The 56,861-nt window shown below is 68.0% G+C and carries 56 protein-coding genes and 1 tRNA gene (2 of these 57 cut by a window edge); 18 read left to right on the forward strand and 39 right to left on the reverse strand.

Annotation, left to right across the window (positions count from 1 at the left end):
* Positions 1–849, reverse strand: the 5' portion of a protein-coding gene (locus G6N09_RS11095) for a DUF7937 domain-containing protein (RefSeq protein ID WP_275985638.1). 564 nt of this gene lie to the left of the window's left edge; 849 of the gene's 1,413 nt are visible here — the first part of the coding sequence; its start codon is at positions 847–849; the stop codon falls past the left edge of the window.
* A 175-nt stretch (positions 850–1,024) separates the two neighbouring features.
* Between G6N09_RS11095 and G6N09_RS11100 the strand changes: the two genes are divergently transcribed.
* Positions 1,025–2,857, forward strand: a complete 1,833-nt coding sequence (locus tag G6N09_RS11100; protein ID WP_083022711.1) for a DUF7159 family protein — start codon at positions 1,025–1,027, stop codon at positions 2,855–2,857.
* Between the two features lie 23 nt (positions 2,858–2,880).
* Here G6N09_RS11100 and menE read toward each other — a convergent pair whose 3' ends face one another.
* From menE to G6N09_RS11145, 9 genes are all read right to left on the reverse strand, one after another.
* Complete coding sequence (gene menE / locus G6N09_RS11105) at positions 2,881–3,951, reverse strand: o-succinylbenzoate--CoA ligase (protein WP_407662692.1); 1,071 nt, start codon at positions 3,949–3,951, stop codon at positions 2,881–2,883.
* 71 nt (positions 3,952–4,022) lie between these two features.
* Positions 4,023–4,340, reverse strand: coding sequence for a DUF3349 domain-containing protein (locus G6N09_RS11110; RefSeq protein WP_083022712.1), 318 nt, complete (start codon positions 4,338–4,340; stop codon positions 4,023–4,025).
* A gap of 52 nt (positions 4,341–4,392) precedes the next feature.
* A complete protein-coding gene (locus G6N09_RS11115; protein WP_083022820.1) occupies positions 4,393–4,689 on the reverse strand; it encodes a hypothetical protein in 297 nt (98 codons plus the stop codon).
* A gap of 5 nt (positions 4,690–4,694) precedes the next feature.
* Positions 4,695–5,900, reverse strand: a complete 1,206-nt coding sequence (locus G6N09_RS11120) for an inorganic phosphate transporter (RefSeq protein ID WP_083022713.1) — start codon at positions 5,898–5,900, stop codon at positions 4,695–4,697.
* 43 nt (positions 5,901–5,943) lie between these two features.
* On the reverse strand, positions 5,944–6,237 hold the full coding sequence (locus G6N09_RS11125; protein ID WP_083022714.1) for a hypothetical protein: 294 nt from the start codon (positions 6,235–6,237) through the stop codon (positions 5,944–5,946).
* Positions 6,234–7,511, reverse strand: coding sequence for an inorganic phosphate transporter (locus G6N09_RS11130; protein ID WP_083022715.1), 1,278 nt, complete (start codon positions 7,509–7,511; stop codon positions 6,234–6,236). Before G6N09_RS11130 ends, G6N09_RS11125 begins: the two co-directional genes overlap by 4 nt.
* Before the next feature lie 113 nt (positions 7,512–7,624).
* Complete coding sequence (locus tag G6N09_RS11135; protein WP_083022716.1) at positions 7,625–8,029, reverse strand: VOC family protein; 405 nt, start codon at positions 8,027–8,029, stop codon at positions 7,625–7,627.
* 10 nt (positions 8,030–8,039) lie between these two features.
* A complete protein-coding gene (locus tag G6N09_RS11140) occupies positions 8,040–8,924 on the reverse strand; it encodes an SDR family oxidoreductase (RefSeq protein ID WP_083022717.1) in 885 nt (294 codons plus the stop codon).
* A 131-nt stretch (positions 8,925–9,055) separates the two neighbouring features.
* A complete protein-coding gene (locus tag G6N09_RS11145; protein ID WP_083022718.1) occupies positions 9,056–9,958 on the reverse strand; it encodes a 1,4-dihydroxy-2-naphthoyl-CoA synthase in 903 nt (300 codons plus the stop codon).
* A 129-nt stretch (positions 9,959–10,087) separates the two neighbouring features.
* On the opposite strand from G6N09_RS11145, the gene G6N09_RS11150 reads away from it, so the two are divergent.
* Positions 10,088–10,987 carry an o-succinylbenzoate synthase gene (locus G6N09_RS11150; protein WP_234806905.1) on the forward strand — a complete coding sequence of 300 codons (900 nt, stop codon included), beginning with the start codon at positions 10,088–10,090 and terminating at the stop codon, positions 10,985–10,987.
* Positions 10,988–10,991: 4 nt separating this feature from the next.
* On the opposite strand, the gene G6N09_RS11155 is transcribed toward G6N09_RS11150, so the two are convergent.
* Complete coding sequence (locus tag G6N09_RS11155; protein WP_083022822.1) at positions 10,992–11,681, reverse strand: sensor domain-containing protein; 690 nt, start codon at positions 11,679–11,681, stop codon at positions 10,992–10,994.
* A 71-nt stretch (positions 11,682–11,752) separates the two neighbouring features.
* Between G6N09_RS11155 and G6N09_RS11160 the strand changes: the two genes are divergently transcribed.
* From G6N09_RS11160 to G6N09_RS11170, 3 genes are read left to right on the forward strand one after another with little or no spacing between them, the layout of a single operon-like run.
* Positions 11,753–12,583: an alpha/beta fold hydrolase gene (locus tag G6N09_RS11160; protein WP_083022719.1), complete on the forward strand. Its 831-nt coding sequence runs from the start codon at positions 11,753–11,755 to the stop codon at positions 12,581–12,583.
* 10 nt (positions 12,584–12,593) lie between these two features.
* Positions 12,594–14,249, forward strand: a complete 1,656-nt coding sequence (menD, locus tag G6N09_RS11165) for a 2-succinyl-5-enolpyruvyl-6-hydroxy-3-cyclohexene-1-carboxylic-acid synthase (RefSeq protein WP_083022720.1) — start codon at positions 12,594–12,596, stop codon at positions 14,247–14,249.
* Positions 14,250–14,284: 35 nt separating this feature from the next.
* A complete protein-coding gene (locus G6N09_RS11170) occupies positions 14,285–14,770 on the forward strand; it encodes a DUF3592 domain-containing protein (protein WP_179959909.1) in 486 nt (161 codons plus the stop codon).
* Here G6N09_RS11170 and G6N09_RS11175 read toward each other — a convergent pair.
* Positions 14,767–15,411 carry a DsbA family protein gene (locus G6N09_RS11175; protein ID WP_083022721.1) on the reverse strand — a complete coding sequence of 215 codons (645 nt, stop codon included), beginning with the start codon at positions 15,409–15,411 and terminating at the stop codon, positions 14,767–14,769. The genes G6N09_RS11170 and G6N09_RS11175 overlap by 4 nt on opposite strands.
* Before the next feature lie 37 nt (positions 15,412–15,448).
* On the opposite strand from G6N09_RS11175, the gene G6N09_RS11180 reads away from it, so the two are divergent.
* The gene (locus tag G6N09_RS11180) at positions 15,449–16,141 is read left to right on the forward strand and encodes a demethylmenaquinone methyltransferase (protein WP_083022722.1); all 693 of its coding nucleotides are present in this window, start codon (positions 15,449–15,451) and stop codon (positions 16,139–16,141) included.
* Positions 16,142–16,157: 16 nt separating this feature from the next.
* Here the strand turns inward: G6N09_RS11180 and G6N09_RS11185 are convergent, their stop codons facing one another.
* Positions 16,158–16,832, reverse strand: a complete 675-nt coding sequence (locus G6N09_RS11185; protein ID WP_083022723.1) for a class I SAM-dependent methyltransferase — start codon at positions 16,830–16,832, stop codon at positions 16,158–16,160.
* A gap of 65 nt (positions 16,833–16,897) precedes the next feature.
* Positions 16,898–18,142, reverse strand: coding sequence for a menaquinone reductase MenJ (menJ, locus tag G6N09_RS11190; RefSeq protein WP_083022724.1), 1,245 nt, complete (start codon positions 18,140–18,142; stop codon positions 16,898–16,900).
* Between the two features lie 21 nt (positions 18,143–18,163).
* Between menJ and grcC1 the strand changes: the two genes are divergently transcribed.
* Together grcC1 and htpX are read left to right on the forward strand one after the other, a co-directional pair.
* Positions 18,164–19,180 carry a nonaprenyl/(2E,6E)-farnesyl/geranylgeranyl diphosphat synthase gene (gene grcC1 / locus G6N09_RS11195; protein WP_165756561.1) on the forward strand — a complete coding sequence of 339 codons (1,017 nt, stop codon included), beginning with the start codon at positions 18,164–18,166 and terminating at the stop codon, positions 19,178–19,180.
* A gap of 82 nt (positions 19,181–19,262) precedes the next feature.
* On the forward strand, positions 19,263–20,111 hold the full coding sequence (htpX, locus tag G6N09_RS11200; RefSeq protein ID WP_083022725.1) for a zinc metalloprotease HtpX: 849 nt from the start codon (positions 19,263–19,265) through the stop codon (positions 20,109–20,111).
* Between the two features lie 19 nt (positions 20,112–20,130).
* Here the strand turns inward: htpX and G6N09_RS11205 are convergent, their stop codons facing one another.
* From G6N09_RS11205 to G6N09_RS11220, 4 genes are all read right to left on the reverse strand, one after another.
* Positions 20,131–21,735, reverse strand: a complete 1,605-nt coding sequence (locus G6N09_RS11205) for a SulP family inorganic anion transporter (RefSeq protein WP_083022726.1) — start codon at positions 21,733–21,735, stop codon at positions 20,131–20,133.
* Between the two features lie 164 nt (positions 21,736–21,899).
* Positions 21,900–22,925 (reverse strand): NAD(P)H-dependent glycerol-3-phosphate dehydrogenase, encoded by a 1,026-nt coding sequence (locus tag G6N09_RS11210; RefSeq protein ID WP_083022825.1) that lies wholly within the window; start codon positions 22,923–22,925, stop codon positions 21,900–21,902.
* A gap of 75 nt (positions 22,926–23,000) precedes the next feature.
* Entirely contained in the window at positions 23,001–24,476 is a 1,476-nt protein-coding gene (locus G6N09_RS11215) for a flavin-containing monooxygenase (RefSeq protein ID WP_083022727.1), read from the reverse strand.
* 44 nt (positions 24,477–24,520) lie between these two features.
* Positions 24,521–25,012, reverse strand: coding sequence for a YajQ family cyclic di-GMP-binding protein (locus G6N09_RS11220; protein WP_083022728.1), 492 nt, complete (start codon positions 25,010–25,012; stop codon positions 24,521–24,523).
* 81 nt (positions 25,013–25,093) lie between these two features.
* Here G6N09_RS11220 and G6N09_RS11225 point away from each other — a divergent pair.
* Both G6N09_RS11225 and G6N09_RS11230 read left to right on the forward strand, forming a co-directional pair.
* Positions 25,094–25,176, forward strand: a tRNA-Tyr gene (locus tag G6N09_RS11225).
* 318 nt (positions 25,177–25,494) lie between these two features.
* Entirely contained in the window at positions 25,495–27,093 is a 1,599-nt protein-coding gene (locus G6N09_RS11230; protein ID WP_083022826.1) for an amidohydrolase, read from the forward strand.
* On the opposite strand, the gene G6N09_RS11235 is transcribed toward G6N09_RS11230, so the two are convergent.
* The gene (locus tag G6N09_RS11235) at positions 27,049–28,080 is read right to left on the reverse strand and encodes an isopenicillin N synthase family dioxygenase (protein WP_083022729.1); all 1,032 of its coding nucleotides are present in this window, start codon (positions 28,078–28,080) and stop codon (positions 27,049–27,051) included. The two genes, G6N09_RS11230 and G6N09_RS11235, sit on opposite strands and share 45 nt — an antisense overlap.
* Before the next feature lie 21 nt (positions 28,081–28,101).
* Positions 28,102–28,533: a TIGR03618 family F420-dependent PPOX class oxidoreductase gene (locus G6N09_RS11240; RefSeq protein WP_083022730.1), complete on the reverse strand. Its 432-nt coding sequence runs from the start codon at positions 28,531–28,533 to the stop codon at positions 28,102–28,104.
* Positions 28,534–28,621: 88 nt separating this feature from the next.
* On the opposite strand from G6N09_RS11240, the gene G6N09_RS11245 reads away from it, so the two are divergent.
* The 4 genes from G6N09_RS11245 to G6N09_RS11260 all read left to right on the forward strand — a co-directional run bounded on the left by G6N09_RS11245 (position 28,622) and on the right by G6N09_RS11260 (position 32,141).
* Positions 28,622–29,407 (forward strand): class I SAM-dependent methyltransferase, encoded by a 786-nt coding sequence (locus G6N09_RS11245; RefSeq protein WP_083022731.1) that lies wholly within the window; start codon positions 28,622–28,624, stop codon positions 29,405–29,407.
* Positions 29,408–29,497: 90 nt separating this feature from the next.
* Positions 29,498–29,974, forward strand: coding sequence for a DUF309 domain-containing protein (locus G6N09_RS11250; RefSeq protein WP_083022732.1), 477 nt, complete (start codon positions 29,498–29,500; stop codon positions 29,972–29,974).
* Positions 29,971–31,065 carry a galactose-1-phosphate uridylyltransferase gene (gene galT, locus G6N09_RS11255; RefSeq protein ID WP_083022733.1) on the forward strand — a complete coding sequence of 365 codons (1,095 nt, stop codon included), beginning with the start codon at positions 29,971–29,973 and terminating at the stop codon, positions 31,063–31,065. The genes G6N09_RS11250 and galT overlap by 4 nt, the downstream gene beginning before the upstream one ends.
* A complete protein-coding gene (locus G6N09_RS11260; protein WP_083022734.1) occupies positions 31,062–32,141 on the forward strand; it encodes a galactokinase in 1,080 nt (359 codons plus the stop codon). The genes galT and G6N09_RS11260 overlap by 4 nt, the downstream gene beginning before the upstream one ends.
* Positions 32,142–32,150: 9 nt before the next feature.
* Here the strand turns inward: G6N09_RS11260 and G6N09_RS11265 are convergent, their stop codons facing one another.
* From G6N09_RS11265 to G6N09_RS11295, 7 genes are all read right to left on the reverse strand, one after another.
* Complete coding sequence (locus tag G6N09_RS11265) at positions 32,151–34,517, reverse strand: lysylphosphatidylglycerol synthase transmembrane domain-containing protein (RefSeq protein WP_083022735.1); 2,367 nt, start codon at positions 34,515–34,517, stop codon at positions 32,151–32,153.
* Positions 34,518–34,713: 196 nt separating this feature from the next.
* Positions 34,714–35,589 carry an oxidoreductase gene (locus G6N09_RS11270; RefSeq protein WP_083022827.1) on the reverse strand — a complete coding sequence of 292 codons (876 nt, stop codon included), beginning with the start codon at positions 35,587–35,589 and terminating at the stop codon, positions 34,714–34,716.
* Between the two features lie 37 nt (positions 35,590–35,626).
* Entirely contained in the window at positions 35,627–35,929 is a 303-nt protein-coding gene (locus G6N09_RS11275) for a hypothetical protein (protein WP_083022736.1), read from the reverse strand.
* Positions 35,929–36,273, reverse strand: coding sequence for a hypothetical protein (locus G6N09_RS11280; protein ID WP_083022737.1), 345 nt, complete (start codon positions 36,271–36,273; stop codon positions 35,929–35,931). The genes G6N09_RS11275 and G6N09_RS11280 overlap by 1 nt, the downstream gene beginning before the upstream one ends.
* 20 nt (positions 36,274–36,293) lie before the next feature.
* Positions 36,294–37,565, reverse strand: a complete 1,272-nt coding sequence (locus G6N09_RS11285) for a DUF4226 domain-containing protein (RefSeq protein WP_083022738.1) — start codon at positions 37,563–37,565, stop codon at positions 36,294–36,296.
* Positions 37,566–37,622: 57 nt separating this feature from the next.
* Positions 37,623–38,402: an acyl-CoA thioesterase gene (locus G6N09_RS11290; RefSeq protein ID WP_234806906.1), complete on the reverse strand. Its 780-nt coding sequence runs from the start codon at positions 38,400–38,402 to the stop codon at positions 37,623–37,625.
* A gap of 66 nt (positions 38,403–38,468) precedes the next feature.
* Positions 38,469–39,314 (reverse strand): class I SAM-dependent methyltransferase, encoded by an 846-nt coding sequence (locus G6N09_RS11295; RefSeq protein WP_083022740.1) that lies wholly within the window; start codon positions 39,312–39,314, stop codon positions 38,469–38,471.
* Between the two features lie 101 nt (positions 39,315–39,415).
* On the opposite strand from G6N09_RS11295, the gene G6N09_RS11300 reads away from it, so the two are divergent.
* The gene (locus tag G6N09_RS11300) at positions 39,416–40,984 is read left to right on the forward strand and encodes an acyl-CoA carboxylase subunit beta (protein ID WP_083022741.1); all 1,569 of its coding nucleotides are present in this window, start codon (positions 39,416–39,418) and stop codon (positions 40,982–40,984) included.
* On the opposite strand, the gene G6N09_RS11305 is transcribed toward G6N09_RS11300, so the two are convergent.
* Together G6N09_RS11305 and G6N09_RS11310 are read right to left on the reverse strand one after the other, a co-directional pair.
* Positions 40,981–41,436 (reverse strand): hypothetical protein, encoded by a 456-nt coding sequence (locus G6N09_RS11305; protein ID WP_083022742.1) that lies wholly within the window; start codon positions 41,434–41,436, stop codon positions 40,981–40,983. The genes G6N09_RS11300 and G6N09_RS11305 overlap by 4 nt on opposite strands.
* Before the next feature lie 77 nt (positions 41,437–41,513).
* Positions 41,514–42,308 (reverse strand): chymotrypsin family serine protease, encoded by a 795-nt coding sequence (locus tag G6N09_RS11310; protein WP_234806896.1) that lies wholly within the window; start codon positions 42,306–42,308, stop codon positions 41,514–41,516.
* A 42-nt stretch (positions 42,309–42,350) separates the two neighbouring features.
* On the opposite strand from G6N09_RS11310, the gene G6N09_RS11315 reads away from it, so the two are divergent.
* A complete protein-coding gene (locus tag G6N09_RS11315) occupies positions 42,351–43,778 on the forward strand; it encodes a protein adenylyltransferase SelO (protein WP_083022744.1) in 1,428 nt (475 codons plus the stop codon).
* On the opposite strand, the gene G6N09_RS11320 is transcribed toward G6N09_RS11315, so the two are convergent.
* The gene (locus tag G6N09_RS11320; protein WP_083022745.1) at positions 43,754–46,078 is read right to left on the reverse strand and encodes an MMPL family transporter; all 2,325 of its coding nucleotides are present in this window, start codon (positions 46,076–46,078) and stop codon (positions 43,754–43,756) included. The genes G6N09_RS11315 and G6N09_RS11320 overlap by 25 nt on opposite strands.
* A gap of 266 nt (positions 46,079–46,344) precedes the next feature.
* Here G6N09_RS11320 and G6N09_RS11325 point away from each other — a divergent pair, with 266 nt between their 5' ends.
* Positions 46,345–47,361: an NAD(P)/FAD-dependent oxidoreductase gene (locus G6N09_RS11325; protein ID WP_083022828.1), complete on the forward strand. Its 1,017-nt coding sequence runs from the start codon at positions 46,345–46,347 to the stop codon at positions 47,359–47,361.
* On the opposite strand, the gene G6N09_RS11330 is transcribed toward G6N09_RS11325, so the two are convergent.
* From G6N09_RS11330 to G6N09_RS11370, 9 genes are all read right to left on the reverse strand, one after another.
* Positions 47,246–48,397: an aminotransferase class I/II-fold pyridoxal phosphate-dependent enzyme gene (locus G6N09_RS11330; RefSeq protein WP_083022746.1), complete on the reverse strand. Its 1,152-nt coding sequence runs from the start codon at positions 48,395–48,397 to the stop codon at positions 47,246–47,248. The genes G6N09_RS11325 and G6N09_RS11330 overlap by 116 nt on opposite strands.
* Positions 48,394–49,425 carry a 3-oxoacyl-ACP synthase III family protein gene (locus G6N09_RS11335; protein ID WP_083022747.1) on the reverse strand — a complete coding sequence of 344 codons (1,032 nt, stop codon included), beginning with the start codon at positions 49,423–49,425 and terminating at the stop codon, positions 48,394–48,396. The genes G6N09_RS11330 and G6N09_RS11335 overlap by 4 nt, the downstream gene beginning before the upstream one ends.
* A 9-nt stretch (positions 49,426–49,434) precedes the next feature.
* On the reverse strand, positions 49,435–50,100 hold the full coding sequence (locus tag G6N09_RS11340; protein ID WP_083022748.1) for a DUF8713 domain-containing protein: 666 nt from the start codon (positions 50,098–50,100) through the stop codon (positions 49,435–49,437).
* Positions 50,078–51,823 carry a thiamine pyrophosphate-binding protein gene (locus G6N09_RS11345; RefSeq protein WP_083022749.1) on the reverse strand — a complete coding sequence of 582 codons (1,746 nt, stop codon included), beginning with the start codon at positions 51,821–51,823 and terminating at the stop codon, positions 50,078–50,080. The genes G6N09_RS11340 and G6N09_RS11345 overlap by 23 nt, the downstream gene beginning before the upstream one ends.
* 63 nt (positions 51,824–51,886) lie before the next feature.
* Positions 51,887–52,597 (reverse strand): anti-sigma factor family protein, encoded by a 711-nt coding sequence (locus G6N09_RS11350; RefSeq protein ID WP_083022750.1) that lies wholly within the window; start codon positions 52,595–52,597, stop codon positions 51,887–51,889.
* Positions 52,594–53,085, reverse strand: coding sequence for a sigma-70 family RNA polymerase sigma factor (locus G6N09_RS11355; protein WP_109558809.1), 492 nt, complete (start codon positions 53,083–53,085; stop codon positions 52,594–52,596). Before G6N09_RS11355 ends, G6N09_RS11350 begins: the two co-directional genes overlap by 4 nt.
* Positions 53,086–53,201: 116 nt before the next feature.
* Positions 53,202–54,821, reverse strand: a complete 1,620-nt coding sequence (locus G6N09_RS11360) for a carotenoid oxygenase family protein (protein ID WP_083022751.1) — start codon at positions 54,819–54,821, stop codon at positions 53,202–53,204.
* Positions 54,818–55,006: a sigma factor-like helix-turn-helix DNA-binding protein gene (locus G6N09_RS11365; protein WP_234806897.1), complete on the reverse strand. Its 189-nt coding sequence runs from the start codon at positions 55,004–55,006 to the stop codon at positions 54,818–54,820. Before G6N09_RS11365 ends, G6N09_RS11360 begins: the two co-directional genes overlap by 4 nt.
* Positions 55,007–55,221: 215 nt before the next feature.
* Positions 55,222–55,995, reverse strand: coding sequence for a chymotrypsin family serine protease (locus G6N09_RS11370; RefSeq protein WP_083022753.1), 774 nt, complete (start codon positions 55,993–55,995; stop codon positions 55,222–55,224).
* A 610-nt stretch (positions 55,996–56,605) separates the two neighbouring features.
* Here G6N09_RS11370 and G6N09_RS11375 point away from each other — a divergent pair.
* Positions 56,606–56,861 carry the 5' portion of an ABC-F family ATP-binding cassette domain-containing protein gene (locus G6N09_RS11375; RefSeq protein WP_083022754.1) on the forward strand. It continues 1,409 nt past the right edge of the window, so only the first 256 of its 1,665 coding nucleotides appear in the window; its start codon is at positions 56,606–56,608; its stop codon lies beyond the right edge, outside the window.

Consider the following 56,861-nt stretch of genomic DNA (forward strand, 5'->3'; position numbering starts at 1 on the left):
GATCGTGATCAGAAGAAGCGTGTTGCGGGTGGCGCCCAACCATGTCGCCGCCGACGCGTCACGCGCCGCGGTCACCGCGAACAGTGCAGCAGCCGCCACCCACACCAGGTAGCCCTCGAAACCGACTCCCGCCGTGGAGGTGTTCTGCGCGATGCCGTGAAAACCGTCGATGTCGCGACCCACCGGAAGTGCCCAGACCAGTACCGCCGCGATCAAGGCAGCTCCGCCGAGTAGCACCACACTGAGCTGAGATGCTTTGTCGCGTCGCAGAACCCATCGCGAGGCAACGACAACCGTTGCCCACGCGACTGCCCCGTAAACCAGCGCGGTCGCCACGATCGCAATCTCCTGGCGGCCCAGACCGCTGGTGGCGTCAGCATCGGGAAGTGCGTAGCGCACGCGCCAGTACAGGTTGAACAGCACACTGGCCGTGGCGCCCGCGACCCCGGCGTAGCCCAGGAGCTTGACGACGCGCCACCACAGCCGCACCGGCCCCGCGAGCACCGGTTGCGCGGCCAGCAAAGCGCCTGCTGCACCCAGCAGTGCGCCCGGCCCGACGCCGCCGGGCGGTCGGGAGGTTCCGCCGTAGCGGATGGTCTGCACCACATCGAGGGCCACCACGCCGAGAATCAGCAGCAGATACGGGACGCTGAGTACGAGTCGTAGCCGGTCGGCGGCGGGGTTGGCCGATGCCCGCTGGATGCCCCAGGGGCCGGCGTAGGTCGCGGCCAGGGCTGCTAGCGCCAGCACTGTCGCCGCGGCCAGCGCGGCGAGCATCCCGGGCTCGGTGGCCGGAATGCCGGCACCGAAGTACAGGCTCCACGGCAATGCCGGCGCTGCCAGAAGCATCGCCGCCGCAGTCGCATCGCGGCCGATATTCCAGCTCCTGGTCGACTCGGCGATCACCTGCTCACCATAACCGCGGACGAGGCGCACACCACTGAACTGCGAAGATCGGTCCGCTCGGCCGTCGGTTCCGCGCGACTAGACTGGCAATTCGAGTGGCCGCGGAAGGAGGCGCGCAATGGATGTCGCGCTCGGGGTGTCGGTTACCGGCGCGCTGGCTCGACTGGCGCTCGTCGAATCGGATGCCTATGGCGACGCCGTGCTCGATGAGTCCATGCTCGACCTGACGAGAAGTCCGGTCGAAACGCTCGTCGAAACGGTGACAGGCACGCATCGCATGTTGGCCGATGAAGGTCATCGACTGGCGGCTACCCGGCTGTGCTGGTCGGATTCGGAATTGATGGCGGAGCTTCGTCAGGCTTTGGAGGATGCCGGCGTCGAGAACGTCTCCGAGCAGACCCAGGCGCGCTCGGCGGTGGCATTGGCGCGCGACGTATCGGGCGAAGACGGCGAGACGACATGGCTGGCCGCCCCTGCCGGTGACGCGACGATGGCAGCGCCCGCGGTATCGGACGCCACCGTGCTGGGCGCCGCTGTTCCCGATGCCGCTTTGCCCGACGCTGCCGATGCCGACGCCGGCGCCACCGCATTGGCCCCGGCGGAGCAGGGCAGCCAGTCAGACCAGCAGCTCGCGTATTCGATGACCGATGATGACTCCGAACTGCTGCCGGTCGAGTACGCCGAGACCGACTACGAGGGCTACGAAGGCTATGACGCCTACGGTGCCGAGTATGGCGACGACGACGCCGCTGAACTCACCGAGCGCGCGGCCCCGCCGCCGGTCGGTCGGGCGCTTCTGGTGGGCAGCTCGGTCGGCGGGATCCTGGTGGCCGGATGCGCCGCGTTGGCCGTGGCCGTGACGATTGGCATCCGCCCCACCGCCGCGTCCGCGCCATCGCAGCCTCCGGTGGTGGCGGCGCCACCGCAGTCTCAACCGGTGCCCGGCAACTTCATGCCGGTGCTCCCGGCCCCGAAGCCGGTACCGTTGCCTGCGCCGCAGATTCCTGCACCCAATCCCGTTGTGGTCCCGGCTAACCCGGTACCGGCGGTCGTTGCTCCACCCCCGGCGCCTCCAGTTGCACCGGCACCGCCGGCGGTCATCCCGATTCCGATCCCGATCCCGATCATCACCGGGCCCGTCGGTGGCGGTGGTGGCTGGTTGCCTGGCTCGGGTGGGAGCAGCAGCGGGGGAGGCGCCGGTTCTGGCGGCGGTCACACCGGGGGGAATCCCCCCGGTGGCGATGCCGGCTCAGGTGGCTCCGGATCAAGTGGCTCCGGCACGGGTGGCAACGGGTCGGGCAGCAGTGGTTCGGGCGGTAGCGGTTCGGGCAGTGACAGTTCTGGTGAAAATGGTTCCGGCGGAGGACATTCCGGGGGCACCGATACCGGCGAGGGTAACGGTAGTTCCGGTGGATCCGGCGGCAATCCCGGCGGCTCGGGTGAGGGGACCGGTGGTTCCGGCGAGAGTGGATCTGGTGGTCACTCCGAGGGGACCGGCGGGACTGGTGGTGCCTCTGGCGGATCCGCCGATGGTGGTTCGGGCGGCGCGGGCTCGGGCGGCGAATCCGGCGGATCCGGTACCGCAGGATCGGGCAGCGGAGGATCGGGCGGCGAGGGCTCGGGGTCTGCGGGTTCGGGCAGCTCGGGTTCTGGTGCCGACGGCTCGGGCAGCGGTTCTGGTGGCGCCGGCGGCAGTTCCGGTGGCGAGTCGGGTGGCTCCGGGGCCGGTGGCTCCGGCGGAGCCTCTGGTGGTTCCGCCGGTTCCGGGGGCGGGTCCAGCTCCTCGGGATCTGGTGGTGGCGCCGGGAGTGGTTCCAGTGGTGGCTCGAGTGGCGGGTCGAGCGGCTCGAGTGGTGGCTCGAGCGGTGGCTCGAGCGGCGGTTCGAGTGGCGGCAGTTCGAGCGGTGGTTCGAGTGGTGGATCCGGCAGCAGTTCCGGCGGCGGCGACTAGACCCGACCTCGCTTCAGGCGAAGCTAATCTGCAGAGAATTGGCGCGCCAACGCCTTTCGGTCCAGCTTGCCGATCCCGCGTCGTGGAAGCGCAGCGACGACGTGTAGCTCGCGTGGAGCTGCGGTGGCATCGAGAGATTCTGCGACGTGGGCGCGCAACTCGGCCAGCGTTGGCGCGGTGGCGCCGGCCACCACCACGGCGGCGACCACCCGCTGCCCAAGTCTGTCGTCGGCAATCCCGAACACCGCACAGTCGGCGACCGCGGGATGGGTCGTCAATACTGCCTCTACCGGACCGGGTAGGACCGTCAGGCCTCCGGTACTGATCGCGTCGTCGGCCCGGCCCAGAACCCTCAAGCGCCCTGAGGAGTCAAGGGCGCCAACATCATCGGTCTGAAACCAGCCGGCCTCGGCGAAGGGGTCAGGGTGGATGGGGTCGCGGTAACCCTGCGCCAAGGTCGGGCCGCCGAGTGCAATCCGCCCGTCGGCGCCGATCCGCACCCGGACGCCCGACAACGGAACGCCTTCATAGACACAGCCGCCCGCGGTTTCGCTCATTCCGTAGGTGCGTACCACTGTGACACCAGCGGCGGCTGCTGCGTCCAGGACCGGTTGCGGCGCCGGGCCTCCGCCCAACAACACCGCATCCAGCTGGGCCAGCGTGGCGCCGGGCTCGGGATACTGCAGTGCTTTGGCGAGTTGGGTGGCGACCAGCGAGGTGTAGCGTCGACCGGGCCCCAGCTTGGCCACCGCCTCGGGCAGCCGGGCGGGATCGAATCCTGTTGTGACGTCCAGTGCTACGGGGGCCGTACCGGCGGCCAGGCTGCGCACCAGGACCTGGATGCCGGCGATGTGGTGCGGCGGCAGTGCCAGCAGCCAGTGGCCCGGTCCGCCCAGCCGGTCGTGCGTGGCGGCGGCGCTGGCCGCAAGCGCTGCACCGGTCAGCAGGGCTCCCTTGGGCACCCCGGTGGTTCCCGACGTCGCCACGACGAGTGCGACCTCGTCGCCGATCGGCTCATCGACACGCATCGCGGTCAGTGCCGACGGATCGGTGTCCGAGCCGACCGGAGTGAATGCGGCCGCATCGCCGTCCAGGACACCCTGCAATGCGGGCAGGAGTGTCGAGACCGCCTCACCGGGTGGGATGACCAGGGCACGCAGCCGCGCTATGGGTTTCCCCCGTTGGTGGGGGCGTCGTTGGTTGGAGCGTCGTCGAGCAGCCAACCTTTGGCAGCCAACCGTTCTCGAACCCGTTCGACGTCCTCGACGGCCGGCAGCTCATTGGTCAGACGGGCGATCAGCACCCCGATGTCGATCCGGTCGAATTCGCCGCGGCCGATCAACTCGCGAGCGACATCTTTGACCTCATCGTTGGTCAGGCGCCGTGACAGCAGGGCCAGCAGCGGAACGTAGTCGTTCTGCGGCACACCGTCGGGGTACCCGGCGCGCAGCCAGGCGACGATCGAGGTGAGAAATTTGTTCATACTGCGTCAACTTCCCCGCGCCGACACCGGAAGGAACATGTCAGCGCCAATATTACTTCTCATCAAGGCCAAACACCTCTTCCCAATTGCCCCAGTCATCCCATTGCCAGCCGATGCGATGCTCGATGAAATCGCGCGCGATGAACAACACGCCGACCAGGACCGCGGCGAGCAACAGCGCAAAGATGAACCAGCGCAGCAGCGTCAGTTCGCGGCCGTGCTCAGTCGGCCCGTCGGCGGCGTCGCCCAGCCGTACCCCGACCGCGAACAAGGCCGGCAGTGCGGTGCCGACCAGCAGACCGAAGATCACGATCTTGGCGGTGGCGACGTAGTCGAACCAGGTGCTGATGGCGTTCACGCACCGACTCCCTCCGCGCCGACCTCGTCAGGAATATCGGAGATACTCGTTGGTGGTGCAATGACTTCGAGTCCGTCGGTCATGTGTGCGCCCCACTCAGCGGTGACGTTGGTGTGGTCGACCGGGACCTTGCGGGACTGCAGCCAGATGAGCATGGAGACGCCCACCAGCAACACCAGTCCGGTGATGGTGCCGGCGTAGCCGCCGATGCGGTGGATCAGCTGGTAGGTACCCGCCCCGATGGCCCCCGCCAGCGGCAGCGTGATCACCCAGGCGGTCGCCATCCGTCGCGCGACCCCCCAGCGCACCTTCGCGCCCGGCTTGCCCAGGCCCGAACCCAGTACCGATCCGGTCACCACCTGGGTGGTCGACAACGAATAGCCGAAATGGCTGGACAGCAAAATGATGGCTGCCGAGGAAGATTCAGCGGCCATGCCCTGGGGGGATTCGATTTCCACGAGCCCCTTGCCCAGTGTCCGGATGACGCGCCACCCACCGAAGTAGGTGCCGGCGGCCATCGCCACCGCACACGACACGATCACCCATAGCGGCGGGGTGACGTCGGTCTTGAGTGCGGCCCCGTAGGAGATCAGGGCGAGGAAGATCACGCCCATGGTCTTCTGGGCGTCGTTGGTGCCGTGCGCCAGCGACATCAGGGCAGCAGAGAACACCTGGCCGCGTCGGAAATCCCGCAGGGTGCGTCCCCGTGAGACGCCCCGGGTCAGCCGGTAGACCAGCCAGGTTCCGACCGTGGCGACCAGTGTCGCGGCCAGCACCGCGATCACCGTCGGCACCAGCACCTTGGAGACCACTCCAGGCCAGCGCACGCCGGCTTTGCCGGCCGCGGCCAGCATGGCGCCCACCACACCGCCGATCAGGGCGTGTGAGGAGCTTGAGGGGATGCCGAGCAGCCAGGTCGTCAGGTTCCAGACGATGCCGCCGACTAGTCCGGCGAACATCACCTCCAGTGTCACCAGGTTCGTGACCACCAGATCCTTGGCCACCGTGGCGGCGACCTGGGTCGACATGAACGCGCCGACAAGGTTCAGCGTTGCACAGAGCGTCACCGCGGTCTTGGGCTTGAGCGCACCGCTGGCGATCCCGGTGGCAACCGCGTTGCCGGTGTCATGGAAGCCGTTGGTGAAGTCGAAGGCCAATGCGGTGATCACGACCGTGATCAACAGGAACAGCTCCAAGGTCACCGTGCGGATTTTTGCAGCCGCACGCCTGCCTTGTCGAACCGGGTCAGCCCCGCTTGGCGCCGAGCAGGTACCAGCCCAGGTGGTGACCCAAGAAGTCGCGGGCGATGAAGAGCACGCCGATGACCGCCACGGCCAGCACCAGCAGGAAGATCGCCCAGCTCAAGGCGACCATCAGTGGCCGGCGCGCGCCCGTGGTGCCGTCGGCGACCGCGGGGACACCATTGCCTGCGACGTTGACCCGTACACCGACGGCGAACAGCGCCGGCAGCAACCCGCCGACGAGCAGTCCGAAGACCAGGATCTTGCAGGTGGCTGCCAGGTTGAACCACTGATTCATGAGCGGATGACCTCACGTGAGTTGGGGTCGTCGGTGGAGACGACGGTCAACTGTGGGCCCTCGGAGTCGGAGTTGAACGCCATCCTCAGGGCGTTCTCGACTTCGCGGCCGGCCTCTTCGGGTTGCACGGCGGGGGCATCCAGACCGCCGGTGAGGCTGCCGTCCCATTCGGCGTTGACATTGTTGTGGTCGATGCGTGCCCGGCGCGACCGCAGCCAGATCGCCAGGACCGCGGTGATCAGCAGCACCACCCCGATGATGATCCCGGGGTAGCCGCCGATGCCGTGGACCAGGCCGTAGGCACCCGAGCCGACCCCGCCTGCCATGGGCAGGGTCACCAGCCAGGCGGCCGCCATGCGTCCGGCGACACCCCAGCGCACTTGCGCGCCCGGCTTGCCGACGCCGCTGCCCAGCACCGATCCGGTGGCGACCTGGGTGGTCGACAGCGAGTAGCCGAAGTGGCTGGACAGCAGGATGACGGAGGCAGCGGCGGACTCGGCGGCCATCCCCTGCGGGGATTTGATCTCGACGAGGCCCTTGCCCAGGGTGCGGATCACCCGCCAGCCGCCGGTGTAAGTGCCGGCCGACATGGCCAGCGCGCAGCTCACGATCACCCACAGCGGGGGCATCGTGGCCGAGGTGCTTACGGCGCCGTAGGACATCAGGGCGAGGAAGATCACGCCCATGGTCTTCTGTGCGTCGTTGGTCCCGTGCGCCAGCGAGACCAGCGCCGCTGAGCCGATCTGACCGTGCCGGAACACCTTCTCCGCCTGCTTCTCGTCGACGCCCCGGGTGATGCGATACACCAGCCAGGTGCCGACCGAGGCGATCAATGTCGCGACCACGGTGGCCACCACCGCCGGAACCAGCACCTTGGAGACCACCCCGCTCCAGTTCACCCCGTGCCCGCCGACCGCGGCGATCATCGCGCCCACGATGCCGCCGATCAGGGCGTGCGAGGAGCTGGAGGGGATGCCGAGCAGCCACGTCAGCAGGTTCCACACGATGCCGCCGACCAGGCCGGCGAAGACGATCTCGAGGGTCACCAGGTGGGCGTCGACTAAGCCTTTGGCGATCGTCGCGGCGACCGCGGTGGACAGGAAGGCGCCGATCAGGTTCAGGCAGGCCGACATGGTGACCGCTGCCTTGGGCTTCAGCGCCCCACTGGCGATCGATGTCGCCATGGCGTTGCCGGTGTCGTGGAATCCGTTGGTGAAATCGAAGGCCAAAGCCGTGATCACCACGATGATTAGCAGGAGCAGTTCAAGGCTCACGGGAACATCACGGATTAGATTCTGAGGCTTGCGCGGCGCCGTTGTCTAACGATTGTGCAGGCGAAACGCGGGTGTATGTCGAAGCGTCTCGAACTGTTTCCCCGTCGTTAACCTCAGGGCTTCTGGGGGTTGTCTCCGCGGGTGTCGCGGCGCAGTGGATGGTCGTCGGGGACCTCGACGAAGATCAACGTCAGGCCGTCGGGATCGGTGACATGCATCTCGCGCAGACCCCACGGTTCGCGGCGCCACGGCCGGGCGATGGCGACTCCGCGTTGCTCCAACTCCGCTTGGGTGGCGGCGACGTCACGGACCTGCAGCCACAGTGCCCCCGAGAAGTTCGCCCCCGCATGCTCGGGGTTGCCGTGGCCGGCCAGTTCGATCAGCGACTGCCCGGCGTAGAAGACCATGCCGGCGCCGTAGTCGCGGGCGATCGCCAGCCCGATCTCGTCGCGGTAGAACTGCAGCGAGCGTTGATAGTCGGCCGGACGGAGCAGGAAGCGGCTGGCTAGAACCTCCATGAGCTCTCCATCAGTCCTCGACCGGCTCGATCCGATTCCGCTTGACGATCGCGGTGGCCCAACCGGCGTTGAGGTTGTCCAGTGCACGAAACGCCAGCGCCAGGCGCGGCGCGATGCGGATCGGGCGGTATCGGGCCGCGTCGAGCATCCATGCGCCGGCCTCCTGCGCGGTGAGCCCCGGCTTGCCCTGGAACGCCGCGGTGGGCGCGATCATCGGGGTCTTCACCAGCGGGTAGTACAGCGTGGTGGACTGCACGCCGTAGCGGGCCCACTCGCTGTCGATGACCCGGCTGACGGCACTCAGTGCGGACTTGGAGCCGTTGTAGACCCCGAACAGCGGCGAGGAGTCGGTGAATACGCCCCAGGTGGCGACGTTGATGATGTGGCCGTCGCCGCGCTCGCGCATAGCCGGAGCGAACCCGCGGATGAGCCGCAGCGGCGAGTAGTAGTTCAGCTGCATGGTCCGCTCGACGTCGTGCCACCGTTCCAGGGATTCGGCCAGCGGACGGCGGATGGAGCGCCCGGCATTGTTGACCAGGATGTCCACCCCGCCGAACCGCGCGTCGACATCCTTGACCAGCTGGTCGATGGCCTCCAGGTCGGACAGGTCGCACGCGATGGCGTGCGCGGTGCCACCGGCGGCGGTGATCCGCTGGACCAGTGCGTCGAGGTTTTCCTGACGGCGGGCCACCGCGATCACGGTGGCGCCCGCTGCCCCGAACTGTTCGGCGCCGGCTTCCCCGATGCCTGAGGACGCCCCGGTCACCAGCACCCGCTTGCTGGTCAGGTCGATGGCCTTGGCGCCGGGCCGGTGCATCAGCTGCGCGGAGACGGGTGGGCGCATGGTGGCGAGCGTGATCTGGTCGGACAACCGGCGTAGCGGACTGCGGCTCATGGTTAGCCAGTCTATGCGTGGTATTTGCGCCGAGTTGGGGGTACCTCCCGCTTGCGGGGGAGAGTTAGCGTGGCCGCTACTCGCACTTCTGCGCGCCAAGTACAGCCTCGGGGAGACGGGCCGCCTCGCCCCTAGAAGTAGCGGGGGAACCTGCTCCAGTCCGGGTCGCGCTTCTCCAGGAACGAATCCCGGCCTTCGACCGCCTCGTCGGTCATGTAGGCCAGCCGGGTGGCTTCGCCGGCGAACAGTTGCTGGCCCACCAGTCCGTCATCGAGAAGGTTGAAGGCGAACTTCAACATGCGTTGTGCCTGAGGCGATTTGCCGTTGATCTCGCGAGCCCACTGCACCCCGGTGGCTTCCAGGTCGGCGTGGTCGACCACCTCGTTGACGGCACCCATGTGATGCATCTGCTCTGCGGTGTACGTGCGGCCCAGAAAGAAGATCTCGCGGGCGAACTTCTGGCCTATCTGGCGGGCCAGGTAGGCGCTGCCGTAGCCGCCGTCGAAGCTGCCGACGTCGGCGTCGGTCTGCTTGAACCTGGCGTGCTCCCGGCTGGCCAGGGTCAGGTCGCACACCACATGCAGGCTGTGCCCGCCGCCGGCCGCCCAGCCGTTGACCAGGCAGATCACCGGTTTGGGCATGAACCGGATCAGCCGCTGCACCTCCAGGATGTGCAACCGTCCGGCGCGCGCAGGATCGACGGTCTCGGCTGTTTCTCCGGCGGCGTACTGGTAGCCGCTACGGCCGCGGATGCGCTGGTCACCGCCGGAGCAGAACGCCCAGCCACCGTCCTTGGGCGCCGGGCCGTTGCCCGTCAGCAGCACCACTCCGACATCCGGGGACATCCGGGCATGGTCCAGCGCCTGATAGAGCTCGTCGACGGTGTGCGGCCGAAACGCGTTGCGTACCTCGGGACGGTTGAACGCCACCCGCACGGTCGCGTCACTGACGTGGCGGTGATAGGTGATGTCGGTCAGGTCGGCGAAGCCGTCGACCGGGCGCCAGATGCTCTCGTCAAAAGGGTTGCTGCTCACGTCTGCGACCGTACCGGGGCGGTGGCGTCAGGTCGCCGGAGTGGCCGCCATGGGCTGAGCAAGCTGGCTACGGTGGACACGGTGACCCTCGACGACATCCTCGACCGCCTGCATGTGGTGGCGTTGCCGATGCGCGTCAGGTTCCGTGGCATCACCGTTCGGGAGCTGGCCCTGATCGACGGCCCCGCCGGTTGGGGAGAGTTCGGTGCCTTCGCTGAGTACCAACCACCCGAGGCGGCGCACTGGCTGGCCGCCGCGCTGGAAAGTGCCTACCGCGGACTGCCCCCGCCTGTCCGCGACCGCATTCCGATCAATGCGACCGTGCCCGCGGTGGACGCCGAGCGGGTTCCCGAGGTACTGGCGCGGTTTCCCGGCGCCCGCACCGCCAAGGTCAAGGTCGCCGAACCCGGCCAAACCTTGGCCGACGACGTCGCCCGGGTCGATGCCGTTCGTGCGCTGATCCCCACCGTTCGGGTCGACGCGAACGGAGGCTGGACGCTCGATGAGGCGGTCGAGGCGGCAAAGGCGCTGGGAGCATTGGAATATCTGGAACAACCGTGCGCCAGCATCGCCGAACTCGCCGAGCTGCGTCGCCGCATCGAAACGCCGGTGGCCGCCGATGAGAGCATTCGCAAGGCCGCCGATCCGCTGGCCGTCGCGAAGGCCGGTGCTGCCGATATCGCTGTGCTGAAAGTCGCTCCGCTGGGCGGGGTCTTTGCACTGGTGAAGATCGCCGACCAGATCGGTATGCCAGTGGTGGTCTCCAGCGCGATCGACTCGGCGGTGGGTATCTCCGCTGGTCTACGGGCAGCGGCGGCGCTGCCGGAATTGCCGCATGCCTGCGGGTTGGGCACCGGATCACTGTTTGTCGAGGACATCGCCGAGACGCCGGCGCAGGTCGACGGCTACCTGCCGGTGCAGGCGATAACTCCGGACCCGGCCCGGCTGCACGCCCTGGCCGCTTCGCCGCAGCGACGGCAGTGGTGGATCGACCGGGTACGGGAGTGTCATCGGCTGTTGCCGGGGTAGGTCTTCACACGCTGGGCAAGCGGGCGTCGATCCCGTTGGCAATGGTGACGGCTTCGTCGCTGACGTAGAGCTTGCACGCCAAGACGTCGATGGCGACGTTGTTGGTGACCCGCAGTGCCCGCTGGCACGACCAGCCGGGGCTGTCGTCCTGGTGCTGGGTCATCCACAGCGTGGAGTCCACATCGGCGACGGTGTCAAAGGTCCAGGCCGACTCCGGGTAACCGTCCTTGGTCGTGGCGAATGTTCGCTCGCCGCAGGACTTCCAATGCTGGGCGGTCATGTCGAAGAAGCTCTGGGCGACCCGGCGGTCGGCGAACACCGTCGCGGCCTGGATCGCGACGTGGTCTTGTGAGTTCTGGGTGAGGGTCTGGGCGAGGGTCGCCGTCCAGTCCATGTCGGTGTACACCATCTTCTCGATGGGCATCCACGCCGCCAGGCAGTCGTGGTCGGGGAATTGACGGCCGGAGTCGAACATCCGCGACCGGGAGTCTTTGACCCGCATCCCGTGGGCGCCCATGATGTCGTTGACGGTGGAGGCGTCGAGCAGTAGCTCGGGCAGCATCGCCGCAGTCACGGGCCGGGGCCCGTCGCGGTCGGCAGGCAACGCCACGCCACCGGTCACCCGGACACAGTCGGCGAGCACGGCGCAGGCCAGCGCCAGTGTGCACGCCAACCCGACGCTTCGTGTCTGCATCACCGTCCCCCAGCTGCGCAGTTGCGATCCTGACACCATAAGGCGTCGGCGGGTCGCGTACCTTCACTCTGGTGACCAACCTCGCTTACGACGACCGTAATCAGGATGGTGAGCCGGTTCTGTTCATCGCTGGGCGGGGCGGCGCAGGCCGCGGCTGGCACCTGCACCAGGTGCGCGAGTTCCAGCTGGCGCGGTATCGCCCGATCACCTTCGACAATCGCGGTATCGGTGCCACCGAGAATGCCTCGGGTTTCACCACCGAAACCATGGTGGCCGACACCGCGCAGCTCATCGAATCGCTGAACGTCGGCCCGGTCCGCATCGTCTCGGTGTCGATGGGCTCGTTCATCGCCCAGGAATTGATGCTGGCCCGACCCGAATTGGTCAAATCCGCGGTCCTGATGGCCACCCGCGGCCGCCACGACCGCGCGCGGGAGTTCTTCTATCAGGCCGAGGCCAAGCTCGCCGAGTCCGGTGTCGAGCTTCCCGCCGAGTACGAAGCGAAAGTGCGCCTGCTGGAGAGCTTTTCGCCCAAGACGCTCAGCGATGACGCCGCGATCAAGGATTGGATCGCGATGTTCACCATGTGGCCGGTGAAAAACACCCCGGGGTTGCGCTGCCAGCTCGACGTGGCACCGCTGACCAACCGGCTGCCGGCCTACGCCAACATCACCGCGCCGGTGCTGGTGATCGGTTTCGGCGACGACGTCGTCACCCCGGCACACCTGAGCCGTGAGGTCGCCGAGGCGATCCCGGGCGCGCGTTACCTGGAGATACCCGATGCCGGGCACCTCGGCTTCATCGAGAAGCCGGACCAGGTCAACAAGGCGGCCCTGGAGTTCCTCGCCGAGGTCGACGGCAAGCCTTTCCGGTGGGCCGCCGGCCCCCCGGCGCACGACTAACCTGGTGCCAATGACCAACCCCTCGACGGCACAGGCCCGCATCGTCGTCGACGAGCTGATTCGCGGCGGTGTCCGCGATGTGGTGCTGTGCCCGGGTTCCCGCAACGCCCCGCTCGCGTTCGCGCTGCACGATGCCGACCGGGCCGGCCGATTGCGCCTGCACGTGCGCATCGACGAACGCACTGCCGGGTATCTGGCGATCGGGCTGGCGGTGGGTGCGGGTGCACCGGTCTGTGTGGCGATGACGTCGGGCACCGCGGTGGCCAACCTGGGGCCGGCCGTCGTCGAGGCCAACTATGCCCGGGTGCCGCTGATCGTCTTGAGCGCCAACCGTCCCTACGAAATGCTGGGCACCGGCGCCAATCAGACCATGGAGCAACTGGGCTACTTCGGCACCCAGGTGCGCGCCAGCATCAGCCTGGGCCTGGCCGAGGACGCCCCCGAGCGACTTGAGGCCCTCAACGCAACCTGGCGTTCGGCGGTGTGCCGGGTTGTGGTCGCCGCCACCGGGTCTCGGACCGCGAACGCCGGGCCGGTGCAGTTCGACATCCCGCTGCGCGAGCCCCTGGTGCCCGACGCCGACGCAACACCGCAGTCCGAGCCGGCAGGCAGGCCCAACGGCCGCTCGTGGACCTTCACCCCGCCGGTCAGCTTCGACCAGCCCCTGGACATCGACGTGTCCCCGGACACCGTGGTGATCGCCGGGCACGGGGCGGGCCTGCACCCCAACCTGGCGGCGCTGCCCACGGTCGCCGAACCCACCGCCCCGACACCGCAGAATCCGCTGCACCCGCTGACCCTGCCGCTGCTGCGCCCGCAGCAGGTGATCATGGCCGGCCGGCCCACCCTGCATCGTCCGGTGGCGGCCCTGCTGGCCGACCCGACGCTGCCGGTGTACGCGCTGACCACCGGGCCACGCTGGCCCGACGTTTCCGGCAACTCGCAGGCCACCGGCACCCGCGCCGTCCTGTCCGGGGAGCCGGACCCGGCCTGGCTGAGGCGGTGCGCGCAGCTCAATGCCCACGCAGTGGCCGTGGTGCGCGAGCAGTTGGCGGCCCATCCGCTCACCACCGGCCTGCACGTGGCCGCGGTGGTGGCCGACGCGCTACGCCCCGGCGATCAGATGGTGTTGGGCGCATCGAACCCCGTGCGCGACGCCGCGCTGGTCGGGTTGGGCAACGCCGCGCAAACCCGCGACGTCGTCGTGCGATCCAACCGCGGGGTCGCCGGTATCGACGGCACGGTGTCCACCGCGATCGGTGCCGCGTTGGCTCATGAGCGCCAGCACCCCGACGCCCGCACGATCGCGCTGATCGGTGACCTGACCTTCGTCCACGACAGCTCCGGGTTGCTGATCGGGCCCACCGAACCGAGACCGCAGCACCTGACGATCGTGGTCTCCAACGACAACGGCGGCGGCATCTTCGAGCTGCTCGAGCAGGGCGACCCGCGGTTCGTCGACGTCGCATCGCGTATCTTCGGCACCCCGCACGACGTCAATATCGCGGCGCTGTGCCACGCCTACCACGTGGAATTCCAGCAGGTAGAGGCTGATGCGCTGCCCGCCGCGCTCGCCGAATCCTGCGGTGGGGTGCGGGTGCTCGAGGTCAAAGCCGACCGCTCGTCATTGCGGTCGCTGCACGCCGCGATCAAGGCTGCGCTGTGAGGCTGCCCGATTACCGCTCCACTCGGGCCTTTCGGGTGCTGCAACCGGTGGCGCACAGCCTGGTCTGTGGCCCCGGGCTGCTTGCTCCCGGTTCTGTGGCTGGGCGTGCGCTGCGGTGGACGCGCACGGGCATTCTGATCCTGGTGGCGCTGGTGAGCTTGCAATCGTTGTTGCTGGTGGCCGGGGCGTGGCGCAATGACATCACCATCGAGCGCGACATGGGTGTCGCCGCGGCCGAGGTGCTCAACGCGGGCTTTCGGCGCTCGACGATCGAGTTCGTCACGCCGGAGCGGATCACCTACCGGCCCGAGCTCGGCGTGCTCTATCCCTCCGAGTTGGCGACCGGGATGCGGATCTACGTCGAATACGACAAGTCCGATCCGGACCTGGTGCGGGTGCAACACCGCACCGCGGTGCTGGCCGTCATTCCGGCCGGTTCGGTCGCGGTGCTCGCCTGGCTGATCGGAATCGCGGCGCTGGCGGGATGCAATGTCGCCGAGCGACGCTGGGCTGCGGGTTAGCGCGCAGCCACCAGCCGGCCGAGCCAGCCGGCTTCGTCGGTGTCGACCACCGTCTTGGTTGTCACGTCGTACACCGTCGGGGTGCCGGGACTTTGGGGATTGGCCGACAGCAGCTGCACCCGGTTGAAGGCGTTCATCGATGTGGCGTCCACGGCCTGCTGTCCCGCGGCGATCCGCTCCACCACCGGTGTGGGCAGTCCGCTCTCGCGTGCCGTGGTCGCGAGGTCGTCCAGGCTGGGCGCGCCGCCCTTGCGGTACAGCGCGGTCACGTAGCTCTGGTAGGCCTGGGCCGAGGTGGCCGGATCGGCCGCTGACATCAGGGCATTGCCCACGCGTGCGGAGACGTCGTTGTGGCGTCGGGTGTCCAAGAACGTCATCCACCGGTAGGTCACCGCGACGTCGCCGGCGGCCAGGTGGCGGCCCAGGGCGTCGCCGGAGGCCGCCTCGAACTTCGCGCACTCGGAGCACTGGGGGTCGCAGAAGATCTCCAGCTGCACCGGGGCCTGCGCCGAGCCGGCCAGTACACCGAAGTGGTCGGCGGCCAGCACCGTGCCCGCCACCTCGGGTTCGGCCGTCGCCGGGGCCGCCGATGCTGTGCCGAATACCGTCAGTGCTACCAATGTTCCCAGCCAAGACCGCATTCCACGACCCTAGCGAAAGGCGGGTAGCGTCAACCCGGTGAGCCGCGCCAGCCTGGACAAAGACCCCCATGCCGTGGCGTCGATGTTCGACGGCGTCGCCCGTCGCTACGACCTGACCAACACGGTGCTGTCGCTGGGACGAGACCGGTCCTGGCGCCGGGCCACCCGGAAAGCGCTCGAGTTGCAGCCGGGGGAGAAGGTGCTGGACCTGGCCGCCGGGACCGCGGTGTCCACGGTCGAGCTCGCGAAATCGGGTGCCTGGTGCGTGGCGGCGGACTTCTCGGTCGGGATGCTGACCGCCGGTGCAGGGCGCCCGGTGCCCAAGGTGGCCGGGGACGCCACCAAACTGCCGTTCGGCGACGGGGTGTTCGATGCGGTCACGATCAGTTTCGGGTTGCGCAACGTCGTCGACCACACCGCGGGCCTGCGGGAGATGGCCCGGGTGACCCGCCCCGGGGGGCGGCTGGTGGTGTGCGAGTTCTCCACCCCGACCGTGCCGGTGTTCGCCACCGCCTACAAGGAGTACCTGATGCGGGCGCTACCTGCGGTGGCACGCGCGGTGTCGTCGAACCCGGAGGCCTACGTCTACCTCGCCGAGTCCATCCGTGCCTGGCCGGATCAGGCCGCGTTGGCGGCGCAGATCGAGGCGTCGGGGTGGTCGGAGGTCAGCTGGCGCAACCTCACCGGTGGCATCGTCGCGCTGCATTCGGCCCGCAAGCCGCTGGCCTGACGCTCGACCTTCCGGCTCAGCCCACGTGGGCCGAGAGCAGCCAGCCCGCGGCCGACTTGCGACCGCCTGCCTCTGCCCGCAGCGGAACGCCGCCGAAGCCGGGGAACTCGTCGGGGAACACCGCGTGGATGCGGGCCGGCTTGATCTCGTCGATCACCCAGTACTTGGCGACCACCTCGCGCAGTTCGTCGGCGGTCACCGCGAACGGCGGGCCTTGCGGGATGGCGGCTTTGTCGAACACCAGCACGAAGTACGACGTCCCGGGCGCGGCGGCGCGCACGATCGAGCGCTGGTAGCCGTCGCGGGCTTCGACCGGGATCGAGTGGAACAGGGTGCTGTCCACGATGGTGCCGAAGCGGCCGTCATAGCCGGAGAACGCGCTGATGTCGGCGACCTCGAAGGTGGCGTTGGTCAGGCCGCGTTCGGCGGCTTCACGGCGGGCCAGGTCGATGGCGGTGGGCGAGCTGTCGAGGCCCACGGTGGTGTGGCCCCGTTCGGCCAGATACAGCGAGATGGCGCCCTCGCCGCAGCCGACGTCGAGGACATCGCCGTGGAATCTGCCCTCGGCGATCAGTGCAGCCAGTTCGGGCTGAGGCTCTCCGATGCTCCACGGTGGCTTGGTTCCTGCCCCCAGCTCCTCGGATTCTCCCCGGTAGGCGGCGTCGAAGTGCAGTTCCATGGGTTCGCTCATGACTCCGGTATAGCAACGGCCCCGACGTATGTCAACGATGTTGATATACCGTCGCAATGTCAGTGCTAGGAGAACGGGCGGCGGCCATCGATACGCCGCGACAATCGCCCACCGCCGCGCCAGATCCGGGCCACAAAGTCGGCGTCCTCGTCGGTGACCAGGTTACCCATCACCCGCACGGCGAACTTCATCAAGGCCGGGGAGCGCATTGCCAGCGGTCCGGTGGCCGGCAGGAAGCGGGGGAACGTCAGCAACAGCGCCAGCCGCCGGGCCACCGAGAACGCCCGGGCATAGTGGGCGGTGAGCAGCTCGGGCCAGGCCTGGGTGAGCACCGCCGACGGTCCCGACGCGGTCAGCAGATCGACGGCCAATCGCCCGGTCTCCAGGCCGTAGTCGATGCCCTCACCATTGAGCGGGTTGACGCAGGCCGCGGCATCACCGATCAACATCCAGTTGGGTCCGGCGACCCCCGAGACCGCGCCGCCCATGGGCAGCAGCGCGCTCGATGGCGCGCGTACCGGGCCGTCGAATCCCCATTCTTCGCGGCGCTGGTCGGCGTAGTAGGCCATCAGCGGTCGCAGCGCCACGTCCGCGGGCCGTTTGACGGTGGCCAGTGCTCCCACGCCGATGTTCACCTCGCCGTTGCCCAGCGGGAAGATCCATCCGTAGCCCGGCAGCACCGCTCCCTCGGGTGAGCGCAGCTCCAGGTGCGACGTCAGCCAGGGCTCGTCGCTGCGCGGGGAGGCCAGGTAGCCGCGGGCGGCCACCCCGTAGACCGTCTCCTGGTGCCATTGGCGGCCCAGCGCCCGGCCCAGCGTGGAGCGCGCACCGTCGGCAACGATCAGGGTCTGGCAGGCCACCTGCGAGCCGTCGCCCAGCACGATCGAGCGCACTCTTCCCGACGCATCGTGCTGAACGTCGACCGCCTTGACGCCCAGCAGCATTCGGGCGCCGGAGTCTTCGGCGACTCTGCGGATTCGCTCGTCGAGTTCGGTGCGGGGCGCGGCACTGCCGGTCGAGGGAAAGGACGGGCCCGGCCAGTCCACTTCGAGTTCGCTGCCGAAACCGGCCATCCGCAGGCCGCGGTGGCGGATGTGACCGTCGAGCCACTCGCCGAGGCCGAGCAGTTCCAGCTGCTCGACGGCGCGGGGGGTCAGGCCGTCCCCGCACGTCTTGTCCCGGGGGAATGCGGCTGAGTCGATCAGCAGCACGTCGCGGCCCGCTCTGGCGGCCCAAGCGGCTGCCGCCGACCCGGCCGGTCCGGCACCCACTACCACTACCTCGGCCACCGTCTCAGCCCTGGAATTCACAGTCACCAGTATGTTGGAGCCGTGAGGACACCGGCGAGTGTGGTGGCGGGGTTGGATTTCGGCGGCCTGGGGGACCCGGATTTCGCGGGTCGGGTGCGTGACGGGGTCGCCCGCATCGAAGAGCTGATGGACACCGAGCTGCGGGGCGGCGACGGCCTGATGACCGAGGCGGTGACCCACCTGTTCGATGCCGGCGGCAAGCGCTTCCGTCCGCTGTTCACGGTGCTGTCCGCTCAGCTCGGGCCCGAGCCCGACGCGTGGCAGGTAACGGTCGCCGGCGCGGTGATCGAGCTGGTGCACCTGGCCACGCTGTATCACGACGATGTGATGGATGAGGCGCAGATCCGCCGCGGAGCGCCGAGCGCCAATGCCCGGTGGGGCAACAACATTGCGATTCTGGCCGGCGACTACCTGTTCGCGACCGCGTCACGCCTGGTGTCGCGACTGGGCCCGGACGCGGTGCGGATCATCGCCGAGACCTTCGCAGAGCTGGTGACCGGGCAGATGCGCGAGACCCGCGGTGCGGCCGAGGGCGCGGACGCCATCGAGCACTACCTCAAGGTGGTCTACGAAAAGACGGCCTGCCTGATCTCGGCGTCGGGGCGGTTCGGCGCGACGTTCTCCGGTGCCGGCGATGAGCAGATCGAACGACTGGCCCGGCTGGGCGGGATCGTGGGCACCGCATTCCAGATCTCCGACGACATCATCGACATCGATTCCGACCCTGACGAGTCCGGCAAGCTGCCCGGCACCGATTTGCGTGAAGGTGTGCACACCCTGCCGGTGCTCTACGCGCTGCAGGGAACCGGAGCCGACGCCGAGCGGCTGCGCGTGCTGCTGGCCGGCCCGGTCACTGAGGACGCGGCGGTCGACGAGGCGCTGGGCCTGTTGCGGGCGTCGGCCGGCATGGTCCAGGCCAAGCAGACGGTGGCCGACTATGCGGCGCGGGCTCGCGCGGAGCTGGCCGAGCTGCCCGACTGTGTCGGCCGGGCAGCCCTGGCCAGCCTGGTCGACTACACCGTCAACCGACACGGCTGATCGCGGTTGCGGAACTCGTGCGACCCCGGCGGCGTTTAATGAGCACGACTGGGGTTCTTCAAGGTTCTTCAAGGAGGAGTCGATGACCTGGCACCCGCACCACAACACGGCGAAGACGTTCTTTCTGCTGTTGGTGATGTCGGCGTTGATCGTCTTGGTGGGTCGGGCCTTCGGACCGCAGATGATGTGGGTGGCGGTGCTGTTCGCCGTAGGAATGAACGCCTACACCTACTTCAACAGCGACAAGCTGGCGTTGCGGGCCATGCGTGCCCAACCGGTGACTGAGGTTCAGGCGCCGGAGATCTACCGGATCGTGCGTGAGCTGGCCACCACGGCCCACCAGCCGATGCCTCGGTTGTACGTCAGTGACACCAATGCGCCCAATGCCTTTGCCACCGGCCGGAACCCGCGCCACGCCGCGGTGTGCTGTACCAGCGGAATCCTGCGCCTGCTCAACGAACGGGAGTTGCGCGCTGTGCTCGGCCACGAGCTGTCCCACGTCTACAACCGCGACATCCTGATCTCGTGTGTCGCCGGTGCACTGGCCTCGGTGATCACCGGCTTGGCCAACATGGCGATGTTCATGGGCAACCGCCGCGACGGCAACCCGCTGGCCATGCTGCTGGTCGCCTTGGTGGGGCCGCTGGCGGCCTCGGTGGTCCGGTTGGCGGTATCGCGGTCACGCGAGTACCAGGCCGACGAATCCGGCGCCGTGCTCTCGGGCGACCCACTGGCGCTGGCCTCCGCGCTGCGCAAGATCTCCGACGGCGTGCAGGCCGCCCCGCTGCCGCCCGAGCCGGCACTGGCCAGCCAGTCGCATCTGATGATCGCCAACCCGTTCCGGGCAGGTGAAAAGGTCGGCCAGCTGTTCGCCACCCACCCCCCGATGGCTGATCGGATTCGCCGGCTCGAGGCGATGGCCCGGGGATAGCGGGGCCTGTCGGCTCCGATCAGGCGCGTCCGTTCCTGCTCGATCCGGGAACGCCCAACGCGGGCACGTCGTTGTGGACCGCATGTGCGAGCGCTTCCGGACTCACCTCAAGCCGGACCTCCGGTGCGCAGGTCGTGCAGGAGGAGTCCGCATCCTCGCCGGACTGTCCCGGCCGCACGACGGTGCCGCCGTTGGCGCAGTGCTGCTGCTGCCAGTCGTCGAGGGCTTGTTCGGCGGCGTGATCGAGGTAGGTAGTCGAGATGTCCAGGATGACCCGGGCGCCCGCGGGAATCCGCGCCAGTACGCCGGTGAGCCTCGGCAGTGCCAGGAAGGTGCAGGCGCCGGTGATGGAAACCAGCCACGCCTCGCCGACCTGCTCGGAAGTGACTTTGACCCGGATGACTCGCCAGCCGGTCATGACCAGCGCCAGTGCCAACCCGATCATGACCCCCTCCAGCAGGTTCAGGAAGACCACGCCGACGATGGTCACCGCATAGATGGCGATATCACCGCTGCGCCATGCTGTTTCGACGTGAGCCAGTTTGATCAGCTGGACGCCGACGGTGATCAGCAACCCGGCCAGCGCAGCGCTCGGAATCTGCTGGATCAGACCGGCGAACGGCAGGGCGAACAGCAGGATCCACACCCCGTGCAGGAAAGCCGACGCCCGCGATTTCGCGCCGGCACTGACGTTGGTCGCGCTGCGAACGATCACCCCGGTGATCGGCAGGCCACCGAGTAGGCCCGAGGTGACGTTCGCGGTGCCCTGCCCGATCAGTTCGCGGTTGAAGTCGGTGCGCGGGCCGTTGTGCATCCGGTCAACCGACACCGCCGAGAGCAGGCTCTCCACGCTGGCGATCAACGCCACGGTGACCACTCCGATGACGGCGGCTGCCCATTGACCGTGGGGTAGCTCAGGCAGCGCAACGGCGTCCAGCAGCGAGCCGTCGAGGGTGATGCGGCGAACATCGAGGGAGAACGTCAAGGACAGCAGCGTCGCCCCGATGATCGCCACCAGGGGGCCGGGAATCCGGCCCAGCGGACCGGGCACTGATCGCCAGGCGAGCATCGTGATGATCACCAGGATTCCCAGGAGCGGCTCAGGTCCGTTGGCGTCGATGATCTCGCTGGGTAGGGAAGTCAGGTTCACCCAGGCTGAGCTGGCCGACTTGCCGCCCAACAGGACGTGCAGTTGTTGTAGGGCGATGGTGACGCCGATACCGGCCAGCATCGCGTGCACCACCACCGGGGAGATGGCCAGCGCGGCTCGCGCCACCCGGCTCAGGCCGAGCAGAACTTGGAGCACTCCGGCGCCGACGGTGATAGCGCACGTCACCTTCCAGCCGAAGGTTGCCACCAGATCTGCGACTATCACCGTCAGGCCGGCCGCCGGCCCGCTCACCTGCAAGGGCGAGCCGCCGAACAGGCCGACGACGAGGCCGCCGACGATAGCGGCGATCAGGCCGGCCAGTACCGGCGCGTCCGAGGCGATGGCGATGCCCAGTGACAGCGGCAGCGCTACCAGGAACACCACCAATGACGCCGGGAAGTCATACCGAAGGATCGATCGTGACCTGGCTGTGCGGTTGGTGATGGCATCGCCGGCTCTTCGCGCGGTCAGCATCCGGTAACTCCCCTGCTCTTCTCATAAGACGTCGCTGAGATGCAGCAAAGATATTCATCGATTATTACCGGTTCACCAAGTGAACATGTCTAGAAAGTAAACATCGGTTACACAACCGAAGGGAATTACCAGGTTTCTGGCAGGTATTGACAGGTTTCTGGCAGTTAGAAGCCCGCTCCCTCCACTTCGTGGCCCGGTGTTTCGGCGATCAGCCCGCGGTAGGCCTGCTCGACGGTGGAGCCGTGGTTGATCACACCGTCGACCTCGCGGGCGATCGGCATGCTCAGCCCGTACTGTGCGGCGAACTTCATGATCACGCTGGCGGCCCGAACGCCCTCGGCCACCTGGTTCATCGACGCGATGATCTCGTCGATGGGCTTGCCGGATCCCAGTTGTTCGCCGACGTACCGGTTGCGGCTGCGCTGGCTGGTGCAGGTGACGATCAGGTCGCCCATCCCGGCCAGACCTGCGAACGTGTCGCGGGCCCCGCCCATGGCCTCACCCAGCTTGGACATCTCCCGTACCGAGCGCGACATCACCATGGCCCGAGTGTTCTCGCCGATCCCCAGCGAGTAGCCCATCCCGACCGCGATCGCATACACGTTCTTGAGGGCCCCGGCCATCTCGACACCGATCACGTCGTCGGTGGTGTAGACCCGGAACCGCTTGGTACGAAACAGTGACGCCAGCTCGCACGCCAGGCTCTGATCGGGCATGGCCAGCACCGCGGCTGCGGCGTATCCTTCGGCGACCTCGCGGGCGATGTTCGGCCCGGCCAGGATGCCGGCCGGATGTCCGGGCAGTATCTCGTCGACGATCTGCGACATCCGCATGTTGGTGCCCTGCTCCAGGCCCTTGACCAGCGAGACCACCGGCACCCAGGGGCGCAGCTCGGCGGCCAGCTCTTCGAGGACTCCCCGGAATCCGTGCGAGGGAACCGCCATCACGACGACATCGGCACAGTGTGCGGCCTCGGCGAAGTCGGTGGTGGCGCGAAGCGTTTCGCTGAGCTCCACGTCGTTGCCCAGGTAGCGGCTGTTGCGGTGGTTGTCGTTGATGTCGGCGGCGGTCGATTCCGATCGGACCCATTGCAGCGTCGGCGCGCGGCGCGAGCAGATAGATGCCACGGTGGTGCCGAACGATCCGCCTCCGAGCACGACGACATTGGGTGTACGAGTAGCAGCAGGCATGAGCGACAGCGTATTGCCGTCGCCACCGCCATACCGGCGGTTTGTGGACATGTCGCCTAAACGGCAGCCCAGCCACTACCCGGCCAGCGGTATCGCCTCTCCGGCCCGCCCGAACACCATGGACTCGGTGATCTGGTCGAACCGGAAGTCCAGGGCGTCGGCGAAGTAGTTCTGCCGAACGTTCCAGGGCCGTTTGGTGCCCGAGCGCGGAAGCGCGTGTGGTGCGCGCAGCACATAGCCGGCTTGGATGTCCCAGGCCGACTTCTCGGTCATCGGCTGGTCGCCCAGGTGTGGGTAAGCATGTGTGTAGCCGCGGGAAGCCATGTAGGACAGCAGGTTGGCGGTGGCGCGCGCGGTGATGTCGGCGCGCAGCGTCCAGGACGCGTTGGTGTAGCCCACGCACCAGAACAGATTCGGTACGTCTTCGAGCATGTGCGCTTTGTAGACGAATCGGTCGGTGGGTTTGATCTCGTTGCCGTCCAGGCTGATCCGCACCCCACCGAGTGCCTGTAGCTGCAGGCCGGTGGCGGTGACGATGATGTCGGCGTCCAGGTGTGCCCCGGACTGCAACGTGATTCCGGTGGTGTCGAAGTGATCGATCCGCTCGGTGACCATCTCCACACGCCCGGCGCTGATGTGGGCGTAGAGGTCGGCGTCGGGGATCAGGCATAGGCGTTGGTCCCACGGCTGATACGGCGGTTTGAAGTGGGTGTCCACGGCGTAGCCGGGGGGAAGGTTCTGCACGGCCTCGCGACGCAGCATCCACTTCAGCAGCGGAGGCGTTTTGCGGGCCAGGAACCACACGTAGCCCTCGAAGAGCGCCATGACGAACCGAATGATCGGGTGAGCGACCTTGCGGGGAAACAGCTTCGAGACCACGTTGACGAACATGCTGTACTTGGGCGCCGAGATCAGGTAGGTCGGTGTGCGCTGCAGCAGGGTCACCCGCGCGGCAGTCTCGGCCAACGCCGGCACCAGGGACATGGCAGTGGCCCCGCTGCCGATCACCACCACGTTCTTGTCGGCGTAGTCCAGATCTTGGGGCCAGTGCTGCGGGTGCACCAGCGTCCCGGCGAACGTCTCGGCACCGGGAAAGTCCGGGGTGTAGCCGTCGTCGTAGTTGTAGTAGCCGGACCCGAAGAACACGAACCTGCTGCGGTAAGTCCGCGGGGTGCCGTTCTCGTGCGCTGTCACCGCCCAGGTGTCGGTCGCCGAATCCCAGTCGGCCTCCAGGACGTGGTTGTTGAACCGGATGTGGCGGTCGATGCCGTGCTTGTGTGCTGCGTCGGTCAGGTAGTCGCGGATCTCGTCGCCGCCCGCGACCCGTTCCCGCCGGGTCCAGGGCTCATACGGCAGGCACAACGTGAAGATGCTGCTGTCGGAGCGCACTCCGGGATAGCGGAACAGATCCCACGTACCGCCGATCCGCTGGCGCCGTTCCAGGATGACGTAACTGGTGCCCGGGTTGCGCTCGGTGATTCGGTAGGCCGCGCCGATACCGGAGATGCCGGCCCCGATGATGACGACGTCCACGACCTCTTCGGTAGTCACAATCCCAGACTAGGCACCGGGCGGGCCGGCGGGTCGGGATTGCGCTAGCGGTAGTTCACGAACTGCAGCGCCACATCCAGGTCGGCACCTTTGAGCAGCGCCTGGACCGCCTGCAGGTCGTCGCGCTTCTTCGACGACACCCGGATCTCCTCGCCCTGGACCTGGGACTTGACGCCCTTGGGGCCCTCGTCGCGGATCAGCTTGTTGATCTTCTTGGCGTGCTCGGAGTCGATGCCCTGCTTGAGGCTGCCGCTCACCTTGTAGGTCTTGCCCGACGGCTGCGGGTCCCCGGCGTCGAACGCCTTCATCGAGATGTCGCGGCGGATCAGCTTTTCCTTGAAGACGTCGACGGCAGCCTTGACTCGCTCCTCGGTGGAGCTCACCAGCTCGATGGTCTCCTCGCCCTTCCAGGCGATGGTGGTGTCGGTGCCGCGGAAGTCGAACCGGGTGGCCAGTTCCTTGGCGGCCTGGTTCAAGGCATTGTCGACCTCCTGCCGATCGACCTTGCTGACGATGTCGAACGATGAGTCCGCCACGAGACCTGTCCTCTCTTGATGGGTGTGCTGGCCGATTTGTGTTGTGGGTACATCCTCGTTGTAGTCTGCTAAACGCGATACGGCAGGTTGCCCGAGCGGCCAATGGGAGCGGACTGTAAATCCGTCGGCGGAAGCCTACACAGGTTCGAATCCTGTACCTGCCACACTGGTCAGGCCCCCTTTCGAGGGGGCCTGACTTGTTTTCGGGGTCGCGGACCTGGCGGCGAGCCTCGGCGGCTGCCCGTGGGTCAGTGCGGCTTTGACCGCCAGCAGGTCCACCCGGTGGACGCTCGGCGGTTCGGAAGTGGGCCGGCAGGCGTTCCCCCGCCTCCTGCAGTCATTAAGCCGAGGGGCCCTGGAGGAGTCAACGGTTGGACACAGGCTGCGTAAAACCTTTCCGCGCAGTCAATTCCGCGGGCTCGCATCTTCGCGTACTCGCGGCGGCTTACACTCCGGCGATGCCCGCCGAGAAGGAGCCCACCATGCCCGCAGCGGATCTCGTCGTCATCGGCACGGCCCTGACGGTCAATGATGCGCAACCGACCGCCGAGGCGCTGGCTGTCACCGAGGGGCGCATCGTCGCGGTCGGCGCCCGCGCAGACATCGAGAGTCTGATCGGCCCGGACACCCAGGTGCTCGACATCGGCGACGGCTGTGTCTTGCCCGGTTTCGTCGAGGCCCACGGTCACCCGCTGATGGAGTCGGTCGTGCTGTCGGGGCGGATGGTCGACATCCGGCCCGTCACCCTGACAGACGCAGATGCCGTGGTGGATCTGGTCCGCGCAGAGGTCGCCGCGCGCGGCGCCGCGGGGGCCTACGCGATCGGCTGGGACCAGCTGCTGCAGCCGGGCCTGCCTGAGCCGACGTTGGCCTGGCTGGACGGCCTCGCACCGGACAGCCCGCTGGTGATCGTGCACAACTCGGGACACAAGGCGTACTTCAACAGCGTGGCCGGCCGAGCGGCGGGGCTGACCCGCGACACCCCGGACCCGGTCGGGGCCAAGTATGGCCGCGACGCCGCCGGTGAACTGGACGGGACCGCGGAGGAGACCGGGGCGCTCATTCCGCTGCTGGGTGAGGCCATGCTGCCCGGAGACGCTCCGGCGATGCTGCGTGCCGAGTGTGCGCGGCTCAACCGGGCGGGGTTGACGACGATCTCGGAGATGGCGTTCTCGCCGCAGTTCCGGCCATTGGTGCAGGCACTGCATGACGAGCTGACGGTACGACTGCGCACCTACGAGATATCCAATCCGCAGTTGCACACCGACGCCTCGCCAGGCGACGGTGACGACATTGCGCGTCAGGTCGGTATCAAGATCTGGGTGGACGGCTCGCCGTGGATCGGCAACATCGACCTGTCCTTCCCGTATCTGGACACCGAAGCCACCCGCGTCATCGGCGTCGAACCCGGATCGTGCGGGCACGCCAACTACACCGGTGAACAGTTGACCGAGATCGTCGAGGCGTATTTCCCGCACGGCTGGCAGATGGCCTGCCACGTGCACGGTGACAACGGCGTCGACACCATCCTCGACGTCTACGAAGATGTGTTGCGCCGGCACCCGCGCGACGATCACCGGCTGCGCCTCGAACACGTCGGTGCCATTCGCCCCGAGCAGTTGCGCCGTGCCGCCGCGTTGGGTGTCACCTGCAGCCTGTTCGTCGACCACCTGCACTACTGGGGGGATGTTCTGGTCGACGGGCTGTTCGGGGAGGAACACGGGTCACGCTGGATGCCGGCGGCCTCTGCCGTCGCGGCCGGCATTCGTATCTCCCTGCACAACGACGCGCCGGTCACCCCCGAAGAGCCGCTGCGCAATATCAGCGTCGCCGCCACCCGGGTGGCGCCCAGTGGGCGGGTCCTGGCGCCCGAGGAGCGGCTCACCGTCGAGCAGGCGATCCGGGCGCAGACCCTCGACGCGGCCTGGCAGCTGTTCGCCGACGACGTGACAGGTTCCCTGGAAGTGGGCAAGTATGCCGATCTGGTGGTGCTCTCGGCGGACCCGCGCACCGTCGCCCCGGAAGCGATCGCGGATCTAGAGGTGCGCGCCACCTTCCTGGCCGGTCGCCAGGTGGTCTGACGGCCGGGATGCGGTCGGGGCCGGCGTGATCCCGTGGTGCAACGCGGCCACGTCCGGGTGTGCTCGCGTCCGCGACTTCCAGGCGTTCTGGCCGTAAGTGTTGTAGAGGGGATTGTCGGGGTCTGTCTCCACCCCGCGGGCCAGGACGGCTAGCGCGGCAGGCAGGGTGATGCGCGCGACGGTGGCATCCAGGGCCGGGTTGAGGAAGTAGGCGATCGACACTCGGTCGGTGCCGGGCCGGGGTGAGCGCACCCGGTGACGTGTGGCTCGCAGGTAGCCGTCGGTCGCGACTTCGAGCAGTTCACCGATGTTGACGATGAACGCACCCGCCACGGGAGCCACATCCACCCATTCACCGGGCGCGCTTTCCACCTGCAGGCCCTCGGAATCGGGCTCGACGAGCAGCAGGGTCAACACCCCGGAGTCCTTGTGGGCACCGACACCTTGATCGCTGTGCGCGGTACCGGGATAGCGGATCACCTTGATCAGCGTCGACGGAGCGGTGAAAGCGTCGTCGAACAGATCTTCTCCAGCGCCCAGCGAGGCCGCCCAGTGCCCGAGCAAGGTGCGGCCCACCCAGGACAGTGAGCGATCCCACGACTCGAATGCGGGTCTGAAGGCCGCCGGCTGCTGCGGCCACAGATTCGGGCCCTGCAGGTGCCAGAAGCCCTGCGCGCCGGGCAGCGCCGGGCGTTCGGGACCGATGTCGATCTGCTCGCGCCAGTCGATGCAGCCGTTGGTCAGCTCGCCGCCCACGCGTGAATAGCCCCGGAAATGCGGGCTTTGCAACTGGCTGATCCGTTGCTTGTCCTCCTCGGGCAATCCGAAGAACTGCCGCGCCAGCTCAAGGGCCTCGGTGATCTGCGTGTCGGGCACGCCGTGACCGGTGAGATAGAAAAAGCCGTGCGTATGGGCGGCCTCCCGCAGCGCCCGGCGAAACCCGGCAGTGTCGGTGTCGGCCTCGGACAGGTCGAGCACGGGCAGCATCGCGTCGGGCTTTCGTCGTGGCTAGAGGTCGCCGGAGTAGTCGGCGGTCAGCCAGCGGTCGGGCCGAATGGTGAACAGCACGCTGGATTCGTCGTCCATGCTGGCGGCGAAGGCCCGTCCGCCTTCCTCTCCCAGATAGCGGATCGCGATGGCTTCACGTTGGTCCAGCGGTGCCGGCGTGGTGGTCTGGACCACGGTGCCTTCGACGATCACGTATTGGTAGGGCAGGTCTTCGTGCTGCACCACCAGTGTCACCACGCCGGCCTGCTCGATCAGCCTGGCCTTGCGTCTGCCGGCTCCGGTGTTGATGACGATGTCGCCGCCGGGGGTGTAGCCGTACCAGATCGGGACGCTGGCCGGTGGGCGGCCGTCGGTGGCCGCAACGGACAACACCGCGACGTGCTTGTCGGCGAGGAACTGCTGGCGTTCGGTTTCGGTGAATGGCTTGGGCATGTTCGGTCGAACACCGAGGGGGCCGTGGCTATTCCGGAGCCTAAAGACCTCTGGCGGCTGCGATGTTGGTAAGGCTAACCTTGGTTTCATGAACCTGCCGATGCCCGACCGCAAGACCGCCGACCTGCCCGGCCACTGGCTCTTCGCCCGGCTGGGCAAACGCGTCCTGCGGCCCGGCGGGCTCGAGCTGACCCACCGAATGCTGGCCGACGCGCGCCTGACCGGCGTCGATGTGGTGGAGCTGGCACCCGGCCTGGGGCGCACGGCGACCGACATCCTGGCGCGCAACCCCGGCAGCTACACCGGCGTCGAGGCCGACACGAACGCGGCCGGCGCCGTGCGTTCGGCAATCGGCAGCCGGGGCCGAGTCGTCACCGGGGAGGCCTCGCAGACCGGTCTGGACGCCGACAGCGCCGACGTCGTGATCGGCGAAGCGATGCTGACCATGCAGACCAACGCCCACAAGGCCGACATCATCCGAGAGGCCTTCCGGGTGCTGCGTCCCGGCGGCCGCTACGCCATCCACGAGATGGTGCTTCAGCCCCACGATGTGCCGGACGCCGTCAAGGACGAGGTCCGGACCGCGCTGGCCCGCTCCATCAAGGTCAACGCCCGTCCGCTGACCGCCGGGGAATGGACCGAGTTGCTCACCGAAGCGGGGTTCGCTGTGGAGAAGATCGGCTACGCGCCGATGGCACTGCTGGAGCCCCGCCGGCTGGTCGCCGACGAAGGCCTGCCCGGGGCGCTGCGGTTCGTGTTCAACGTGCTGCGCGATTCCGACGCGCGGGCCCGGGTGCGCAGTATGCGTGCGACGTTCCGCCGTCACCGCGACAACATGGCTGCCATCGAGGTGATCGCCGTCAAGCCGGCCTAGGTTTCCCGGGCCTGCAGGCCGAGCCGGAATCCTGCGACGCAACACACCGTGGGAGCGTCGCCGGATTCCGACTCGCGGCATGATGAGCCCATGACAACCCGCGACCGCGACAACTCCGGCCGCCCCCGCAACGCCCGGCCGCGGGACCGTCTGGGCCGCCCGTTGCCGCGAGGCAGCCAGGACGGTGTCCAGGGCGTTCCTGACGACCTCAACCTCCCGCCCGCGCAGATGCTCGCCTACGCGCAGCTGCTGCTGGACGACGGGCTGGCGTTCAACGCCCACGAGGTACTCGAAGCCGCCTGGAAACACCGTCCCGCCGCCGAACGTGACCTCTGGCAGGGCTTGGCGCAGCTGGCGGTGGGCGTCACGCACGTGCAACGCGGGAACGTCAGCGGTGCGATCAGTCTGCTGCGCCGCGGCGCCGAACACCTGGCGACGGTGCCGCCCCCGGCGCCGCACGGGATCGACCTGGCCGGGCTGCGGGGCTTTGCCGCGGACCTGGCCGACGACGTGGCGGCCGGAGTCACGATCGCGCCCCAGCGGCTGCACCCGCGGCTGATCGCGTGAGCGCCCCGCTGCGCTGGACGCTGGCCGACGGCCGCGAGCAGCTGTTCTTCGCGTTGCCCGGCCACACGCCAGACCCGATGCCGGATCGTCGGCCGCTGCCGCCGCGCGACCCCGAGCCGTCGCAACTACGGTTCGACCGCACCACCGGCCATTGGGTGATCATCGCCGCGCAACGCCAAGACCGAACCTATAAGCCCCCTGCCGATGCCTGCCCGCTCTGCCCCGGCCCGAGCGGCCTCACCAGTGAGGTGCCGGCCGCCGACTACGACGTGGTGGTCTTTGAGAACCGGTTCCCCAGCCTCGCGGGGCCGGGGACCAGTGTGGTCACCCCGCCCGACGCCGACGGCTTCGTCACCGAGTTTGTTTCCAAGCCGGGCGTGGGGCGCTGCGAGGTGATCTGCTTCTCGCCCGATCACACGGGATCGTTCGCCGACCTGCCGCCGGCCCACGCGCTTCTGGTGGTGCAGGCCTGGCGGCATCGCACCGCCGACCTACTGAACCGGCCCGGCATCGAGCAGGTGTTCTGCTTCGAGAACCGCGGCGAGGAGATCGGGGTGACCCTGGCCCACCCGCACGGCCAGATCTACGGCTACCCCTATCTGACCCCACGCACCGCGGCGATGCTGGCGCAGGCCCGTCAGCATCGAATTGCACATGGCACCAACCTGTTCGCCGACCTGCTGGCCGCCGAGCGCACAGACGGCACCCGAGTGGTGGCGCGCTCCGACCACTTCACCGCGTTCGTTCCCTTCGCCGCACGCTGGCCGGTAGAGGTTCACCTCTACCCGAACCGTCGGGTGCACAACCTGACTGACCTGACCGATGACGAACTCGACGACTTCGCGCTCGTCTACCGAGACCTGTTGGGCCGCTTCGACCGGATCTACGATGCCCCGCTGCCCTACATGGCCGCCCTGCACCAATACCGCGACCGCGGCGTCCAGGCCGACGGCTATTTCCACGTGGAGTTGATGTCGATCAGACGGAGTGCGTCCAAACTGAAGTATCTGGCGGCCTCGGAGTCGGCGATGGATGCGTTCATCGCCGACGTCACCCCGGAGGCTGTGGCGGCTAGGCTGCGTGACTTGTGATCACCTACTCTGCGCCGGGGCGGGTCAACCTGATCGGCGAACACACCGACTACAACGGTGGTTTCGCACTGCCTATAGCGTTGCCGCAGCGCACGCATGTCACGTTCACCCCGGACGATGCCGACACGCTCACCGTGCTCAGCGACCGCGCCGACACGCCGGTGACCATCGCGCTGGACACCAGTCCCGGCCGGATCCACGGCTGGGGTGCCTATGTCGCGGGAGTGGTCTGGGCGTTGCGCGACAGCGGATTCGCCGTCCCCGGGGGCTCGATGACCATCAGCAGTGACGTGCCGATCGGTTCGGGCCTGTCGTCCTCGGCGGCTCTGGAATGCGCGGTGCTCGGTGCGCTGAGCACCGCAGCGGGTCTACAACTCGACCGGATCGATCAGGCCCGGATCGGCCAACGCGCCGAGAATGACTATGTCGGTGCGCCAACGGGTCTGCTGGATCAGCTGTCGTCACTGTTCGGTGAGGTGTCCCATGCCCTGCTGATCGACTTCCGGGACGTCACGGTGCACCCGACACCGTTTGACCCCGATGCTTCCGGGGTGACCCTGCTGCTGCTGGACTCCGGCCAGCGGCATGGCCACGTGGACGGCGAATACGCCGCACGGCGAGCATCGTGTGAACGGGCAGCCGCCGAAATGGGGGTGGCGTCGTTGCGCGACGTTCAGCATCGGGGCGTGGAAGCGCTGAGCGCACTGCATGACCCGGTCGACGCCCGGCGTGCCAGGCATGTGCTCACCGAGAATGATCGGGTGCTGGATTTCGTCGCCGCGTGCGCGGAGCTGGACTTCGCGGCTGCCGGAGCGCTGTTCAACTCCTCGCACGCCTCGATGCGCGACGACTTCGAGATCACCACCGAGCACATCGATCTGATCGCCGACAGTGCGGTGGCCGCCGGCGCCCTCGGTGCCCGGATGACCGGCGGCGGGTTCGGCGGCTGCGTGATCGCGCTGGTGCCCACCCAGCTCACCTTGAAGGTGGGTGACGCGGTGCGCGCCGCGGTCACCGACGCCGGCTATGCCGAACCCGAGGTCAGCCGGGTGTATGCCGCGGCGGGGGCGGGATAGCGTTGTAGCTCAGATCATGTCGTTCTCGGTCAGCCATCGCATCACCGGCCAGCCGATGAACACCGGCAGCCAGCAGGTCAACACCCGGTAGAGCAGTACCGAGGGGACCGCCAGCGCGGCGGGCACGCCGAACGCGGCCAGCCCACCGATCAGGGCGGCCTCCACCGCTCCCACCCCGCCCGGTGTCGGTGCGGCAGAGGCCAGCGTGCCGCCGACCATCGTCACCACCGTGACGGTCACAAACGAGGTGTTGCCGCCGAAGGCCTCCACGCTGGCCCACAGGGCCAGCGCCGCACCGAGGGTGGTGCCGGCGGCGCCCAGCACGATCAACGCCAGGCGTCTGGGCTCGCGGGCGAGCTCCACCAGGTCCCCGGTTACTTCGGTCAGGCGCGGACGCAGCGCAGTGGTCAGCCAGCGCCGCAGGTTCGGAACCAGCAGCACGATTCCGGCCAGGCCGAGCGCCACGCCGGCGATCAGATAGAGCAGGGTGGCGCCGGGCACGAAGTGGGACAGATCCATCGAGGCGCCCGCGGCGGTGGTGAAGATGACCAGCAGGATCACGTGCACGATCACCTGCACCGACTGCTGCAACGCGACGGCGGCCGTCGCGCGCAGGGTGCTCAGGCCCCCCTTCTGCAGGAACCGGGTGCTCAGCGCCAGGCCACCGACGCCAGCCGGGGTGGTGGTGGCCGCGAAGGTGTTGGCCACCTGCATGATCGCCAGATCTCGAAACCGGACCAAGCCGTTGGCGCAAGCCCAGAGGGCACCGGCGGCGCCGACATAGGTCAGCGACGAGACGATCAGCCCAACCATCGCCCAGGCCCAGTTCGCCTGCCTCAGTTGGGAGAAGAACGTGGGCACCTGGCTGATGAACGGGTAGGCGACATAGACCAGGGCAACGAGCAAGACCAGCTGGATCAACTGGCTGCGGGTGAACCGGGTGATGGTCTTGGTCTGGATCTGATCGGTACCGGTCTGGCGCTTGACCTCCTCGCGAGCGGCGGCGATCACGGTGCCGACGTCGGGCACGGCGCTGCGCAGGCGCGCGGGTACCGCCGATTTGGTGAGGCGGCGCGAGGCGGCCAGCACCGCGGTGCGGCCGAAGTACTCGATGGCCGCCTCCACTGCCGCGGCCGGTTCGTAGAGCCACGACGTCGTCACCAACAACTGGGCGATATCGGACTGCAGTTGGGTGTCGGTGGCGCCGTACTCGGCGTTGCCGAAGCCGCCGAACAGCACGGTGCCGCCGTCGACGGTCATCTCCTTGCTGCGCAGGTCGCCGTGCGAGATCTGTTGATCGTGCAGATGCCGCAGGGATTCCCAGGATTTGCTCACCGGAGTGGTGGCGGTGCTATTGGCGAGCGGAGTTCCGCGGGGCGGGGTATGGGCGTAGAGCGTCCAGCCTCGGTCCAGGGAGGCGACCGCGACGGTCTTGGTGTTGGCGAACCCGGTATCGCCGATGCAGATCGCCATCAGCCCGCGGTGCTCCACCGCGCGGTGCAGCGAGGCATGCAGTGGCGCGGTTTCGGTGGTGCGTAGCCGGAATTTGCGCCAGAGCTGGCGCAGGGCGCCTCCGCTGCGCTGGTTGGGGCCGTACAACTCGATGATCGCCGGGTGTTCGCCGACGGTGGACAGCACCAGGGGGCCGGGGCCGGCGGGCCGGATGACCGCGAGTTCGGTGACGGCGTGACCCCGGCGCGCCAGGGTGCGCACGGCGGCGTCCAGCGGCACCTCCAGCGCCGGGGTACCGACGATCAGGATCACCAGCGCGCCGACGAACCAGCCGACCGCCAGACCCAGCAGCGAGCGGGCCGGCACGATCGCGCTGACCACCAAGTGGATGGGCACGAAGGCCAGCAGTAGCGCCCACCACCAGCGCCGCCAGCGGGCCGGCAGCCACGGCCCGGAGACGGTGAGCATCGCGGCGAGCATGGCGATCCACCGCGGATCGTCGAGGAACTGCGCCAGGGTGGTGGCCAGCCGGTCGGAGAGATCGAAATGCCAGTTGGGTGCCGCCATGCCGGTGCTGCGAATGGACAGTGACACCACCGCGAGCAGCCCGGCCACGGCATAGGCCCCGAGCAGTTTCCACTGCCGGGAGACCACCAGCCCGATCAGGATCGCGAACGGCAACACCAAGATCGCGATGCCGTAGGCCAGGTAGACCAGGTTGGCGTGGACGGGGGAGAGCACCCCCACGATCTGCGATACCGACCGCTCCAGGGCCACCCATTCGTAGCGGGTGACCAGCGAGCTGGTGATGACGGTGGCGAGAAAGAGCGTGGCCAACACCAGACGCAGAATGTCGTTGGTGCGTCGGGTCAGCGGCTGCAGCAGGTTGCCGGTGACGGCGACGTCGCGCCCCTCAACTCGCATGATCTCTTTCGGTCCGTCTCATGCCGCATCGCATGGCGGCTCGCCACAACTTAACCGGTGAGCTGGGGTATCACGGTGGTTTGTTCGTGAGATACGGCCGCGTCGCCCCGCCTGAGTCCCATCCGTCACAGTTGTCACTGGCTGGTAGGGGTGTCGGGTATGCCCGCCTCTGAGCGACAACCGCCTCGCCGCCGGCTCAGAGCGGGTAGCTGACCCCGGTCATCTTCTCTGACTCCTCCCAGAGCCGCAGCCACAACTGCCGGTCGTTCGACAGTTTGTTGGAGGGGCAGGGCCCCACCGGGCCGCGGGACTGGTTCAGTTTCATGGGTCCCCAGTAGATGTCCGGGTCGGCATCGGGGACGGTGGCCGCGAACAGGGTGGACTCGGCGCCCCGCTCCGGCGGCTGGCCCACCAGGTATAGGCCGTACTTGGCGATCAGACCGACAACGGTCTTGTCGTTGTTGAACAGCTCGGTGCTCGACACCCCGGGGTGTACTCCATAGGAGCGCACCGGCGAACCGGCCGCCACGAGCCTGCGCTGCAGTTCGCGGGCGAACATCAGATTGGCCAGCTTGGACTGCGCGTAGGCCAGGTTGCGCTGGTAGGGACGGTGCTCGTAGTTGAGGTCGTCGACCCAGAACTTCGGCGTCTGCTTGTGCGCGATGCTCGCCACGGTCACCACCCGGTCGCTGATCCGATCCAGGAGCAGGCCGGTCAGTGCGAAGTGGCCCAGGTGGTTGACCCCGAACTGCACCTCGAAGCCGTCCACGGTCCGCCGTTTCGGGATGTTCATGATCCCGGCGTTGTTGATCAGCACGTCGAATCCGCCTTGCTGGCCGGCGAACTCGCGCACCGACTCCAGGCTGCCCAGGTCCAGCGCCGCCACCGTCACGTCGCCGTCGATGCCGTCGGCGATCTCCTGGGCCTTGGCGGTGTTACGGCAGGCCATCACCACCGCAGCGCCCTTGGCGGCGAGGGTGCGGGTGATCACCACGCCCAGACCACCGTTGGCGCCGGTCACCACGAAGGTGCGGCCGGACTGATCGGGGGTGTCAGTGATTCGGAAAGACATGCTGGTCACCGTACCTGCCGGTGCTGGTGGTCGGCGTCTACACCCAGTGCAGGACTTGGGTGACGATCACCGGCGGGAGGACGGCGAGGGCAATGGTCAGGGGTGTCGCCAGACAGCCGATGAGGATGCCCAAGCCCACTTGGGCTGTTCTGACGCCACCGGTCTGCCACATGAAGAAGCCGGTGGGTACCAGGATCGCTGTGGCGATGCCGAGCAGGTAGAGCTGCAGGATCCAATAGGGGAATAACGTCCACGTCGCGGCTTCGACTACCGCGATGGTGGCCACTGCGGCGACAAAACCGTACGGGCCGTAGCGATCCTTGGCAGGTGGGGCGCTCATCAGGGCCGCAATACGGTCAGGAAAGCCAGGACGAAAGACAAGCCGACCGCGGCCACAGCCACTGCGGCTCCGCCGAGGGCAAAGCCCAGGCCGTGCCGGCGCGGCGATTCCGCGCACAGCAGTCTTGCGGCCAGCACGACCGAGGCATCAGTGGTGATGGTGGTGGTGACCACGACCAAGAGGGAAATCCGGGCATCAGTGTTGATCGGAAAGCGGGCCAGTAACCAGCCGATGCCTAACGCTGCTGCGAACACACCTTGGACGACGAGCGGTGCCGCCCAGGTGGCGGTGCGCCACACCTCGGGGCTGCTGCCGCGGATGCGGCTCGGAAGTGCGACAAGCATCTAGGCGCTCCTCTCGGTGGTCACGCGGGGACACCGCCGGGCCTACCCGAGGCCGACGATACCGACGGCGGTGCGGTGGTCGGCCCGAAATCGGTGGCGGGGATCGGGGTCCGGACGTCGAAGCGCGGATTCCAGGATCCGCCGTGATCGAATGGCGCAAAGGCTGTGCCCCCAGCGCCGATGTCATGGTGGAACGGCAGGTTGAACATCGGTGCGTGGCTGCCACCGGACTGCGCGGGGTCGATCAATACGGTCCGGGTGCTGCCGCCGGGCAGATCCTGGTAAACCTCCAGCGACGGGTAGTCAGTTCGGGTGCCGTCGACGTGGACCCCGCCCGGGCCGGGGGTGAACACCAAGTCGCCGTTGACGCTCAGGCGGTGGCTGCCCAGCGGTCCGTGAGCGTCGGTCGAGGGGCTCATCGCCAGGGGGTTGCCCGCGTCGTACCTGATCCGTACCGAACCGTCCGAAGCTTGCGTCACGCTGCCTTGGGGGACACCGGTTTTCACCTGAAGTGCGGAGCCGTCGGAATCGAGTTCGATGGAGGGATTCTGGCGCATCACCACGATGCCGTTGTCGTAGTCGATGTAGGCGGTGACCTTGGTGTCCTCGGGGTCGAAGTCCTTCGTTGCGCCCCTGCCGTTGCCTGCGTCGCGTGCGCTCAACCGATGCACCCACGGCTGTTCGATCCACTGCGATGTGCGCACCACGCCCTGCCCGGCCACCGGATCGATCTTGACCACCCGAACTTGGGAGTGCACACCATGGAACTCCGGGTTGTAGGTGTGCGCGTCGAGCGCGGCGGCGGTGGTCCAGTCGGATGCCGACGTCGGCGCCCGGCCGAAGACCTCCCGGAACGCGTCGACCTGATTCCGCCGTCGCTCGTCATCGGTGGCCGGGCCTCGTTTGTGGTCGACGGCCTGGATGCTCGGCCGCTGCCGATCCTCGGTCGAATAACCGCCTCCCAGAGCCCGAGTCGCCCGCGCGCGGGCCCGACTGTCGGCCACGGTGTCGGCGATCACCTGGTGGATATCGCAGGTCTTGGCGGTCAGGAAACGCTGGAACTGGCGGGCGCCGACGGGTGTGTCCAACGTCGCGCGATGCTGTGCCACTGCGTGGCGTATCTCGGCTTCGATGCTGTCGAGCCGCCGACGGCCCGCAACGGTGACCTGGGCTGCGTCGTGCAGGGTGGCCACAAAGGCCCGATCGGTGTGCACCGACCGTTGCAGCCGCCGCGCCAGTGCGGCCTCGCGTGTGCGCGCGGCGTCGGCGTGGGCGCCGAGTTCCTCGGGCATAGCCGGGACGCTAGTTCAACGGTGGCCGCAGCGGTATTCACCCTGACCCGGCCGGCGTCAGTCCTTGAAATACACCAGCTGATGGGTGCTGGTCAGCAACCGGCCTGCACGTGACCACAAGTGCGCGCTCTGGTCGAAGTAGCCGCGCGAGAACCGGTTGGCGTGCGCGCTGGCCAGCAGGTAATCACTTCCGACAGCGTCGATTTCGCTGTGGTCGACGTGAAAATAGGTGGTCAAGGTGATGGTTCCGGCGGGCAGGAAACGCCCGCGGCGCAAGAACACACGAGGAAAGAACACGTCCGACAGGCAGGCCAACGCGGCGAAGTCGAGCATGCGGTCCTGGGCGTCGCGCACCCACAGTGTGGTGGTCGAGGAGGGACTGGGCTCACCGGCCCCAAGCGGCACCGGGCCGTCGGTGAAGCGCATGTCGTAGCGCTTGGCCCAGACGATCGCGTCGACGAACGAACCCGGCTCGACCTCTTCGGGCGCGGTGACACTCGGCGGGCGGCTTTCGTCGTCGGCCCAGGTGTCGCGGTGTAGACCGAACAGTGCGGTTGCGGTGGTCTTGACCTCGTCGTCCTGGCGAAGTTCCAGCAGCCAGTGCTGGTTGCTGCGGTTGGTCCGGGCGGCGCGCAGGCAGATCTCGAACGCGCCGTCGGTGATCGGGGCGGCGAAGTTGACGGTCAGCGCCAACGGATCGCCGATCCGATCGGGGTGAGATTCGACGGCGCGCAACAGGACGGCCGCGGTGATCCCCCCGAATGGCCCGACCATGTTGGCCCACTCGGGATCGGTGGCGCCGCGAACGGTACCGGCGTCGACGGTCTTGAGCCGCATGGCGCGGTCGAAGGGGTGCGAGGAGGCGGTCACGGTGCTCCTATGAGGTGGGCGGAACGACATCGGTCACGCTATCGCGGTGACCAGCCAGGTACGGCCCGGGAACTTCACGACCCCGTCGACCCGCAGCCGGCGCAGCTCATCACGCAACTCGTCGACGGCTGCGGCCCAACCGTCGTCGCCCAGCCGCTCCTGCAACTCGGCGCGAGCCTGCTGTCCGGTGCGGTTGGCCAGGATCAACCTCACCCGTTCCTCGACACCGTCGCTGTCGCCGATACCGAAGTCACACACCCCGTCGAATGCTTCGAGTGCCACGTCGCCCCAGCCGGCGTCGGCCAGTACCGCCCGCACTCGATCGGGATCGCCGAAGGCCAGCGGCCCGGGCAGCGTGGGGTCCAGCGCCGGGGGCGGCGATTCCAATTTGGCGGCCAGCACGTCGATGCCTGTGGTGAACATCGGATTTTCACCGTCGCGCCAGCACACGAACACCAGCCGGGCTCCCGGGGAGGCCGCCTGGCGGATGTTGGTGAACGCGGCCACCGGGTCGTCGAAGAACATCACCCCGAACCGGGAGATCACCCGGTCGAACGAGGCCCCGCCAACGGCCGCCTGCAGGTCCATGGTCTGGGCGTCGCCGAGGCTGACCGTGGCCTCGGGCACCTGCCGGCGGGCCGCCTGCACCATCGGCTCGGAGATGTCCACCCCGACCGGGATGGCGCCCAGGGCCGCCGAACGCTGCAGCAACGCCCCGGAACCACAGCCGATATCCAGGACCCGCGCACCGGCCCGGATGTCGGCGGAGCGGATCACCGCGTCGGCGAATGGCGCCAGGACGGCCTCGAAGATCGCCGCGTTCTCGACCCAGTCGATGCCCTGGGCTGCCCAGGCGTGCTGCTGTTCCTCATTCGCCATGCCCCGAGCGTAGGGCCGAGGACCGGGGTGGACGTGTCGCGGCCCATGATGGTGGCTTACGTCCACACCACGGCGTCAACGCCACGGCGAAGGAATGCCCGATGCCCGATGCTCCGCTGCGTGACGATCACCTCGAGCTCCTGCGCCGGCGCGCGCTGACGCAGGACGCGGCCCGCCCGCACGCGGTGCAACGCCGGCACGACGCCGGCGGGCGCACGGCCCGGGAGAACATCGCCGACCTGGTCGATCCGGGCACGTTCGTGGAGTACGGGCGGTTCGCGATCGCGGCCCAACGCGCCCGGCGCGCCATGGACGACCTCATTGCCAACACTCCCGGCGATGGCCTCCTCGGCGGAACGGCGACCATCAACGGTGCGCTGTTCGGCCCCGAACGCGGCGCCTGCGCGGTGTTGTCCTACGACTACACCGTGCTGGCCGGAACGCAGGGCGCGATCGGTCACTTCAAAAAGGACCGGCTGTTCGAGCTGATCGAGCGGCTGCGCTTGCCGACGGTGTTCTTCGCCGAGGGCGGCGGCGGACGGCCCGGGGACACCGACTACCCGACGGTGTCCTCGCTGGACGTGCCGGCTTTCGCCCTGTGGGCGAAGCTCTCCGGTCTGGTGCCGCGTATCGCGGTGGTCAACGGCCGCTGCTTCGCAGGTAATGCCGTGATCGCCGGGGCCTCGGATCTGATCATCGCCACCGCCAACACCTCGATCGGGATGGCGGGACCGGCGATGATCGCCGGCGGCGGCCTGGGCCAGGTCGCCCCCGACGACGTGGGACCCCTGTCGGTGCAGGCCCCCAACGGGGTCGTCGACATCGTGGTGGCCGATGAAGCCGAAGCGGTCGTGGTCACCAAACGGGTGCTGGGCTATTTCCAAGGCTGCACCGCTGCAGGAACCGCGCCAGAGCAGAACGCGTTGCGCACCATGATCCCCGAGCGGGCACGACGCGCTTATCCGCTCAAGCCGATCATCGAAACCTTGGCAGACACCGACTCGGTGACGTTTCTGCGGGAGAAGTTCGCACCGGAGATGGTCACCGCGCTGGCGCGGATCGAGGGCCGCCCGGTCGGCATCATCGGCAACAACACCATGGTGATGGCGGGCGCCATCACCGCAGCCGCCTCAGACAAGGCCGCGCGGTTCCTGCAGCTGTGCGACGCCTTCGGGCTGCCCATCGTGTCCTTGGTGGACTGCCCGGGTTACATGGTGGGCCCCGCTGCCGAAGCGGAGGCCTTGGTGCGGAGGGCATCTCGGCTGCTGGTGGCCGGCGCCGCGCTGCGGGTGCCACTGGTGGCGGTCATCCTGCGGCGCGGCTATGGTCTGGGTGCTCAGGCCATGATGGGCGGCAGTCTGCATGAGCCGGTACTCACCGTGGCCTGGCCCAGCGCGCACCTGGGTCCGATGGGCCTTGAAGGGGCCGTCCGGTTGGGCCTGCGCAAGGAGCTGGAGGCCATCGTCGATGCCGAGGAACGTGAGGAACGCGTCCGTCAGGCCACCGCGATCGCGCAGGAGAACGCCAAAGCGCTCAACGCCGCAACGCTTTTCGAGATCGACGACGTTATCGATCCCGCCGATACCCGAAGCCTGATCGCCGCAACGCTGGCGGCGTCCGTCCGATTCGGACAGGATGTGCCGCCGCGTCGTTTCGTCGACACGTACTAAAGGGCAGGGGCGTCATGCTGCCGCTCCCGTGACGGCACCCACCCGATGTAGGTCAGATACAGCCCGATCAGCGCGAACAGGGCGTACAGCACGCGGGTCCACCCCTCGGCCCGCATCGCGAAGCTCGCCGCAGACATGCCACTGTCGGGAAAGACGGTCAACGCGAGTCCCTTGAGGGTGGTGATCCAGCCCGTGGCCGAGACGAAGATCGCCGCAGGCCCGCGCCAATAGGGGTGCAACGCCACCACGATCAAGCCGATCAACAGCGTGAATGCCCCGGTCGCCCACAGCGCCAACGGGTCGGTCCCGTAGTTCTCGACGTCTGCCCACACCTGCGGCGCGCGGAAAATCGCCGCCGCGGTGACGATGAACAGGAATGGACCCAGCACCCGGGCGAACATGCGTGTCCGGGCCTGGGCTGCGACGGTCAGACGGTGTTCTGAAGTAACCATCACTGCACCCTCCTAGCGTTATTCCCCCAGGTTACGAGCGTGTCGGGGGCGCCGCCATCACTCGCGCAAAACGGCGATTAGGCCGGCTCGCGGCCGGTGGCGGTGTCCAGCGTCAGATCCCACGCCGACAGCCACGGGGTGATGGTCTGGGCGATCGAGAACGGGTGCGGGTCTTCGCACTTGGGCTCGGAGTAGTTGCCGTCGGAGACCGCGACGTAGATTCCCACGGCTTCGGCGCTACCGTCCTCGCGCAGTCGGTACACCGGTCCGCCGGAGTCGCCGCAGGTACCACCGGTTTGGAAGCGAACCTTGTTCACCTCACTGGCCACCACCGGTCCGCATAACGCACCGCCACTACGGATCCCGTAGTGGCACAACACATCACCGACAGCCACCGATTCAGCGATCCCGGTCACCGGATGACCGTCGACCATCGACGTCAGTGGGATCTTGCCCGGATCATCCAGGCTGATCAGCCCGATGTCATAGTCGTCCCAATCGCTGCCGTCATGGACGGTCTCGGTGAACGTGCCGATTGTGCGATAGGCGAAGGCGCCGCCGTGACGGATCTCCACCGCGCCGTGACCGCCGCCCGGATTGCAGTGTCCAGCCACCAGTAGTCCGGGGCGGCCGTCGCGGTCGCGCACCAGGAATCCGGTGGTGCAGCTGGCACCGGCTTCGTCGCCGACAGGCTCGATGTTGATGCCGATACCGGGGCCGATCGCGTGGGCCATCGGGATCGGCGTCTGCGGGTGTATCGGGTACGCGCGGTTCACCAGGTACAACCCGACGAAGATCGCGGTGACCACCACGGCGGTCCCGATCCGCCACGCCGCGGTCCTCACCCTGTCCCCGCGGTCGCGTCCCGTCACCGACGCAACGGTAGCGGCAGCGCCCTTGCGTAGGCTTGGCAGATGGCGTCCCCGACTCTGACCGCCGACTTCGCCCACCAGTTCCCCGAACTCGCGAAGTCCTGGCAGGCCGCCACGCCACCGGAACCGAGGCTGCTGGTCCTCAACGAGAAACTGGCAGGTGAGCTGGGATTGGATCCGGCTTGGTTGCGCAGTCCCGACGGACTGGCGCTGTTGACCGGCGCCGACGTCCCCGATGGCGCTGCCCCGGTGGCGCAGGCCTATGCCGGACACCAGTTCGGCAACTACGTGCCGCTCCTCGGCGACGGCCGCGCGCTGCTGCTCGGCGAACTCGCCGGCGATCACCTCCGCGACATCCACCTCAAGGGCTCCGGGCGGACACCATTCGCCCGAGGAGGCGACGGGCTGGCCGTGGTCGGCCCGATGCTGCGCGAGTACGTGATCAGCGAAGCCATGCACGCCCTGGGCATCCCCACCACCCGTTCGCTGGCCGTGGTGGCCACCGGAGCGCTGGTGCAGCGGGAGACCCCGCAACCCGGCGCGGTGCTGACCCGTATCGCCGCCAGCCACCTGCGGGTGGGCAGCTTCCAACTGGCCGCCCAGCAGGCGCATGCCACAGGCGACCTGGGGCTGCTGCGCCGGCTGGCCGACTATGCGATCGCCCGGCATTACCCCGATGCCAGACAAGCCGAAAACCCCTACCTCGCACTGCTTGCGGCGGTGATCGAGGCCCAGGCGTCGCTGATCGCGGACTGGATGCTGGCCGGATTCGTGCACGGGGTGATGAACACCGACAACATGACCATCTCCGGGGAGACCATCGACTACGGGCCGTGCGCCTTCATGGAAGCCTACGATCCGGCGACAGTGTTCAGCTCCATCGATTACGCCGGTCGGTACGCCTACGGCAATCAGCCCCTGGTCGCCCAGTGGAACCTGGCCCGGTTCGCCGAGACCGTCCTGCCACTGCTGGCCGCCACCGAGGAGTTGGCATTGGCCGTGGCGGTAGAGACCCTCGAGGGATTCATGCCGCGCTATCACGGGCTGTGGTCTGCCGGCATGGTCGCCAAGTTCGGGCTGGCGGCCAGTGTGGAGTCCATCGCCCTGGTCGACCAGGCGTTGGCGCTCATGACCGAGCACCAGGTGGACTACACCTCGTTCTTCCGCCGGCTGGCGCACGCGGGGCGTGGTGACACCGCGGCACTGCCCGCGGTGTTCGGCGATTGGCTGCCGCGCTGGCGGGCCATGAACCCCGACATCGACGCGATGGAGTGCGTGAACCCGGTCTACATCCCGCGTAATCACCTGGTGGAGCAGGCATTGACCGCCGCGATGCGGGGCGACCTCGCGCCGGTGGACCAGTTGCTGGGCGTGATCACCGACCCGTTCCGGCAGCGTGCTGGCCTGGCGGACTACGAGTCCCCGGCGCCACCGGAATTCGGTGCTTACCGCACTTTCTGCGGGACCTGATCCCCGGCCCGATGCGCACCGTGACCGGCCGGCACCTGGGGGGCTTTCAGTCCCGGCGGGGCGGCATGGCGACCCGTTGACACCCTGCCGTTCTCGCTGATCTCGAAACGCCGTGCCAGCCACGCCAGCGGCCCGGGCGCCCACCAATTCCATCGGCCCATCAGGTGCATGAACGCCGGCACCAGCACCATCCGGATCAGGGTGGCATCCACCAACACTGCCAGGGTCAGACCGAGCCCCAGCATCCGCATGAACGACACCTGCGCGGCGATCAGTGCCGCGAACGAGATGGACATGATCAGTGCCGCGGCGGTGATCACCCGGGCGGTGTGCGCCAGCCCCAGAGCCACACTCTCGTCGTTGTCGGCGCGGGTGCGCCCCGAGGCCAGCCAGTATTCCCGGATGCGGGACACCAGGAACACCTCGTAGTCCATCGAGAGCCCGAACGAGATGCAGAACAGCAACACCGGCACGTTGGCGACCAGCATCCCGGTGGGCGTCGTCCCCAGCGCACCGAGATGCCCGTCCTGAAAGATCCAGACCAGTGCGCCGAAGGCGGCCGACAGCGACAAGATGTTGAGGATCAGCGCTTTGATCGGCAACACCACACTGCCGGTCAGCAGGAACAGCAGCCCGAAGGTGATGGCGGCGATCAGCCCCAGCACCTGGGGCAGTCGGTCGGTGATCGCGTTGACGCTGTCCCGGTTGATCTGCGCCAGCCCACCCATCTGGACCGGCTGGCCGGCTGGTCCCGGTACCTCGTGCAGCCGATCGAGCTGGGCTTCGGAGGCATCCGAGAACAGCGGGGCGGTGCCGGCGACCGTCAACAGCACCGTGTCGTCGTTGATCCCGGTGGCCGCCGAGGGTTCACCCACCCGGTTGCCTGAGACGAAGGTGCCGGTGGGCGCCGACACCGAGGACACCCCCGACACCCGGGACAGCTCGGCGGCGTAGCGATCCAGCTCCTCGGGTGCGATCGCGTGGGCGTCGCGCACCACGATCGGCACCGCCCGGTCGGAGTCGTCGGCGAACTTCTCGCGCAGCGCGTCGCCCACCTGGTGCGCGGACGCCGATTGTGGCAGCACCCGGTCATCCGGGTAGCCCCACTTCACCCCGAGAAACGGCAGCCCGACCGACACCAGCAGCGTGACCACCACCAGACCGATCGGCACCGCGTGGCGGGCGACGAAGCTCGTTGACCGGTACCAGAATCCCTCTTCGATCGGTCGTGCCACCGGTTCGGGACGCCGCAACAGCCGGCGCAGCCCGCGCCGCAGATCCAGTGCGTCCAGCCGCGGGCCCAGCAGGGCGATCGCCGCCGGTGTGACCACGATGGCGGCCAGTGCCACGAACGTCACGGTCGCCACCCCGGCGTAGGCGAACGATTTGAGGAAGTACATCGGGAACAAGACCATGGCCGCCATCGACAGCGCGACGGTGATCGCCGAGAACAGCACGGTGCGGCCCGCGGTGGTCATGGTCCGGACCAGGGCCTCGTCGGGCGCGGCGCCTTCGGCGAGCTCGTCGCGGTAGCGGCTGATGATCAACAGGGTGTAGTCGATGGCCAGCGCCAATCCCAGCGCGGTGGTCAGGTTCATCGCGAAGATCGACACGTCCGTGCTCAACGTGATCAGCCGCAGCACGGCCATCGACCCCACAATCGCCAGACCGCCGAGCGCGATCGGCAATGCCGCCGCCAGCAGGCCGCCGAAAACCCACACCAGCACCGCGAAACTCAACGGGATCGCAATCGATTCCATCAGCAGCAGGTCGTGTTGATTCTGATTGTTGATCTGCGCGTAGATCATCGCGCCGCCACCGGCTCGGACGGTGACGCCATCGCGGTCGTGGGCTAGCTGGTCGGCAAGCGTGCGGGCGTACTTCTGCGCGTCGTTCTCGCCGCCCTTGAGGTTGGCCACGATCAGACCGGCAGTCCCATCGGTGCTTTTCAGGCGGGCGGCCGCCGACGGCGGATCCGTCCACGGCGAGGCGACGTTGAAGACAAACGGCGACTGCCGCAGTGCCGCAGCGATCTCGGTGCCGACGGCGCGTCCCTTCGCGCTGTCGGCGCCGTCGGGTGCGCTCACCAGAATCAGCAGCTGTTGGTCGCTCTGGCCGAAGGTGTCGGTCAACAACTGGGTGGTCTGGGCGGACTCCGAATGGGGGTCCTGGAATCCGCCCGCGGACAGACTGTCTGCCACCGGGATTCCGAATACCGCTGCGGCCACCATGACCAGCCCGGCGAGGGCAAGGACACGGCGCGGAGCGGAGAGGGCCAACACGGCGATCCGGTGCAGCACGTAGTGACCTTCCGCCTCAAGGGTCAAACGAGGGTGCGGAGGGCACCCCTACCGACAACATACGTAGTCCACGGCCCGCACGTTCACCATTTGCGAGCGTGCCGCGCCGTTGAACCACAGTCCCGCCCGCACCGTGATCTCGACATGGGCAACACTGCGACCGGGGCCGTGGATGCTGCGCAATCCCCTTGCCGTTGCTTCGCCCTGGCCAACACAGCGGAAGTGCGGGAACGTATTCGGATGGACAACGTCGCGCTGGGGTGTCGGTGACCGGCTTCGACGCCGACCTGCTGGTGGTCGGCGGCGGACCCGGCGGCCTGGCCGCGGCGTTGTCTGCGCGCCAGCACGGGTTGTCGGTGATCGTCGTCGATCCGCGGGCCGGGCCGATCGACAAGGCCTGCGGGGAGGGGCTGATGCCGGGCGGGCTGGCCGTGCTGAAGGCGCTCGGGGTGGACCCCGACGGTATGGCGCTGCACGGCATCACCTACCTCGACCACCAGCGCCGGGCCCAAGCGTCCTTCCGCGATGGTGCGGGGCGCGGGGTACGACGCACCACATTGCATGCCGCGCTGGCCGATGAGGCCAAGCGCAACGACGTTGACTGGATCCATACGCGGGTGGGCGACGTGGTCCAAGACGCGGCCGGAGTCACGGCGGGCGGTGTTCGAGCCCGATGGCTCATCGGCGCCGACGGACTGCACTCCACGGTCCGCCGCGCCGTCGGGATCGCCAGCGTCGCAGGAAATCCACGGCGCTACGGGGTGCGGTCGCACTACCGGATTGCGCCGTGGTCGCCGTTCGTGGAGGTGTACTGGTCACGCTGGGGTGAGGCATATGTGACGCCGGTGGAACCCGGTCTGGTGGGGGTTGCCGTCTTGTCGCCGCAGCGTCCGCAGCTCGACTGGTTTCCTGCCCTGACCGCTCGGCTCGGCGACGCCGAAAACGGCCCGTCGCGCGGCTGCGGCCCGCTGCGGCAGGTGGTTTCGCGGCGCGTCGCCGGCCGGGTGCTGCTGGTCGGTGACGCCGCCGGATACGAGGACGCGCTGACCGGAGAGGGCATCAGTCTGGCCGTCAAGCAGGCCACAGCCGCCGTCGCGGCGATCGTCGACGACAACCCGCAGGCCTACGAGCGCCAATGGCGGACGATCACGCGCCGCTATCGGCTGCTCACCCGCGGTCTGGTGCTGGCCAGCGCGTGGCAGCCGACCCGACGTGCTGTGGTCCCGGCCTGTCGGGCGCTGCCGGCGGTGTTTGACCGCGCGGTGCATCTGCTGGCCCACTGAGGGCCCGCTCGACGACGGCCAGAACCCTCTGGGAGGAGCCGCGGGAGTCGACGGTGATGCGCACCGAACCGTCGGGATAGTTGCGGACCTGTAGCCCACTGGCGTCGAAGATCTCGCTCCATGATCGGCCCGCCGCCGGCAGGTAGACGAAGTTCGCGTGGGAATCGGTGGTGTAGGCACCGGCGGCGCGCAGCCGTGCACTCAGATAGCTGCGCTCGGCGACGATGTGCGCGATGCGCTGCTCCAGTTGGGCGTGGGCGGCGTAGGAGGCGGCCACCGCCACCGTGCAACCGGCATTGATGCCGAACGGCAGCTGCAAAGACCACAGCAGTTCGGCCAATTCCGGTGCCGCCAATGCGTATCCGATACGCAGACCCGCCAGGCCATAGGCCTTGGAGAACGTGCGCAGCACCACGACGTTCGAGAAGCGCTCGATGAGCCGGTGGACGTCGACGCGCCGGGCGGTGGCGACGAACTCGATGTAGGCCTCGTCGAGCAGCACGATGGTGTCGGTGGGCACCTCGCTGATGAACCGCTCGACGTCGCCAACGGACTCCAGGGTGCCGGTCGGATTGTTGGGCCGGCACAGCACCACCACCCTCGCGTCCTGGGCGGCATGGGCCATCGCGGCCAGGTCATGATGGCCGTAACTGTCGAGGGGAACGTGGACCGCAGCCAGCCCCGCCATCCGGGCGAACGCGAGATACCCCTCAAAGATGGGCATACTCAGCACGATCCGGTCGCCGGGTACCGCTGCGGCCTGCAGCAGTCGCAATGCCAGCCCGGAGGCCCCGGGACCGATGGCCACCTTCTCCTGCGGCACCCCGAGGTGTTCGGCGACCAGGCCGCGCAACCGCGTCGGCAGGAACTCCGGATAGCGGTTGGCCGCACCGATGAAGTCGGCCAGTGCCGCGCGCACCGCCGGCAGTGGTGGTAGCGCGCTCTCGTTGAGTGACAATGCGCAGGGGTCGACCGCAGGCGGGAGGATGGCGCGAAGCCGGCTGTTCGCCGAATCCTGCTGCGCCGCCGAGGTCATTGCGGACGTCCGCCCCACCGGAAGGCCGCCGCACCGGCGAAGTCCCCGGCGTGCGCGAAGCCGGCCATCACCACAACCTCACCGGGCTGCACCCGGTTCTCGCTGATGGCCCGATCCAGATTGATCGGGATACCGGCGCCGAACAGGTTGCCGCACTCGTCAAAGGTGTCGACGTGTCGGGATTCGGGCAACTCCAGGGCCTCGCGCCAGTTGCGCAGGAAGACCCGGTTGGGCTGGTTGGTCACCAGCAGTCCGATATCGGCGGGTGACAGGTGATTACGGTGGCAGACCGCGAGCGCGACTTCGGGGACCTGCCGATTGCCGCGGGCGAGCACCTTGGTGATCTTGTCCTCGGTGAAACCGATGTAGCCGGCGCCGGGGCCCGGCTCCCACCATTTGCGGGGCGGATCGATGGTGTAGGTCATGTCGCCGGCGTACTGGCCGTAGGTGCGGCATTCGACGTCGATGATCGGGGACTGATCAGACAGGGTCAGCAGCCCGACCGCGGCACCGTCACCGGGAACCGAAGCCTGCGACTTGCTGCGTACGGCGGGCTGATCGAAGACCTGGCCCGCCGCGTTCTGGGCGATCGCGATCAGCGCGCTGCGCCCGGCGCCGGCGGCCAACAGCTGCCGGGCAAGGTTGATCCCCAGCACGAACGCCGCGCAGCCCCCGTTGTGCAGATCCAGCACCGTGCTCGGTCGCATCCCCAGTCGGTGGGCGATACCGCCGCCCGAGCCGCAGAACGGGATGTCGGGCAACTGGGTGTGGGTGATCAGGATGTCGACGTCTTCCAGGGTGTCTTTACCGTGGCGCTCGAGGATTCCCTGTGCCGCCCTTTCAATCATGTCGACCGCGGACTCGTCGGTAGCCACATGATGACGGAATCGAGGCGCACGGAACATCAGATTGTCGCGCAACGCATCGGATTCGGCGTACTGCGTGTAGTAGTCGGCGGGGACGGGCTCGCCGGGAAGGTAGCTGGAGACGTCGATCAGGCTTACTGCGGGTCGACTCGGCTGGTTCATCGTCTCGCCTCACTGCATCCAGGCCGGCGTGACCGGCAGGCCGTTGTGGTGGCGGTATTCCGCGATCGCCTTGAGGTTCTTCAGTTCCAGTAGGTGCCCGGCCCCGAACATGTCCCAGAAGTCGCCCACCCAGACCGGGCGCTCCGGCGGTGCGGTGTCCGGATAGGGGTTCTCGTCATAGAACGGGTGGTGGCAATTGGTCCACAGCACAACCGATCCGGGCTTGTTGAACACCAGCTGCGCGTCGACCACCCGGATCAGGTAGATCATCCACAAGTGGTCGGGCTGGTCCCAGGCGCAGTGATAGTCGACGGTGCGGGCTTCCCGATTGAACTCGGTGCGGGTGTAGATCTTGGTCTCCGAGCCCAGCCGGTCATAGGCCAGCCAGAGGCCTGCCTCGTCGGTGGGGGTGAAGCCGCGCAGGCTGTAGGTCCATTCCTCCAGGCTGCGGGTGTCGGCGAGGTAGTCGAACAATTCGTCGGGCGGGCAGTCGATGTAGTCGTTGACGGTGCAGTAGTTGCCGAAGACCACATCGTGGGGGTAGACCGAGCGCATCATCTCCATGATGATCGGCGTGGCGACCTCGCGCGGGCTGGTCTCGACTCGGATCAATCCATCGAGAGACCCGGGCGTACCGGTGTGGTCGTTGATATCAGCGAGGGCTGGCAGCGACATCGAGGTGATCCTCCTTGTGTATGGACTCTTGGTCGTGATGCCCTACGGGGGCAGTGGCTTTCGGTGAATCGGTGGCGGACAGGAACGGTGCGAACGGCGGTATCTCGTCAGCGGCACATTCGACGCTGATCACCGAGGGCCCGTCGTGGTCCAACGCGGCTGCCAGGGCCGCGCGAAATGCGTCGGCGTCATCGACGTCGATCGCCTTCAGGCCTGGGAACATCGCGGCCAGCCCGGCACCGAGGTGGCTGGGGGAAAAGCGGTTGTAGCTGTAGAAGCCTTGGTAGAACAACTGCTCACGGGTGACGCACATGGCGTGCGCGTTGTTGTTCATCAGGACGAACAGAATGGGGAGCCGGTACTGCACGGCGGTGTGGATCTCCATGCCATGCATGAAGAACGAACCGTCGCCGGCGATCACCACGGTGCGCCGCCCGCGGCCCAGGGCCATGCCGATGCCGGCCCCGAAGCTGTATCCCATGCCGCCCATCCCCAGGGCCACCAGGAAGCGCCCTCCAGCGCGTGGCGGCAGGTAGTGAATGGCCGCCGCTCCGGTGTTGCCCGCGTCGACGACGACGTCGACCTCTGCGGGCAAGGCCCGGTCCAGCTCTGCCATCGCCTCGCGATAGCGCACCCCCGGGCCGGTGTGGGCGGGTGGTTGCAACTCGGTGTGCGGCACCGTTTCGGGCACCCGCAGCCACCTGGGGCGCCCCTCGCCGGAGAGATCCCGAACGAGGGCCCGCAGCGACTGCCGCAGATCGTCAGTGTGCACATGCGTGCACGCAACGTAGGGGGGTGCCGAACCGATCGACACGGTGCGGACCGCACTCAGGGCCTCTTCGAGGCCGGCGCGTGCGGTCAACGACAACCGGGTACCCACCACCAGGCACACCGCGCTGGTGGCCAGTGCCTCAGCGGCCGAAGGATGGCCCATGATGCCGGCCACCCCGAGTGCCGACGACGATCCCAAACCCGATGTGCCGGAGACGTCCTTGGCGTCGGGCACGCACACCACCCGGGCGCGCAGCAGGGCACGCAGTTCCTCAAGTTCGGTGCGGGCGTCGTCGCGGGCCACCTGCTCACCGGCGATGATCGTGACCGGTCCGCGAGCATGGCGCAGCGTCTGCACAATCGGGTGCGGGTCGCTGATCAGTGGGCGATCGGCCGCGCCGTTGCGCGAAATCGGCCCGCTGGCGACATGGCCTTGCTGAATGTCCTTGGGCAGCAACAGCACTGCGGGTCCACCGGCGCGGGCGGCGGCGATGGCCCGGGGCAGGGCCGCCACGATGCCCTCCGGGGAGAGCACCCGCTCGCAGAACACCGACACCGCTGAGAACAGGGCCGCAGCATCGATCGCGCCGTTGCGGCCGCTGGTGTCCTGAAAGCTGCCGCGGCCGTCCAAGATGCTCGGCGCCTGACCCACCAGCGCCAGCACCGGGACCCTGCTGGCCAACGACTCGCCCAGGCCGGCAACCAAGTTCAGTGCACCGCCCCCCGAAGTCGCGGCCACCACGCCCAGTCCCGCACCGCTGCGGCTGTAGCCGTCGGCCATCGTGGCGGCCGAGAACTCATGTTTGGCCAGGACTGCGGTGATCTCCGGGTGGAAATACGCTGCGTCGTAAAGATCTTCGATATTCGCGCCGTCGACCCCGAAGAGGTGGCTGACTCCCCGTGCCGCCAGTTGGGCGACGATGAAATCGGCCACCGAAACGATCCTGGACATCTGCCCCCACCTAACTCCCGACGATGTCTGTGACACGGTGTGCGTCTGGCGTTGGTTCAGGCCCTACAGCGTGCGCTCCAGCAGGACTTGGCCGTTGACGGCGGAGACCACCTGCACCGCGGCGATCTGATCGGCCGGTGTCGAGATGCTGGCGGCCGGTGTCGCGGTGTGTCCGGGTTCGGCGACCCAGGTCGCCAGCCGGGTCTGGCTGCCGTCGCGGCCCACGACCACCAGTGCCAGCGTGTCGTGGTGGGCGTTGACCGGTGCCAGGCAGACGCAACTCAAGTCGATGTGACTTCCCCAGGACTGGCTGCTGACCATGACCGTGGAGGCCAGTGCGGTGGTGCCGACCTGCGCCATCGGTACCGCCTCGTGATGAGGGGAGTGGGCAGGGGAGGAGCTGATGCCGATCAGCACGCCGATTCCGAGCACGGCGGCCGCCGCGGCCGACGCCGTCCACGCCATGATCCGGGTCCGCCGGCGCCGCCGGTGCACCTCGGCCAACAGTGCCGGCAGCAGGCTGGCCGGGGGCTGCGGTGGGTCGGATTCGTTGATCGCGGCCACACAGTCACTGTCGAGCTGCGACAGCAGCGCGGGAACGCCGCTGATCTCGGTGACGGCGTCCCGGCATTGGGGGCAGCCGGCCAGGTGTCCCTCGAACTCCCGGCGATCGGCCGCAGACAGGGAGCCGAGCACGTAGGCGGCATCCCACATGGCGTAGGGATGCTGGTCTTCGACCGGCCACGCGGGGCCGGCGTCTCGCGGCGACATCATCGGGTCACCCCCATCTCCTGCAGAGCCAGGCGCAGAGCCCGCACTGCGTAGTGCAGGCGTGATTTCACCGTTCCCTCTGCGATGCCAAGATCGTGTGCCGTCTGTCCCGTGGTCCAGCCACGGTAGTAGGACCGTTCGATCACCGCGCGATGCTCCGGTGACAGGTTGGCCATGGCGTCGGCGATCAACATCCGGTCCAGGGCGGTGTCCACCTCGTCGCGGGTGGGTTGGTCGGGTGCGGTGGTCTCGTCGAAGGAGGCGACGACGTTGCGGAATTTGGGGCTGCGCCGTTCGTCGATGATCATGTTGCGCGCCACGGTGCACAGCCAGGCCCGCGGGGAACGCTCGGTGTCATCGATCACCTCGGGGTGCTGCCAGGCGCGCAGCAGCGTCTCCTGAACCACGTCCTCGGCGCGGCTGGCGTCGCCGGTCAGGCGCATGGCGTAGCGCCACAGCACGGCGGCGTGTTCGTCATACAGCGCTTTCATCAGCGCGGCTTCGTGGTCAGGCGGGATGCCGATACGAGGCAAGCTGATCACCTCCTGCCTAGTGATACGACGTAGCGGCCCGGTGGGTTCATGCTCGTTGCGGATACCCCGACGAGTCAGCCGGGAATCCAGCTCCCGTGAAAGCCGTGCGGCACGCGCCGGGGCAGCTGCACCCGGGCGACCGGTTCGGCGTCGAACTCCGATGCGCTGATGATCACCAGTTCGCTGCAGTGGCGCACCGGACTGTAGACGTAGGTCAGATACCAGCCGGCCGATTCGTCGGTCTGCCCCGGAGCCGGGGCGAACACCGCCTCGTCTGGTGCGCCGGCGGTGCCGTTGACACCGAACCGGTACACCTGGGCACTGTCGCGTGCCAGGTCGTAGCGGACCAGGCCCTCTTTGCCGACGGTGACGGCGTAGCGGGCGTCGGTGCCCACCCGCCGGTCATCCACCCGAGGAAACTCGATGTCCCGGTCGTCGAGCTGAACCTCACGCACCGCTCCGGCCGCCAGATCGATGGTCCAACGCCACAGCGAAGCATCGGTCTCGAAGTCGCTGTTGTCGCGCCAGATCTCTGGGTAGCGAACCACCTGAATCACAATCGACTCGCCCTGCGGCCCGGAAACGTCGAACGCGTTGGCGATGTGGAACACGTAGCACGGTTCGATGTCGAACCAGCGGATCGGCCCGAAGGGGTCATCGCGGCGCAGCACTCCCAGGCGGGCGGCGTAGCCGTCATCCCAGCGGTAGGGCAGGTCACGGTCGACCGGCCCGGTCAGCGCCACTTGCGGGTTGAACACCACGGGCAGGTCCAGGAACACCACGTGGTCTGCGGTCAGCGCGAAGTCGTGCATCAATGTCATCGCGGGAACGTCGATCGGTCGCCGGATCGCCACGGTGCCGTCGGCACCGGCACGGTAGTAGGTGATGTGTGGGTGGGCGAAGTCGCCGTAGCCGAAGAAGTGCAGCTCGCCGGTCTTGGGACACACCTTGGGGTGCGGGGCCATCGAATCGACCAGCTTGCCTGCGAAGTCGTAGGCGCCCAGGGTGTCGAGCTCACGGCTGATCTCGTAGGGCAGGGAGGCATCCATCAGTGCCAGGGTCTTGCCGGCGTGCTGGATCACGTGGGTGTTGGCGGCGCTGGCGTGCAGGTTGCGGCTGCCGTCGGGGCGCAGTCGCGGCAGCGGCTGATCGAAGCTTTCGGTACGCACCCAGCGGTTGCGGTACCAGGCGGCCCGGCCGTGGTGCAGCCGGACACCGTGCACCATGCCGTCGCCGGTGCACCAATGCCCGCCCGCCGATCGAGGGTTGGGGCCGTTGCGCAGGTACCAGCCGTCGAGCTCCGGCGGAATGCTGCCCTGCACCGGTAGATCGAACGCGGTGAGCTCGTCGGCGACGGGGGAGTAGTTGCTGGGACGAAAGACCGAGAAGACGGTCTCTGGGGCCTGCAGGACCGCCACCGGCGTGCCCGACGCCGGCAGATCCGCGGTGCCGTTGACCTGCCGGGTGGCGCCGTGGTGTTCGGGGGCGACTGCCGCGTGGGGTTGGTCGACGGTGAAGTCGCTGCGATCCAGCAGGGACAGCGCCACCAGTGTTTCGGACAACTCGGCGACGGCGTCCTGGCACAGCCCGCAGTGGTCCAGGTGGGTCTGGAACTCGAGGTGCTCGGCTGCCGACAGGGATCCCAGCACGTAGGCGGCATCCCAGGCGGCGTACTCGCGGTGCGAGGTCGTCATGGCAGTGTTCTCGCCGCGCGCAGGCTCTGCTGCAGGGCCCGCAGCGCGTAGTGCAGTTGTGTTTTCACGCTGACTTCCGCCATTTCCCGATCGGCTGCGATCTGCTGGGTGCTCCAGCCGTCGTAATAGGCACGGCGTAGCAGGGCGCGTTGTTCAACCGAGAGCTGAGTCAGTGCAGCGGCCACGTCAGCCCGGCTGGGTGCGCGGTCGCGGCGTGCGGGCGCCATCGCCTGGCGACTTGCCGGGGGTGTTCCTTTATCCATGCACCGGCCTCCCCGAGTGACACGCTGCGGCGGCCTGGCCGGTTCACCTCTGATCCCCCGGAACCGGTCGTGGCCCGTTGGTTCAGTCTGGCCCGCGCGCGGCGGCAGGGGAAGGGGTTCGTTGTGGCGTGCTGTTTTTACGAGGTGCTGGTGACCAGTTCCAGATCCCAGGCCTGCAGCCACGGCTTGATCAGCTGCGCGACCGAGGACTCCTGCGTGCCCTTGCACACCGCGTCGGGATCTTGGCCGTCGGACACCACGCTCAGGATGCCGACCGCTTCGGCGGTGCCGTCGGGCCGGACCCGGTATGCCGGGCCGCCGGCATCGCCGCAGGTACCGGCCGCGGTGAAGCGCACCGAGTCCCGCTCGCCGGCGACCACTGTGCCGCACATCGGCTCACCGCTGCGCACCCCCAGGTGGCAGAGCTCGTCGCCGATCTCCACGCTGTCGGCCACCCCGGTCACCGGGCGACCGTCGACCTCGGAGGACAGCGGGAACTTGTCGTGGCGGTCCAGAACGATAAGCCCGATATTGGAGTCGCCCCAGCGGTCGCCGTCATAGACGCTCTGGGTGAACCCGCCGACGGTGGGGTAGAGGGCGCCGTGGTGGATGGCCACCTCACCGGACCCGCCCGGCTTGTTGCAATGCCCCGCGGACAGCAGGCCCGGCTGCCCGGTGTTGGTGCGGACCAAGAACCCCGCGGTGCAGCTGGTGGACTCCGAACGTCCGGTGCCGGACACGTTGATACCGACGCCGGGACCGATCGCCTCGGCAGCCGGCAGTGGGATCAACTGCCGCACCGGTTGGGCACGGGTGGCCCAGACGATGCCGGCCAGGACTGTGAGCGCGCCGGCCACGATGGCCAGGCGCTTAAGCAGGGTTCTGGGCGGGAGTCGTCGAATGGCGTCCACTCAGACAACGCTACCGACGTTTTTTTGCGGGTTTGTGGGCGAGCGGGTTACGTGGGGATGAACAGGGGGAGTGGGGAATGTCACGGTGGGGGGGAGTGGGTGCTGGCGTCGCATGAAGTATCTGTGCCGGTGACAACCATCTGGCTGGTCCCATTGATTTACCGTTGCCGCAGGGCCATTGTGCGCAAGTTGGAACGCGGGACACAGGACGTAAAGCCGCACAGCTCCGAGGTCGATTGCTATTTCCAGGTCGTGGACGATGCAGATGGGACTCGGCTGCTTCACCTGAGCACATTCGGTTCGGACGGCCGGGCATCGGCGCCGAAGAGTAGTCAGTCGATCCAGATTGATGAAGAGATGGCACACCAATTAGTGGCCCTCTTAGTTGAGACATTCCCACGGGCGCAGCCGGACGTCCTTCGCGGCGAGGCCTAGGCCCTTTCAAATCCTGCTGGAAAGAATCTAATTCGGGACCGCGTAGGTGGCACTCGGGACCTCGCAGCACGGGCCAATAGGTTCGTCTTCGTCAACTCCACGGCGACACCCGCCAGAACGCCATCCAGGTCCTGGCACGCCCCATCCCCCTCCCGCCCCCTGAGACCATGTACCGATGACCGCAACGCTCGTCGCCAAGAACATCGCTGGCGGTTTCGCGCACCGCACACTGTTCGAGGGCCTTGACCTGACCGTGGCACCGGGGGACGTCATCGGCGTCGTGGGCGCCAACGGCGCCGGCAAGAGCACCCTGTTGCAGATCCTGGCCGGCGATCTCGAGCCGCTCGAGGGCGCGGTCAGCATCGCGCCGGCCGATGGGTTTGTCGGGTGGCTGCCGCAGGAGCACGAGCGGGTGGAAGGCGAGACCGTCG

This window comes from Mycolicibacter minnesotensis (assembly GCF_010731755.1).
GTDB classification, from domain to species: Bacteria; Actinomycetota; Actinomycetes; order Mycobacteriales; family Mycobacteriaceae; genus Mycobacterium; species Mycobacterium minnesotense.

Coding starts and splice junctions, on each gene's coding strand:
- G6N09_RS11100 (WP_083022711.1), top strand. CDS start 1,025: ATGGATGTCGCGCTCGGGGTGTCGGTTACCGGCGCGCTGGCTCGACTG.
- G6N09_RS11110 (WP_083022712.1), bottom strand. CDS start 4,340: ATGAACAAATTTCTCACCTCGATCGTCGCCTGGCTGCGCGCCGGGTAC.
- G6N09_RS11125 (WP_083022714.1), bottom strand. CDS start 6,237: ATGAATCAGTGGTTCAACCTGGCAGCCACCTGCAAGATCCTGGTCTTC.
- G6N09_RS11135 (WP_083022716.1), bottom strand. CDS start 8,029: ATGGAGGTTCTAGCCAGCCGCTTCCTGCTCCGTCCGGCCGACTATCAA.
- G6N09_RS11140 (WP_083022717.1), bottom strand. CDS start 8,924: ATGAGCCGCAGTCCGCTACGCCGGTTGTCCGACCAGATCACGCTCGCC.
- G6N09_RS11150 (WP_234806905.1), top strand. CDS start 10,088: ATGCGCGTCAGGTTCCGTGGCATCACCGTTCGGGAGCTGGCCCTGATC.
- G6N09_RS11155 (WP_083022822.1), bottom strand. CDS start 11,681: ATGCAGACACGAAGCGTCGGGTTGGCGTGCACACTGGCGCTGGCCTGC.
- menD (WP_083022720.1), top strand. CDS start 12,594: ATGACCAACCCCTCGACGGCACAGGCCCGCATCGTCGTCGACGAGCTG.
- G6N09_RS11175 (WP_083022721.1), bottom strand. CDS start 15,411: ATGCGGTCTTGGCTGGGAACATTGGTAGCACTGACGGTATTCGGCACA.
- G6N09_RS11185 (WP_083022723.1), bottom strand. CDS start 16,832: ATGAGCGAACCCATGGAACTGCACTTCGACGCCGCCTACCGGGGAGAA.
- htpX (WP_083022725.1), top strand. CDS start 19,263: ATGACCTGGCACCCGCACCACAACACGGCGAAGACGTTCTTTCTGCTG.
- G6N09_RS11205 (WP_083022726.1), bottom strand. CDS start 21,735: ATGCTGACCGCGCGAAGAGCCGGCGATGCCATCACCAACCGCACAGCC.
- G6N09_RS11210 (WP_083022825.1), bottom strand. CDS start 22,925: ATGCCTGCTGCTACTCGTACACCCAATGTCGTCGTGCTCGGAGGCGGA.
- G6N09_RS11230 (WP_083022826.1), top strand. CDS start 25,495: ATGCCCGCAGCGGATCTCGTCGTCATCGGCACGGCCCTGACGGTCAAT.
- G6N09_RS11235 (WP_083022729.1), bottom strand. CDS start 28,080: ATGCTGCCCGTGCTCGACCTGTCCGAGGCCGACACCGACACTGCCGGG.
- G6N09_RS11240 (WP_083022730.1), bottom strand. CDS start 28,533: ATGCCCAAGCCATTCACCGAAACCGAACGCCAGCAGTTCCTCGCCGAC.
- G6N09_RS11245 (WP_083022731.1), top strand. CDS start 28,622: ATGAACCTGCCGATGCCCGACCGCAAGACCGCCGACCTGCCCGGCCAC.
- G6N09_RS11250 (WP_083022732.1), top strand. CDS start 29,498: ATGACAACCCGCGACCGCGACAACTCCGGCCGCCCCCGCAACGCCCGG.
- G6N09_RS11265 (WP_083022735.1), bottom strand. CDS start 34,517: ATGCGAGTTGAGGGGCGCGACGTCGCCGTCACCGGCAACCTGCTGCAG.
- G6N09_RS11270 (WP_083022827.1), bottom strand. CDS start 35,589: ATGTCTTTCCGAATCACTGACACCCCCGATCAGTCCGGCCGCACCTTC.
- G6N09_RS11275 (WP_083022736.1), bottom strand. CDS start 35,929: ATGAGCGCCCCACCTGCCAAGGATCGCTACGGCCCGTACGGTTTTGTC.
- G6N09_RS11280 (WP_083022737.1), bottom strand. CDS start 36,273: ATGCTTGTCGCACTTCCGAGCCGCATCCGCGGCAGCAGCCCCGAGGTG.
- G6N09_RS11285 (WP_083022738.1), bottom strand. CDS start 37,565: ATGCCCGAGGAACTCGGCGCCCACGCCGACGCCGCGCGCACACGCGAG.
- G6N09_RS11290 (WP_234806906.1), bottom strand. CDS start 38,402: ATGCGGCTCAAGACCGTCGACGCCGGTACCGTTCGCGGCGCCACCGAT.
- G6N09_RS11295 (WP_083022740.1), bottom strand. CDS start 39,314: ATGGCGAATGAGGAACAGCAGCACGCCTGGGCAGCCCAGGGCATCGAC.
- G6N09_RS11300 (WP_083022741.1), top strand. CDS start 39,416: ATGCCCGATGCTCCGCTGCGTGACGATCACCTCGAGCTCCTGCGCCGG.
- G6N09_RS11305 (WP_083022742.1), bottom strand. CDS start 41,436: ATGGTTACTTCAGAACACCGTCTGACCGTCGCAGCCCAGGCCCGGACA.
- G6N09_RS11315 (WP_083022744.1), top strand. CDS start 42,351: ATGGCGTCCCCGACTCTGACCGCCGACTTCGCCCACCAGTTCCCCGAA.
- G6N09_RS11330 (WP_083022746.1), bottom strand. CDS start 48,397: ATGACCTCGGCGGCGCAGCAGGATTCGGCGAACAGCCGGCTTCGCGCC.
- G6N09_RS11335 (WP_083022747.1), bottom strand. CDS start 49,425: ATGAACCAGCCGAGTCGACCCGCAGTAAGCCTGATCGACGTCTCCAGC.
- G6N09_RS11340 (WP_083022748.1), bottom strand. CDS start 50,100: ATGTCGCTGCCAGCCCTCGCTGATATCAACGACCACACCGGTACGCCC.
- G6N09_RS11345 (WP_083022749.1), bottom strand. CDS start 51,823: ATGTCCAGGATCGTTTCGGTGGCCGATTTCATCGTCGCCCAACTGGCG.
- G6N09_RS11350 (WP_083022750.1), bottom strand. CDS start 52,597: ATGATGTCGCCGCGAGACGCCGGCCCCGCGTGGCCGGTCGAAGACCAG.
- G6N09_RS11355 (WP_109558809.1), bottom strand. CDS start 53,085: ATGAAAGCGCTGTATGACGAACACGCCGCCGTGCTGTGGCGCTACGCC.
- G6N09_RS11360 (WP_083022751.1), bottom strand. CDS start 54,821: ATGACGACCTCGCACCGCGAGTACGCCGCCTGGGATGCCGCCTACGTG.